This is a genomic window from Nocardioides sp. PD653-B2, from assembly GCF_002117935.1.
GTDB lineage: Bacteria > Actinomycetota > Actinomycetes > Propionibacteriales > Nocardioidaceae > Nocardioides.
The window spans coordinates 1-55697 of sequence record NZ_BDJE01000002.1 but is presented as its reverse complement, the minus strand read 5'-3'; the positions used below and the strand labels follow the sequence as shown (position 1 = coordinate 55697).

Below are 55697 nucleotides of genomic sequence, written 5' to 3'. Positions count from 1 at the left end.
CAGCCGGGCGCCTGGAAGCCCGACCAGTACTCCAACCCCAACAACCCGCGCTCGCACTACGAGACCACCGGGCCGGAGATCTGGAAGCAGACCGACGGCCGGATCACGCACTTCGTCGCGGGCGTCGGCACCGGCGGCACGATCAGCGGCATCGGCCGCTACCTCAAGGAGCAGAACCCGGACGTCCAGGTGATCGGCGCCGACCCCGCCGGCTCCGTCTACTCCGGTGGCTCCGGTCGGCCGTACCTCGTCGAGGGCGTGGGCGAGGACTTCTGGCCCGATGCCTACGACCGTGAGATCGCCGACCGGATCATCGAGGTCTCCGACGCCGACTCCTTCGCGATGACCCGGCGGCTGGCCCGTGAGGAGGCGCTGCTGGTCGGCGGTTCCTCGGGCATGGCCGTGCACGCCGCCGTCCAGCTCGCACACGAGCTCGAGGGCACTCCCGGCGGCGAGGACGCCGTGATCGTCGTCCTCCTGCCCGACTCCGGTCGCGGCTACCTCACCAAGATCTTCAACGACGACTGGCTCGGCCAGTACGGCTTCCCGGTCGACGGCGCCCAGCGGCCCGTGCGGTCGGTGGGCGAGGTGCTGCGCGGCAAGGACGGGCGGCTGCCCGACCTCGTGCACACCCACCCCGGCGAGACCATCGCCGAGGCGGTCGCGATCCTCCAGGAGTACAACGTCTCGCAGATGCCGGTCGTCCGCGCCGAGCCGCCGGTCGTGGCGGCCGAGGTCGTCGGCTCGGTCTCGGAGCGCACCCTCCTCGACCAGCTCTTCACCGGCGTCGCCCGCCTCACCGACAGCGTCAGCGAGCACATGTCGCCGCCGCTGCCGACCATCGGCTCCACCGAGCCGGCGTCCGACGCGGTGGCCACGCTCGAGGGTGCCGACGCGCTGCTCGTCCACGAGGACGGCAAGCCGGTCGGCGTCGTCACCCGCCACGACCTGCTGGGCTACCTCGCCCGAGGCTGACCGGGTCGTCCGCCTCTCGGCTGGCCATAGGTGCGCCTCAGGCGGACGACCCGAGCTAGCACCACCTATAGTGAGAACACGTTCTAGTTCTCAGGAGTGTGGATGACAGCGACGCCGGCGGTCGAGGGCTGGTTCACGACCGGGCCCGACCCGGCGCTGGTCGGCTCGAGGTGCGTGACGTGCGGGACGGTGTTCTTCCCGAGGACCGCCGGCTTCTGCGGCAACCCCGCGTGCGACGGCGAGACCTTCGAGGACACCGAGCTGTCCCGGCACGGGACGGTGTGGTCCTACACCGACGCGCAGTACCAGCCGCCGCCGCCGTACATCCCACGCACCGACCCCTACGAGCCGTTCGCACTCGCCGCCGTCGAGCTGCCGGAGGGCCTCGTCGTGCTCGGGCAGGTGGCCGACGGCTACGGCGTGGGCGACCTGCGGGTCGGGGCCGAGGTCGAGCTGGTGGTCGAGACGCTCTACGTCGACGAGACCGGCGACCGCACGATCTGGCGCTGGAAGCCGGTCATCGAGATGGGCGAGGAGACCGACCAGTGAGCACCCACGACGTGGCCGTGGCGGGCGTGGGCATGCACCCGTGGGGCAAGTGGGGCAAGAACTTCGTGACGTACGGCGTGCACGCGGCGCGGGCCGCGCTCGCCGACAGCGGCATCGCCTGGCCGGACGTCGGCCTGGTGGTCGGCGGCGAGACGGTGCGCAACGGCTACGGCGGCTACGTCGCGGGCGCGACCTTCGCCCAGGCGCTCGGCTGGAACGGCGCGCGGGTCGCGACGTCGTACGCCGCGTGCGCGACCGGCGCCCAGGCGCTCGACACCGCGCGGGCCCGGATCCTGGCCGGGATGTGCGAGGTCGCGCTGGTCGTCGGCGCCGACACCACGCCCAAGGGCTTCCTGGCTCCCAACGCCGGCGAGCGGTGGGACGACCCCGACTGGCTGCGGTTCCGGCTGCTCGGCATGACGAACCCCGCGTACTTCGCGCTCTACGCGCGCCGCCGGATGGACCTCTACGGCGCGACCCAGGAGGACTTCGCGCGGGTGAAGGTCAAGAACGCCAAGCACGGCCTGGAGAACCCGAACGCCCGCTACCGCAAGGAGGTCGGCGTCGAGGACGTCCTCGCGAGCGCCGTGGTCTCCGACCCGCTGCACCTGCTCGACATCTGCGCGACCAGCGACGGCGCGGCCGCGGTGGTGCTGACCAGCGTGGAGTACGCGCGGAAGCACGGGCTGGCCGAGCCGGTGCGGATCAACGCGGTCTCGACCGTCACCCCGACCTTCCCGAACACCGTGATGGACATGCCGAACCTCGCCACGGACTCCACGCTCGCGGTCGGTGCGCCCGAGCACACGTTCAAGGAGTCGATCGCGCTCGCGGCCTACGAAGAGGCGGGCATCGACCCGGCCGACGTGAGCGTGGCCGAGGTCTACGACCTGTCGACCGCGCTCGAGCTGGACTGGATCGAGGACCTCGCGCTGTGCCGGCGCGGCGAGGCCGAGTCACTCCTCCGCGCCGGCGACACCACCCTGGGCGGCCGGATCCCCGTCAACCCGTCGGGTGGGCTGGCCTGCTTCGGCGAGGCCGTGCCGGCCCAGGCGCTGGCCCAGGTCTGCGAGATCACCTGGCAGCTGCGGGGGCAGGCGACCGGCCGCCAGGTCGAGGGCGCCCGGGTCGGCATCACCGCCAACCAGGGCCTCTTCGGGCACGGCTCCTCGGTGCTGCTCAGTCGCTGACGCGGTCCCGGAGGTCGAGACAGTTGCTGCGCAACGTCCTCAACCACCGGCCGTGCGGCCCAGCAGGGCCGCGAGGCGGTCGATCGCGGGCGCGTCGTCCGCGACGGGCTGGGGCGGGCCGAACGGCGTCCGGTCGGGCGGCAGCCGCTCCATGAGGGCGAGGCTGTGCACGATGGCGCGCTCGGCGACCGCCGGGTCGACGCCGTACGGCGCGCCGACGCCGCGTGCGACGTCCCAGCCGTGGGTGAGCGCCTCGATCGTGCGCAGCTCGGCGACGGCCGGCGCGGTACGTCGCGGCCAGGTCCGCGAGCGGCACGGCGCCCACCTCGGCGTCGATGGCCGGCAGGTCGTAGGCGACGCTCCCCAGTGAGGTCGTGAAGGCGCGCTCGCCGGTGGTCAGGTGGCGTACGACGGCCTCGACGTCCCAGCCCTCGCAGGGCGTCGGGCGCGCCCAGTCATCGGGACCGAGCCTCGCGAGGAGGGCCGACACGGCCGCGTGGGCGTGCTCGAGATCGTCGAGATCCATGGCGCCAGTCTGCCGTGACGCAGGACGCGTTGCGTCCCCGGCGGCCCCGGAGCAGACTTTGAGAAAGTTTTCACAAGCGCGGGGCGATCCTCCGCGACGACGTCCGGGCTCGGGACCTTTGGCCCGTTCCGGAGGACCCAGGGCCCGGGCGCCACGAGCAGGGTCGTCCCTAGCGTGTCAGGCGTTGCAGTCACTCTGGAGCGGAGAACCCGTTGGACAGCATTCTCGACATCGCCCGGTGGCAGTTCGGGATCACGACCGTCTACCACTTCCTGTTCGTGCCCCTCACCATCGGCCTGACCCTGCTGGTCGCCGTGATGGAGACGCTCTGGGTGCGCACCAAGCAGCCCGCGTGGCTCCGCCTGACCAGGTTCTTCGGCAAGCTGATGCTGATCAACTTCGCGATCGGCGTGGTCACCGGCATCGTCCAGGAGTTCCAGTTCGGCATGAACTGGTCGGACTACTCCCGCTTCGTCGGCGACGTCTTCGGCGCCCCGCTGGCGGTCGAGGCGCTCCTGGCCTTCTTCCTCGAGTCGACGTTCCTCGGACTCTGGATCTTCGGCTGGGACAAGCTCCCCCGCGGCCTGCACGCCGGCTGCATGTGGATCGTGCACCTCGGCACGCTCGCGTCGTCGTGGTTCATCCTCGCCGCCAACTCCTGGATGCAGCACCCGGTCGGCTACACCTACAACCCCGACACCGGCCGCGCCGAGCTCACCGACTTCTGGGCAGTGATGTTCAACAAGGTGCAGCTGGTGACCTTCCCGCACGTCATCCTCGCGGCGTACATGACCGCGGGTGCGTTCGTCGTCGGTGTCTGCGCGTGGCTCTACGTCTCCAAGCGCCACCAGGTCGACCGTGAGGTGTACCGCACGGGCCTGCGCCTCGGCGCCGCGGTCGCGCTCCTCGCGGGCCTCGGCGTCGCGATCTCGGGCGACTTCCAGGGCAAGGTGATGACCGAGGTCCAGCCGATGAAGATGGCCTCGGCCGAGGCGCTCTACGACACCGAGGACAGCTGCGCGCCGTTCTCGCTCTTCACGATCGGCACCCCGGACGGGAAGAGCGAGAAGTTCTCCGTCACCGTGCCGTGCGTGCTGTCCTTCCTCGCGACCGGCTCCTTCGACGGCGAGGTCGAGGGCATCAACGACCTCCGCACGCAGTACCGGGAGGAGTACGGACAGGACCCGGGCGCGGGCTACTACGACCCCTCCGGCGACTACAGCCCGGTCATCCCGATCACCTACTGGACCTTCCGCTACATGATCGGTCTCGGGGTGCTGGCGGCGACGTTCTCCGCGCTGATCCTCTTCCTGACCCGCAAGGGGAGGGCGCCGACGTCACGGTGGTTCACCCGGATGGCGGTCGCGACCCCGATCCTGATGCTGCTCGGCAACTCCGCGGGCTGGATCTTCACCGAGATGGGCCGCCAGCCGTGGGTGGTCTTCGGACTGATGAACACCTCGAACGGCGTCTCGCCGGGGGTCAGCGTCACCGAGGCGTGGATCTCGGTGATCTCGTTGACCGCGCTCTACGGCTTCCTCGCCGTCATCGAGGTCGGCCTGCTCCTCACGTACGCCAAGAAGGGCGCCGACCCGTATCGAGAACCTCCGTCACCGACGCTGCGCGGCAGCGACGACGACACCGACAAGCCGCTCGCGTTCGCGTACTAGGGAGGAGGACACATCATGGAGCTCACCACCGTCTGGTTCATCCTGATCGCCGTCCTCTGGATCGGCTACTTCACCCTCGAGGGCTTCGACTTCGGGGTCGGCATGCTGCTGCCCGTGCTCGCCCGCGACGACCGCGAGCGCCGCCAGCTGATCAACACCATCGGCCCGGTCTGGGACGGCAACGAGGTCTGGCTGCTGACCGCGGGCGGCGCGACGTTCGCGGCGTTCCCGGAGTGGTACGCCACGCTCTTCAGCGGGTTCTACCTGCCGCTGCTGCTGATCCTGCTCGCGCTGATCGTGCGCGGACTCGCGTTCGAGTACCGCCACCAGCGCCCCGAAGCCACCTGGCACTCGTGGTGGGACCGGGCGATCATCGTCGGCTCCTACGTGCCGGCACTGCTGTGGGGCGTGGCCTTCGCCAACATCGTCCGCGGCGTCCCGATCGACGAGACGAAGGACTTCACCGGCACGATCTTCACCCTGCTCAACCCGTTCGGCCTGCTCGGCGGCATCGTCACGCTGCTGCTCTTCCTCACCCACGGCGCGATGTTCATCGCGCTGAAGACCGACGGCGACATCCGGTACCGGGCCCGGGCGCTGAGCGTGAAGCTGGGCCTCGGCGCGGCCGTCGCCGCGGTCGTCTTCCTGGTGTGGACGCAGTCGATGACCGGGGACGCGTGGTCGGCGCTCGTGTTCGCGGTCGCGGCGCTGGCGCTGGTCGCCGCCATCGGGATCGCGGGGGCCGGACGCGAGGGCTGGGCCTTCATCGGGACCTTCGTGACCATCGCGCTCGCCGTCGCGGGCCTCTTCGTCGCCCTGTTCCCCGACGTGATGCCCTCGACCACCGACGCGGCGTACTCGCTGACGACCACCAACGCCTCGGCGACGCACTACACGCTGAAGGTGATGACCTGGGTGGCGGTGATCTTCACCCCGCTGGTGCTGCTCTACCAGTCGTGGACCTACTGGGTCTTCCGCAAGCGGATCTCGATCCACCACATCCCGGAGCCGGAGCTCGAGGGCGTTTCGTGAGGCCGGGCGACCCCTGGCTCCGGCGTCAGCTCGCGCCCGCACGGCGCGAGCTGACGGTGGTCATCGCCGCGGGCGTGGTCGGCAGCCTGCTCCTCGTCGCCCAGGCCTGGGTGGTGACGGAGCTGGTGCTGGCCGTCCTCGGTGACGGGGCCGTGACGCGCTGGGCGCTCGTCGTGGTCGCGGTCTTCGCCGCCCGCGCCGCCGTCGGCTGGACCACCGACACGATGGCGGCGCGCGCCGCCGCCGTGGTCGGGACCGACGTACGACGGCGCGTGGTCGGTGCGATCCTGCGCGACGGGGGAGCGGCGCGCTCGTCCGGTGAGCTCGCCGTCCTGGCGACCCGCGGCGCGAGCGCGGCCGAGCCCTACCTCACCCGCTACCTGCCGGCGCTCGTCCTGGCGGGGGTGCTGCCGTGCGTCACGCTCGTCGCCATCGCCACCCAGGACCCGATGTCCGCGCTCATCGTGCTGGTCACGCTGCCCCTGATCCCGGTCTTCGGGATCCTGGTGGGCCTGGCCACGCGGGACCGCGCCGAGTCGCAGTGGCGGGCACTCGCGTCGCTGTCGGGCCACTTCCTCGACGTCATGCGCGGGCTGCCCACGTTGGTGGCGTTCCGCCGGGCCGAGGCCCAGTCGGCCACGATCCGCGCGGTCACCGACCGCTACCGGCGGTGCACCCTGCGTACCCTCCAGGTCGCCTTCGCTTCGTCGGCGGTGCTGGAGCTGGTGGCGACGCTGTCGGTGGCGCTGGTCGCGGTGACCGTCGGTCTCCGGCTCGCCCACGGCGACCTCGACCTGCGGACCGCCCTGGTCGTCCTGCTCCTCGCGCCGGAGGCCTACTGGCCGCTGCGCCGCGTGGGCGCGGAGTTCCACGCCGCCGCCGAGGGCGTGGCGACCTTCGAGGCGGCGAGCGAGCTCGTCGACGAGGCGCGGGGACCGGAGCACCTGCCGCGCCCGGGCCCGATCGCCGTCGACCGGCTCACCGTCCTGCGGCCGGGTCGCACGGTGCCCGCCCTGGACGCCGTGTCGCTCGACGTCCCGGAGCGCGGGGTCACCGCGGTGACCGGACCATCGGGCAGCGGGAAGTCGACGCTGCTCGCCGTGCTCGCCGGCCTGCTCGAGCCGACGTCGGGCACCGTGCTCGGCCCGGCCCCGTCGCAGATCGCCTGGCTCTCGCAGCGCCCGGTCTTCGTCGCCGGCACGATCCGCGACAACCTCCTGCTGGGCGCCGCGGATGCCGGCGACGTCCAGCTCTGGCACGCGCTGCGCAGCGTCGCGCTCGAGGAACGCATCCGGGACCTGCCGCTCCGGCTGGACACCGTGCTCGGCGAGGACGGCACCACGCTCTCGGCCGGCGAGAGGGCCCGGCTGGCCCTGGCCCGGGTCGTCGTCTCCGACCGGCCCTGGGTCCTGCTCGACGAGCCCACCGCCCACCTCGACGCGCTCACCGAGCGGGTCGTCGCCGACGTCGTCCAGGAGCTCGGCCGCACCCGCGGTGTCGTGGTGGTGGCCCACCGGCCGGCGCTGGTGGCGCTCGCCGACCGCGTGGTCGACCTCCCGGCGCCGCCGGTCCCCGTCGCCGCCTCGCACGCGTCCGCGCCTCGCGCCGGCAGGCCGGACCCGGTCGCCCCGGCAGCGCCCGGACCACGCCGCGGGCTGGCGCTCCCGACGCTCCTCGGCGGTCTCGCGTCGGCGTCCGGCGTGGCGCTCACGGCCACCGCGGGCTGGCTGATCGTGCAGGCGTCGTCGCATCCCGTGGTCCTCACGCTGCTGGTCGCCATCGTCGGCGTGCGCACCTTCGGCATCGCCCGTCCGGTGCTCCGCTACGTCGAGCGGCTGCGGTCCCACGACGTGGCGCTCCAGCTGCTGGCCGACCGCCGGGTCGCCGTGTACGACGCGGTCGTGCCGCTCACGCCCGGGGCCCTGGGCCGGCGGCGCGGCGACGTGCTCGCCGCGGTCGTCGACGACGTCGACAGCGTGCTCGACCGCGAGCTCCGCGTGCGGATGCCGGTGCGCGGTGCGCTGGTGGTGGGAGTGCTCGCCGTCGCGGTCTCGGCGGTGATCGAGCCGCTCGCCACGCCGGTCGTGGCCGCCACCTGCCTGCTCGGCGGCGGCCTCGCCTACGGCCTGGCCCGGGTCGGCACCGACCGGTCCGAGCGGGCGGCCGTCGCCACCCGCGCCCGCCTGTCGGAGGCCGTCGTCGACGTCACCCAGTCCGCGACGGAGCTGACCATGTGGCAGGCCGGGGAGCGGGCGGTCGGCGCCGTCACCGCGATCAGCGAGGAGCTGGGCCGCCGCGCCGTCTCCGGCGCCGTCCGGCTGGCGTCCGGCCGTGCCGCGGCACTCCTGGTCTCAGGTCTCGGGGTCGCCGCCAGTGCCCTCGTGCTCGCGCCCCGGGTCGCCGACGGGTCGCTCTCCGGGCCGCTCTTCGCGCTGCTCCTCCTCCTGCCGCTCGCCCTCGGCGAGGTGACCGGCTCGCTGGCCGACGCCGGCGCGCTCGCCGCCCGCACCCGCGCCGCCGAGGAGCGGCTGACCGCGCTGGCGCAGCGGCCGCCGGCCGTGTCCGACCCGGACGCACCGGCCCCCGCGACGGGCGGGAGCGCCGTGCGGGTCGAGCACGCGTCCGCGGCGTGGGACGAGCGCCTGGCCCTGCGCGACCTCTCGCTGGAGCTCACCCCGGGTGAGCGGGTCGCCGTGGTCGGCCCCACGGGATCCGGGAAGAGCACGCTCGCGGCGCTGCTCCTGCGGTTCGTCGACCCGGTCGGTGGGCGGGTCCGGCTCGGCGACCACGCACTGCCCGAGCTCGCGCTGGACGACGTACGGCGCACGGTCGGCCTGGTCGACGACGACCCCCACGTCTTCGCGACCACGCTCGCCGAGAACGTGCGTCTCGCCCGGCCCGAGGCCGGGGACGACGAGGTCGAGGCGGCGCTGCGCCGCGCCCAGCTCGGGTCCTGGCTCGATGCGCTCCCGGCCGGCCTGGACAGCTGGCTCGGCGACGGGCACGCGCAGGTCTCGGGCGGTGAGCGAGCCCGGCTCGCGATCGCCCGGTCCCTGCTCGCCGACCAGCCCGTGCTGGTGCTCGACGAGCCCGCGGCCCACCTCGACGGCGCCACGGCCGAGGAGCTGGCGTCCGAGGTGCTCGACGGCAGCGCCGGCCGCACGGTCGTGTGGATCACCCACGCGAACGCGGGACTGGACCGGGTGGACCGCATCGTCGACCTGGCACTGGTAGAACGGACCCGTGACTGAGACCGCGCCACCGATCCGCGTCTACCTGCTCGACGACCACGAGGTCGTGCGCCAGGGTCTCCGCGCCCTCCTGGAGAGCGGCGGTGACATCGAGGTCGTGGGCGAGTCCGGCTCCGCCGTGGACGCCACCCACCGGATCCCCGCGCTGCATCCCGACGTCGCGGTCCTCGACGCGCGGCTGCCCGACGGGTCGGGCATCGAGGTGTGCCGGTCGGTCCGCGCCGTCGACCCGTCCATCCGAGCGCTGATCCTGACGTCGTACGACGACGACGAGGCGCTGTTCGCAGCGATCATGGCCGGCGCCTCCGGGTACGTGCTCAAGGAGATCAAGGGCACCGACCTCGTCTCGGCCGTCCGGCAGGTCGCCGGAGGCAACTCCCTCATCGACCCGAGCCTGACGGCCCGGGTGCTCGAGCGGGTGCGCAACCCGCAGACGACCGCCCCCGAGCTCGCGAACCTCACCGAGCAGGAGCTCAAGCTCCTCGCGCTCATCGCCGAGGGGATGACGAACCGGCAGATCGGGGAGCAGATGTTCCTGGCCGAGAAGACCGTCAAGAACTACGTGTCCAGCATCCTGGCCAAGCTGGGGCTCGAACGCCGCACCCAGGCCGCCGTCCTCGCCAGCAAGCTGCTCGGACCGCACTAGAGCGGGCTAGTCGCGCAGCGGCACCCGCCACACGAACGACGTGCCCCGCGGCTGCCGGGCGGTGATCTCCAGCGAGCCACCGAGGGCGAGCGCGCGCCGACGCGCGTTGCGCAGGCCGCTCTCGGGGTTGCCCTGCCCGATCCCCACGCCGTCGTCCAGCACGGTCAGCCGCACCTCGTGCTCGTCGACGGCCAGCTCGATCGCGCCGTGGTCGGCACCGGCGTGCCGGGCCAGGTTGGACAGCGCCTCGCGCAGCACCGGCAGCAGCTGCTCCCGGACGTCCGCGGGGATGGCGGTGTCGACCGGCCCGATCGTGCGCACGGCCGGGCTGAACTTGAGCAGCGGTGAGTACTCCCGGGCCAGCTGGCGCAGGTCGGCGCGCAGGGACGGGCCGCGATCTCGGCGCTGCAGCTCGAAGATCGTGCCGCGGATGTCCTTGATGGTCAGGTCCAGGGCCTCCACGGCCTGGTCGATGCGAGCTGCCACGGCCGGGTCGTTCGTGAGGGAGCCGGCCCCCTGCAGCTGGAGCCCGGTGGCGAACAGCCGTTGGATGACCTGGTCGTGCAGGTCCCGGGCGATTCGCTCCCGGTCGGAGGTCACCGCGAGCTCGGCCCGGTCCTCGATGGCCTGGGCGCGGTCGAGGGCCAGGCCCGCCTGGTCGGCGAACGACGCCAGCAGGGCGCGCTCCTCGTACGTCGGCGGGGTCGTCCCGCTCTCGAAGAGCACCACCAGGAGACCGCCCGGGACGAGGTGGGTGCGCAGCGGCACCAGCGTCGCGGTGAAGTCGCCGAGAACGGCGTCGGCCGGCGCCTCCTCCACGTCGGGCCACGGCTGGTCGTGGAGCGCGGTCAACGCCGCCACGACGGTCGCGAGCGTCCCCGGGTCCGCGGCGATCGTGTGGACCGGCATGCCGTGGTCGAGCCGCAGCACGGCGGCCGCGCTGGCCCGCGACATCGACCGGGCCGCGCGGGCGAACTCCTGCAAGGCCTGGTCCACCTCGATCGGGGGCTGCAAGGCCTCCGACAGGTCGGCCGACGACTCCAGCCACTGCCTCCGGCGCTCGCTCAGGCCGTAGGCGCGGGCGTTGTCGATCACGAAGCCCGCGGTGCTCGCGAGGGCCTCGACCAGGAGCTGGTCCTGCTTCGTGAAGGACCGCCCGCCGGCCTTCTCCGTCAGGTAGAGGTTGCCGAAGACGGTGCCCCGGATCCGGACCGGCACGCCCAGGAAGGTCTCCATCGGCGGGTGGTTCGGCGGGAAGCCCACGGCGCGCGGGTGCTGGGTCAGGTCGTCGAGCCGGATCGGCTCCGGGTGGTGGATGAGGAGGCCGAGGATGCCGCGACCGTGCGGCAGGTCGCCGATCCGCGTCCGTTCGTCCTCCGTGAGCCCGGTGGTGACGAACTCGACGAGGAAGGCGTCGTTGCCGATCACACCCAGGGCGCCGTACCTGGCGTCGGTGAGGTGGGTCGCTGCCTTCACGATCCGCTCGAGCACGGAGTGGAGCTCGAGGTCCGACGAGATCGCGGTAACGGCATCGAGCAGCGCCCGGGTGGACGTGGGCAACGTGTTCTCGTCTCCGGGCACGCGCACAGTGTGTCGCAGTCGATCAGAGCGTGCGCCGGACCGGGAGCGTCGAGGCGAGGTCGTCGACGGCGCCCACGCTGCGGCCGCTGATCTCGGTCCACCGCAGCCGCAGGTACAGGCCGCGCTGGCCTCCGGCCCACGGGCGCGGCTCCCAGGTCTCCCGGACGTGCGCGACCTCCGCCGCGTCGGTCAGGACCTCGGCCCGCCCCCGGGCGACGACGCTCCACCCGGTGTGCCGTTCGTAGTCGAAGGTGTCCACCTCGAACGCCAGCAGGCTGTCGCGACCGTGGGTCCCGAGCACGCTGTAGGGCGAGGTGCGCAGGATGACGGCGCCGTCCACGACCGAGTAGTTGACCGGGATGATGTGGGGGCCGTCGGGTGCGGAGAGCGCCACCCGACCCGCCACCCCCGCGCTCAGCAGGCGAGCACACTCCTCGGGACTCAGGTCGGTGGGGTCCTTCACGGGTGCTCCTCGGGTGTCGTGCTGGGCTGCGTACCCCCTCATCGTCGGTGGGTCGACGACTCGGCAGGCAGGGCCGATGGTCCTGAGATCCGGGGCCTTCGGCGCTACTGGCCGGGCCGGTTCGCAGGCAGCGTGAACCCATGGAGACCACAGTGATTCCGTCGGGGACCGTCGTCGTCGGCATCGACGGCTCGCCCTCCGCCGACCGTGCCCTCGGGTGGGCGATCAGCCAGGCGGTCCGCGCGAGCCGGCAGCTGACCCTCGCGCACGGCATCGACCCCGACGGCCTGGTCTGGCTCGACCCCACCGGGGTCGACCGACAGAGCGTCCTGGAGACGATCCGCGGCGACGGGCGTGACCTGGTCGCCCGTGCCCGGGCCCGGGTCGCCGAGGTGGCGCCCGACCTCCCCGTGCACGAGCTGATCCGGATGGCGGACCCCCGGGTCATGCTGCTCGAGCTCTCGGAGCGGGCGGACCTCGTCGTCCTCGGCTCTCGCGGTCGCGGACCGGTGTCCAGCCTCCTCCTCGGGTCCGTCGGGGTCGGCGTCTCGAAGCACGCCGCCTGCCCCGTGGTCGTCGTACGACCGGGCAACCGCGCCGTGGTGCGCAACGGCGTGATCGTCGGAGCCGACGGCAGCGAGCGTTCCCTGGGGACGGTCGAGTTCGCCTACCGGCAGGCATCGCTCCAGCGCCTGCCGCTGACGATCCTGCACAGCTACTGGGACACCCACATCGAGGACGACGCCCGCCGGGCCCTCGCGGAGGCGATCAGCGGCCTCGCCGAGAAGTTCCCCGACGTCCGGGCGCGCACCGAGCTGGTCCGCGGCCTCCCGGACGACGCCCTGGTGCGCGCGTCGCACCGCATGGACCTCGTGGTCGTCGGCGCCCACCACGGCGGCCGTTGGTCGACCCTCGTCAACGGCTCGGTGTCGGCGTCGGTCGTCGAGCACGCAGCGTGCCCGGTCGCCGTGGTCCCGGCCGAGGAGCGGTGACCGTGGCCGCCGAGCCGTTGGTCGGGCCGTCGGTCGGGCCGTCGGTCGGGCCGGAGGACGACCTCGCGCGCGCCGCCGAGGTGATGCTCGAGGCGATGGTCGAGTCCGTGCCGGTCGTCGATGCCGCCGGGCGCCTGGTCGGCGTGATCACCTGGTCGGACGTCGTCGCCCGGGCGACGGGTCGAGACCTGCGGTTCCGGGGCGCACCGGAGCGAGATCCGAGGAGAACCGGGACATGACCGACGTTGCGACACCCCCTGTCCACCACCCCGCCGTCGCCCACGAGCTCGCCCGCGCCGGGCATGCGCAGCTCCGGATCGCCGACCTCATCACCCGGTTCGCCGGCTCGATGCCCTTCGTCTACGTGCACGTCGTGGTGTTCGCGACCTGGATGCTGGTCTTCGAGCGCAGCCCCTGGCCGACCCTCACCCTGATCGTGTCGCTCGAGGCGATCTTCCTGTCGACGTTCGTGATGATCGGGCAGAACCGCCAGGCGGCGTTCCAGCAGCTCAAGGCCGACCACGACTTCGTCGCCCAGGAGAAGGAGCTGCACGTCAACACCGACCTCACCCGGATCATCGAGCGGCTGGTGCGCGAGATCCACGAGACCGTCCGCAACGACTAGGGGGCAGCGTCATCAGCACCAGGGCCGGGAAGTCCTCGGCGAGCCACACCGGGCGGACCTCGCCGACCTCCTGCCAGCCGCGGTGCCGGTAGACCTCGACCGCTCGTGCGTGGACCGGCACCACGTCGAGGACGGGCTGTCTGCCGCTCGCACGGATCCAGGCCACGGCCGTGTCGTGCAGACGCCCGCCGATGCCGGTGCCGATCACCTCGGTGGCGACGAAGAGCACGGCCAGCTCGGCGACCTCGTCGGTGCCGACGGCCTCGGTGAAGGCAGCGCGCAGCGGGCCGCGGAGCTCGTGGACCGCGACGTGACCGACGACCCGGCCGTCCAGGTCGGCCACCCAGGCCCGCTCCTCGCCGGGGCGCACGAGGAAGTCCTGGACCGGGATCGGGAGCGGCCAGCGGAGGGGGTACTGGGTGGCGGCCTGCTGCTCGGCGAGCACCTCGGCGAGCGCCGCCACGTCCTCGGCACGGCGCTCACGGATCGTGACGCTCATCGCGAGTCGCCGTCGACGTAGACCCACCGGCCGCCGCGCTGCTCGAAGCGGCTGCGCTCGTGGAGCTCGCCCGGCCGCCCGTCCCGGTCGTACGACGCCACGAACTCCACCAGGTCGCCGTCCGCGGCCACGACCTCGAGGCCGGTCCACGTGAGCGCCGGGTCGGGGGAGAGGTCGTCCGGCCGGGTCCGGGGGTGCCAGGTGCGGAAGACGTAGTCGGTGTCACCGACGGCGTACGCCGCGTAGCGCGAGCGCATCAGCTGCTCCGGTGTCTCGGCGAGGGCCGCGCCACGGTGCAGCCGGCCGCAGCACCCGTCGTACGGCGTGCCGGAGCCGCAGGGGCAGGACGGTCGCAGAGCCACACCCGGACCCTACGATGCTGGGCATGACCGACGACCAGGAGCGGATCGAAGCCCTCCGCACGGAGCTGCGGGAGATCCGCGAGGCTCAGGAGGCGGCCCGGCAGGTCCTGCACCGCCTCGACACCTCGCGGGAGAGCCTCAGCAGCGCCAGGAGCTGGGGCACCTACGACACGTGGTTCGGTGGTGGCCTGTTCTCGAGCTGGATCAAGCACGACCGGATCGACGACGCCGACCAGTCGATGCGCCAGGTCGACAGCGCGCTCGGCCAGCTGCGCAAGGAGCTCGCGGACATCGGGGTCGACGGGGTCGGCGAGGTGGGGATCGGCGACCTGAACCGGACGCTCGACGTGTGGTTCGACAACATCTTCTCGGACGCCATGTCCCAGTCGCGGATCAAGGACGCGGCGCGCCGGGTCGAGGCGGTCGGCACCTCCCTGGTCCGGCTGCAGGGTGAGCTCGAGCGGCGGAGGGCGGCGGTCGAGCAGGAGCTGGCGCGGCGGACGGCCGAAACCCAGCCGTGACCCCGGTGTTGAGTCGCTGAGTAGCGTGTGGGAGTGACCTCGGCTCCTTCCATCAAGACGGTCGGCGAGCTCCGCGCCTCCGGCCACCAGCAGCAGACGCTCCGCGAGGAGATCCGCGCCAACCTGCTCGCCGCGCTCCGCGAGGGACGTGATCCCTGGCCCGGGCTGCACGGCTTCGAGAGCACCGTGATCCCGCAGCTCGAGCGGGCGCTGATCGCCGGGCACGACATCGTGCTGCTCGGCGAGCGCGGTCAGGGCAAGACCCGGCTGCTGCGCACCCTGGCCGGGCTGCTGGACGAGTGGACGCCGGTCATCGACGGGTCCGAGCTCGGCGAGCACCCCTACGAGCCGATCACCCACGTGTCGCAGCGGCGCGCGGCCGAGCTCGGCGACGAGCTGCGGGTGGCATGGCGACACCGCGAGGAGCGGTACGCCGAGAAGCTGGCCACCCCGGACACCTCCGTCGCGGACCTGATCGGCGACGTGGACCCGATGAAGGTCGCCGAGGGCCGCTCGCTGGGTGACCCCGAGACCATCCACTTCGGGCTGATCCCGCGCAGTCACCGCGGCATCGTCGCGATCAACGAGCTGCCGGACCTCGCCGAGCGGATCCAGGTCGCGATGCTCAACGTGATGGAGGAGCGCGACATCCAGATCCGCGGCTACGTGCTGCGACTGCCGCTCGACGTGCTCGTGGTCGCGAGCGCCAACCCGGAGGACTACACCAACCGCGGCCGGATCATCACGCCGCTCAAGGACCGCTTCGGCGCCGAGATCCGCACGCACTACCCGACCGAGCTCGTCGACGAGGTCGCGGTGATCCGTCAGGAGGCCCACCTGGTCGCCGACGTGCCCGACCACCTCATCGAGATCCTGGCCCGCTTCACCCGCGCCCTGCGTGAGTCGACGGCGGTCGACCAGCGCTCGGGCGTCTCCGCCCGGTTCGCGATCGCGGGCGCCGAGACCATCGCCGCGGCCGCGCTGCACCGCGCGACCGCGCAGGGCGAGGACGAGGCGGTCGCCCGCGTCGTCGACCTCGAGACCGCGGTCGACGTGCTCGGCGGCAAGATCGAGTTCGAGAGCGGTGAGGAGGGCCGGGAGACCGAGATCCTCGAGCACCTGCTGCGCACCTCCGTCGCGGAGGTCGTGCGGGGGACCTTCCGCGGCCTCGACTTCGCCCTGCTCGTCGACGCGATCGAGAGCGGGGCGATGGTCACCACCGGTGAGCAGGTGACCGCGCGCGACTTCCTCACCGGGCTGCCGGTGCTGGGGGAGTCGGAGCTGTACGACGACATCTGCGACCGGCTCGACGCCACCAACGACGGACAGCGTGCCGGTGCCATCGAGCTCGCCCTCGAGGGTCTGTACCTGGCCCGCAAGGTCGGCAAGGACACCGACGGGTCCGAGACCGTCTATGGGTGAGCTCACCCCTCGCAACCGCGCGAGGGCAGCGCTGCGCGCCGAGACCGCGCGCTTCCGCGGGGACCCCGGATGACCCGCCGACCCGTTTCTCGGTTCCGGCGGTACGAGGGCGGCGACCCGCTCGCACCGCCCGTCGACATCGCCGAGGCTCTCGACGCCATCGGCGAGGACGTGATGGCGGGCTACTCGCCCGAGCGCGCGATGCGGGAGTTCCTGCGCCGCGGCGGTCGCGACCAGGCCGGTCTCGACGAGCTCGCCCGCCAGGTGGCCGAGCGGCGTCGCGACCTGCTCCAGCGCCACCACCTCGACGGGACCCTCCAGGAGATCAAGGAGCTGCTCGACCACGCGCTGCTCGAGGAGCGCAAGCAGCTGGCCCGCGACGCGATGATGGACGACGGCGACCGGGCCTTCCGCGAGATGCAGCTGGAGAACCTCCCCTCCTCGCCGGCGGCCGCGGTGAGCGAGCTCTCGTCGTACGACTGGCAGAGCCGTGAGGCGCGCGCGGACTACGAGAAGATCAAGGACCTGCTCGGTCGGGAGCTGCTCGACCAGCGCTTCGCCGGGATGAAGCAAGCGCTCGAGAACGCCACCGACGAGGACCGGGCGGCCGTCAACGAGATGCTCCAGGACCTCAACCAGCTGTTGGAGAAGCACCACCGCGGCGAGGACACCGACGAGGACTTCTCCGAGTTCATGGACAAGCACGGGGACTTCTTCCCGGAGAACCCGCAGGACATCGACGAGCTCCTCGACTCGCTCGCCCAGCGCGCGGCCGCGGCCCAGCGGATGCGCAACTCGATGACCCAGGAGCAGCGCGACGAGCTCGACGCCCTGGCCGCGCAGGCATTCGGGTCACCCGAGCTGATGCAGTCGCTCGCGCAGCTCGACGCCAACCTCCAGTCGCTGCGCCCCGGCGAGGACTGGGGCGGCTCGGAGCGGATGGATGGCCAGGAGGGGCTCGGGCTGGGCGACGGCACCGGCGTCTTCCAGGACCTCGCCGACCTCGACGAGCTGTCCGACCAGCTCTCGCAGTCGTACGGCGGCGCGCGCATGGACGACCTCGACCTCGACAAGCTCGCGCGCCAGCTCGGCGACGACGCGGCGGTCGACGCCCGTACCTTGCAACAGCTGGAGAAGGCGCTGCGCGACTCCGGCACCCTCAAGCGCGGCTCCGACGGCCAGCTCAAGCTCACCCCGAAGGCGATGCGCCAGCTCGGCAAGGCGCTGCTGCGCGACGTCGCCGAGCGGATGTCGGGCCGCCAGGGCAACCGCGACCTGCAGCGGGCCGGCGCGGCCGGTGACCTGTCCGGCGCCACCCGCGCGTGGGCCTTCGGCGACACCGAGCCGTGGGACGTCTCGCGCACCATGCTCAACGGCGTCGTCCGACGTGCCGGTGATCCGGGCGGTCCCGCCCTCGACATCCGCGACGTCGAGGTGCAGGAGACCGAGGCGCGCACCCAGGCCTGCGTCGCGCTGCTCGTCGACACGTCGTTCTCGATGGCGATGGACGGCCGCTGGGTGCCGATGAAGCGCACCGCGCTGGCGCTGCACACGCTGATCAAGTCGCGCTTCCGCGGCGACGACCTCCAGCTGATCGGCTTCGGCCGGCACGCCGAGGTGATGGAGATCGAGCACCTCACCGGCCTCGACGCGATGTGGGACAAGGGCACCAACCTCCACCACGCGCTGCTGCTGGCCAACCGGCACTTCCGCAAGCACCCCAACGCCCAGCCGGTGCTGCTGATCGTCACCGACGGCGAGCCGACCTCCCACCTCGAGCCCGACGGCGAGGTGTACTTCTCCTACCCGCCGCACCCGCTGACCGTCGCGTACGCCGTCCGCGAGCTCGACAACGCCGGTCGCCTCGGCGCGCAGACGACGTTCTTCCGCCTCGGCGACGACCCGGGCCTGGCCCGCTTCATCGACTCGATGGCCAAGCGGGTCGACGGCCGGGTGGTCGCGCCGGAGCTCGACGACCTCGGAGCCGCCGTCGTCGGCTCCTACCTGGGCTCGCGTCGCGGGTCGGCCGGTGGCTCCGGTGGCGGGTACGGCGACTGGTTCGGCGGCCGGGGGTTCTGGGTCGGCGACTGAGGTGCGGGTTTCACCGGGCGCCCGGTGAAACCCGCACGACACGCCGGGGGAGTACGGCGTGTCGTGCGGGTTTCGGCGGGCAGGTTCGCCGCTTGTCGCATGGTTCCGTCGCCTCGTCCGGGGGAAGCGTGCGGGCGTGAGCGTGTTCCGGAAGCGGCCTCCCACCGAGGAGGACCGGGCGCGCCAGGACCTGGACGATCTGCGTGAGATCGCGGACGACACCCTCGAGCGCCTGGTCGTCTCCCGCCTGGTGGCGACCAGCGAGCTGCCGATGGAGCTGCATCCGACGGCGCCGACGTTCGGGTACGGGCTGGTCGCCGTGATCGCCGTGCGGATCCGGGTGGGCCGGACGGTGATCCCACCCGAGTCGGTGTGGGAGCAGCGCGGCGGTGTCGACCGCTGGCGGGACGTCGCCCTGCGCAACCTCGCCGCCCTGTTCGACGACCCGGAGACGGAGTACCGCCGGGTGCCGTTCCACGGGGCGGCGGGCACCTCGACGTTCCTGGGGCAGTCGAGGTTCGTCGCGAGCCTCGCCCTGGTGTTCGACGACCTGATGCGCCACCTGCAGGTGGAGGACCGGGGCTCCGGCTTCCTCGTCGCGATACCCCGGGACCAGCAGATCATCTGGCGGGTGATCGAGGGGAACGAGTCCCTGGAGCTCGTCCAGCGCCTGGTCGCTGTCACCTACGACTTCTACCGGGAGGCGGGCGACCGACGGGTCAGCCCGCTGACCTTCTGGGTCCGCGCCGGCACCTGGGAGCCGCTGGCCCGACGGGGGAACGGCGAGATCCTGATCGTGCTGCCGCCCGAGCTCGTGGTGGCGCTGGGCCTCGAGTGAGTGTCCTGCGGCAGGATGACGGCGTGGATCTGACCGTCGTGCTCGTCAATGTCATCGGCTGGCTCGGGATGGCGCTGCTGATCAGCGCCTACGCCCTGGTCACGGCGTCCAGGATCCACGCGACCGGGCTGGCCTTCCAGCTGATGAACCTCTTCGGCGGTGGCTTCCTCATGGTCAACTCCGCCTGGTACGGCGCGTGGCCGTCGGCCGCCCTCAACCTCGTCTGGGTCTGCATCGGCACCGTCGGGCTGGTCCGCGCCGCCGTCCGGCGACCCGACCCCGCGTCCGGCTGACCGCAGCTCACCAGTCGTCGTGTCGCGTCCGGCGTTGCCAGTTGGCGCACGGCCTGGTCGAGGTGCGGCCCACGCCGGCACAGACCGGTGGCTCGTCGGGCGCCTCGAGCTCGTCGGTGGCGAGGTTGCGGACGAGGAGGTGGCGCGCCATCCGGTAGCCGTTGAGGAAGATCTCGCAGTCGCAGAAGCCGCCCACCTCGCCGAGCCGGCGCTCGAGGCCGGTCGCCGTGGGGGAGCTGAGGTCGCGGAAGCGCTGGGCCCAGCGCAGCGTGGTGTCGCAGCCGTGTGCCGCGAGCATCCGTGCGACGTAGCAGGCGAGGCACTCCCGCGGAGCGGGCTCGTGCCGCGGGTCGGCCAGGATCTGCAGGTAGCGCTCGGCCTCGTCGGCGATGGAGCTCTCGGTCATGCGTCCTGTCTATCGCCGGCCGCCGACATCGGGACCAACGACCCTTCCACCGTCGGACGACGCGTCGCACGGTGGAGATGTGGAGACCGTCGAGATCCAGCTCTTCTGGCTGCCCCTGGGCGCGGGCGGCCGGTCGGTGCGCTGGAACGGGCGCGTCTTCGAGGCGCTCGCCGTCCGGCACGAGCGCCGTCCGGCCCAGGACCTCTACCACTCGGCGCTCGCCGTGCGACTGGGCGACGAGCGGCTCGTCATCGAGATGGCGCCGGCGTGGAGCCGGGCGGCCGCGGACCGGGGGGTCGTGCGCACGGGGCCGGTCGGGCTGCGTTGGCTCGGCCGCTCGGTGCTGTTCCGCTACGAGGTCCGGCTCTGGCGCGACGGGGTCATCCCCGACGTCGACGAGGCGGTGGGCGCCCCGACGTACGTCGACACCGACCCGGCGCGGACCCGGCGCCTGCTCGCGGCGGTGCCCGTGGTGCCCGCCCCCACCTGGGGCCGTGACGAGCTCGGCCTGGGAGAGATGTGGAACTCCAACTCGCTCGTCTCGTGGCTGATCGCGACCAGCGGTCACGACGTCGCCCGTCTGCATCCGCCGTCCGCCGGCCGGGCACCCGGGTGGGACGCCGGGCTGGAGCTCGCGAACCGGTCAGGCCGGGTGCAGGATCGCGGCCAGCTCCTCGACGCCGTCGACCAGCCGGGTGCCGGGGCGGGCCCAGGCGGCGTTGGCGTCCACGGCGTGGACCGGGACGCCGGGCGGTAGGACGCCCGAGGCCACCAGCGCGTCCGCGAGCGACTGGGCGCCGGCCAGGTCGTAGCCGCACGGGGCGCACACGATGAGGTCGGGCTCCGCCTCGTGCACCGACTCCCAGAGCACCCGCTCCGACTTCGCACCGGGCTTGCCCAGCAGTGGCAGGCCGCCGGCGGCGGCGATCATCTCCGGCACCCAGTGGCCCGGGGCGTACGGCGGGTCGGTCCACTCGAGCAGCATCACCCGGGGCCGGTCGAGCCCCTCGACCCGGGCACGCACGGCCTCCAGCCGGGCCCGCAGCGAGGAGACGAGGTCGACGGCGGCCGACCGGTGCCCGGTCGCCTCGCCCAGGGTCACGATCGAGGCGAAGACCTCGTCGAGGGTGTGCGGGTCGATGGTCAGCACCTCGGCCGTGCAGCCCAGGTGCGCGAGGGCGTCATCGACCACGGAGACGTCGACCGCGCAGACGGCGCACAGGTCCTGGGTCACGACGAGGTCGGCGTCCAGCCCGGCCAGCGCGTCGGCCGACAGGTGGTAGAGGTCCTCGCCGGCGGCCATCGCGCCGACGACGTACGCGTCGATCTCCGCGGGCGTGAGGCCTGACGGCATCGCCGAGGTCGACACGATCTGCCGGGTCCGCGCCTCGGCGGGGTGGTCGCACTCGAAGGTCACGCCCACGACGTCGTCCCCCGCGCCGATGGCGAAGAGGATCTCGGTGGTGGACGGGAGCAACGACACGATCCGCACGTCCCGACCCTAGGCTGTGCCGCCCGGATCGCTGCGGTCGGACCGACGACGTGGTCCGGCCGGAGATCCGCCAGGTCGACCGCCTCTGGTTGCCCCCGCTCGTGGCCCGCTCGAGGTCGGCGGGGACGGGACTCGGAGTGTCGATACGCTCGCTGCGCTCGCTACTCGACCACCGAGAGGGAAATGTGGATGACCCGACCGCGACCGTGCTGGTCCTTCTCGGCCTCGCGGGGTTGGCCGCCGGCTTCGTCGACGCGGTCGTCGGGGGCGGCGGGCTGATCCAGCTGCCCGCGCTGCTTCTCGGCCTCCCCAACGCCGGGACCGTCCAGGTGCTGGCGACCAACAAGGTCGCCGCCATCTCGGGGACGACGGTGAGCGCCGCGACGTACTACCGCCGGATCCGCCCGGACCCCAGGACGTTCCTGCCGCTGATGCTCTTCGCGTTCGCCGGGTCGGCGGCGGGCGCGCTCGTGGCCAGCCAGATCCCGCGCGACGCGTTCGAGCCGATCGTGCTGGTCGCCCTGGTGGTCGTCGGCGGTTACGTGGTCTTCAAGCCGCAGCTCGGTCAGGCCACGGCGCTGCGGTTCTCCGGACACCGGCACACCACCGCTGCGATGGGCACCGGCCTGGCGATCGGCTTCTACGACGGGGCGCTCGGGCCAGGCACGGGCAGCTTCTTCGTGATCTCGCTGGTCGGGCTGATGGGCTACAGCTTCCTGGAGGCGTCGGCCAAGGCCAAGCTCGCCAACGGGGCCACCAACCTCGCCGCGATCTGCATCTTCCTCCCGCAGGGGGCCGTGCTCTGGAAGGTCGCGATCGTGATGGGCGTCTGCAACATCGTCGGCGGCTACCTCGGGGCGCGGACCGCGGTGTCGCGCGGCACGACGTTCGTGCGGATCTTCTTCATCGTGGTCGTCTCGGCGTTCATCGTCCGGATCGGCGGCGACGTGCTCGGGCTGTGGTCATGAGCAGCTACCTCACGATCGCGCGCGACGGCGAGGCCGAGATCGAGGTCAAGCGCTCACGCTTCCTCTGCACCCTCGAGCGTGTCGACGGCGAGGCGGAGGCCCGGGCCGCGGTCGAGCAGCTCCGCAAGGTGCACTGGGACGCGCGGCACCACTGCTCCGCCTTCAGGATCCACGACGGCACCGTCGAGCGGTCCTCCGACGACGGGGAGCCGGCCGGCACCGCGGGGGCCCCGATGCTCGAGGTGCTCCGGGGAGCCGGGGTGAGCGACGTCGTCGCGGTCGTCACGCGGTGGTTCGGCGGGACCCTCCTCGGCGCCGGCGGCCTGGTACGCGCGTACGGCGACGCCGTGCGCGCAGCCCTCGACGAGGCCGGGACGCTGCGCCGATCCCTCGTGCGCGAGCACCTCCTCGCGCTCGACCACGCCGACGCCGGCCGGATCGAGAGCGAGCTGCGCTCGCGCGGGATCGCGGTGCTCGACACGACGTACGCCGCCGGTGTCCGGCTCACTCTCGGCGTGACACCCGCGGACGAGCCGCGCCTCGCCGCGCTGCTGGCCGAGCTCACCGGCGGCACCGCGGAAACCCAGGTGGTGGGAGAGCGCTGGGTCGATAGCCTCACCCCATGAGCGCTCTCGTCGACCTCGCCGACCTCCCCGCGCAGCTCGCCGAGTTCGGCCGCGGCTACCTGCTCACCTCGAAGGACGGCGTGGTCAAGGCGGTCTCGGCGCGGGCCCGGCCCGAGGACGACGGGCTGCGGGTCCCCACGCCGGGTCGCGGCTCGGTCGCCAACGTCGCCGCGAACCCCACGGTCACGCTGCTCTTCCCCCCGCTGACGGAGTCCGGCATGTCGCTGCTCGTCGACGGCACCGCCGTGGTCGAGGGCGACGACGTCGTGATCACGCCGACGGGCGCCGTCCTGCACAAGGCGGTGGCATAGTCACCCCGATGACGACGACGCCGTACTGGGTCAGCGCCTTCCTCGACCTGCCGCCCGACGGCTTCGAGCGCGGGGTCGAGTTCTGGCAGGGCGTCACCGGCTTCACGCTGTCGCCGACGCGCGGCCTCGACGGCGAGTTCGCCACCCTGGTGCCGCCCGACGGCGACGACTACCTGCGCGTGCAGCGACTGGCCGACGGTCCCGGCCGGATCCACCTCGACCTCCACGTCGACCACCCGGTGGTCGCCGCGGAGGCGGCGGTCGAGCTCGGCGCCCACGTGCTGGTGCGGCACGAGTCGGGCTACGTCGTGGTCCGCTCGCCCGGGGGGCTTCACGTTCTGCTTCGTGCGCCACGAGGCGTCGGTGCGCCCGCGGCCGGCGACCTGGCCCGACGGCACCCGGTCCCAGGTCGACCAGGTCTGCCTCGACCTGCCGCCGCAGGTGTACGACGCCGAGCTCGCGTTCTGGCAGCACCTCACCGGCTGGGACCTCCGGTCGCTCGAGGAGCCCGAGTTCGCGCGGCTGCTGCCGCCCGACGGCCTCCCGCTGCGCTGGCTGGTCCAGCGACTCGCCGACCCCGGCGACCAGGTGAGCGCCCACCTCGACCTCGCCTGCGACGACCGCGACGCCGAGACCGCGCGCCACGTGGGGCTCGGTGCCCGCGTGGTCCGGGTGCACGACGACTGGACCGTGCTGACCGACCCGGTCGGGACGCCGTACTGCATCACGGACCGGGCCCCATGAGCGTCGACCGCGTCGCCCCGCCCCTCGACGGCGACGAGCGCGCCACCCTGCTGGGCTTCCTCGGCTACCACCGCGACACCCTGCGGCTGAAGGTCGCCGGTCTCACCGGCGCCCAGCTCGACCAGACGCTCGCACCGTCGACGATGACGCTCGGCGGGATGGTCAAGCACCTCGCGTTCGTCGAGCACTGGTGGTTCCGGTGCATCCTCCTGGGCGAGGACTACGGCGAGCCGTGGGCGTCCGTCGACTGGGAGGCCGACGCCGACTGGGACTGGCACAGCGCCGTCGACGACACCCCCGAGGAGCTGCTCGCCCTGCTCGCGGCCGAGATCGCGGAGTCGGACCGGATCGTCCACGCCGCGGCCGGCCTCGACCAGCTCTCCGTCCGGAGCGGCCGCACCGGCGCGCCGTTCTCGCTGCGCTGGATCCTCACCCACCTGGTGGAGGAGTACGCGCGCCACAACGGCCACGCCGACCTGATCCGCGAGTCGATCGACGGCACCGTCGGGGAGTGACCCCGCCCCTCTCTCAGAGCGGCTGGTGCAGGCAGAGGATGTTGCCGTCGGGGTCGAGGAACCACGCCGCCTTCACCGCGCCGTCGTCGAAGACGTGGTCGACCGTCGCGAAGCCCGGCAGGTCGTAGTCCTCGAACGTCACCCCGCGCGACGTCAGGTCGGCGATCTCGGACGCGATGTCGGACACCTCGAAGCTGAGCGCCGTGTTGGGCGAGGGATGCACCTCCGGGAAGGGGCGCAACGCCAGGTGGTTGCCGCCGGCGATGCGGAACCTGAGCTCGCCGGCAGGGCTCGTGCCGTCGTAGGGAAGCCCGAGCCGCTTCTCGTAGAACTCCTGGGCGCGCGTGGTGTCCCCGACGGGGAGCATCACCGCGACCGCGTTGTCGGTCAGTGACATGGGCACCTCCTGGTCCACCCTCAGGGTGCCCCCGGCCGCCGACGCGCGCAATCGTCAGAGCGGGTCGGCGAAGCCCGGCAGCCAGTCGGTGAGGATCTGGCGGAACGGCACCTCCGCGCCCAGCTGGCTCAGGATGCCGACGGCGCCCAGCCAGGTGCGGTGGATGAGCAGGTACGACGGGGGCAGGTTGATCTTGAGGGCCAGCGTGTACGCCGGGTCGCGCGGGTTGTTGACCCGTTGGAACTGCGACTGCATCCACTCCCGCGAGAACTGGAACCGCTCGGCCTGCGTCGGCTCCACGAACGGCGACAGGTAGTCGAGGAGCAGCGCCGGGTCGATGGTCACGCGGTCCTTGATGAAGCCCTCCTCGCGCAGTCCGGCGAGCAACGTCTGGTCGTCCTCGATGGCGGCGATCCGGATCAGCGAGCCCATCGCCAGGGGGAGGGCGCCCTCGGGCAGACGGGCGACGGCGCCGAAGTCGAGGACGCCCATCGGGCCGGGGCTCCCGTCCTCGGTGGGCAGGATCCGGAAGTTCCCCGGGTGCGGGTCGGCGTGCAGCATCCCGGTGCGCGCCGGGCCCTCGACGAGGAACCGGACGAAGAGCTCGCCGTAGTGGTCGCGCTCCTCCTGCGTGCCGGACGCGATGACCGCGGCCAGCGACGACGTCGACTCCATCCACTCGGTGATCAGCGTCGTGTCGCCGGCGGCGACGACGTCCGGCACCACGAAGTCCGGGTCGTCGCGGAACGCCGCGGCGAAGGTGCGCTGGGCCTCGGCCTCGAGCCGGTAGTCCAGCTCCTCCTCGGTGCGTGCCTGCATCTCCGCGATCAGCGGCTTGACGTCGATCCCGGGGACCAGGCTGCCCATCGTCCGGGCCAGCCGGGAGAGCTGGCGCAGGTCGGAGCGCAGCGCGTCGCCCGCGCCGGGGTACTGCACCTTCACGGCGACCTCGCGCCCGTCGTGCCACCGGCCCCGGTGCACCTGGCCGATGGACGCGGCCGCGGTCGGGCCCCCGTCGAGCCAGACCAGCTGCTCCTTCCAGTCGGGTCCCAGGTCGCGGGCCAGCGCGTCGCGGACCTCCTGGGTCGGCATCGGGGGAGCGGAGTCCTGCAGCCTGGTCAGCTGCTCGCGGTAGGGGCCGGCGATCTCCTCGGGCAGGGCGGCCTCGAGCACCGACAGCGCCTGTCCGAACTTCATCGCCCCGCCCTTGAGCTCGCCCAGGGTGCGGAAGAGCTGCTCCGCGGTGCGCTGCTGGATGTCGGACATCACGGCCTCGGCGGACTGGCCGCCGATCCGCCTGCCGAGGCCGAGCGCGCTGCGCCCGGCGTACCCCAGGGGCAGGGCGGCCAGCCTGGCCGTCCGGGCGGCTGCCTTGCGGGGGAGCTCGGTCACGTCACCAGTCTCCCCGACGCATCCAACGAGCCTCATCGGGATGGACTCCGCGGCCGCGGGTGTTGTCCAGATGACCGACTCCTCCGGAAGGACCACATGCGCATCCCGCTCTCCATCCTCGACCTCGCCCCGATCACCCGCGGCCAGAGCGTCGGCGACAGCATCTCGGCCAGCGTCGCCCTCGCCCAGCGCGCGGAGGAGGACGGCTACCGCCGGGTCTGGTACGCCGAGCACCACAACATGGACCGCATCGCCTCGTCGGCGACCAGCGTGCTGATCTCCCACGTCGGGGCGCAGACCTCGACCATCCGGCTCGGCGCCGGCGGGGTGATGCTGCCCAACCACGCGCCGCTCACGATCGCCGAGCAGTTCGGCACCCTCGAGGCGATGTACCCCGGCCGGATCGACCTGGGGCTGGGCCGGGCGCCCGGCTCGGACCAGAACACCATGTACGCGCTGCGCCGCGACCCGCAGTCGTCCGAGCGGTTCCCGCAGGACGTGCTCGAGCTGCAGGCCTACCTGGCGGGCGACACCCGGGTGCCCGGCGTCAACGCGATCCCCGGCAAGGGGTCCCACGTGCCGCTCTACATCCTCGGCTCGTCGCTGTTCGGCGCGCAGCTGGCCGCGGCGCTCGGCCTGCCGTACGCGTTCGCCAGCCACTTCGCCCCGCAGGCGCTCGAAGCCGCGGTCGCGACGTACCGGCGCGAGTTCAAGCCCTCCGAGCAGCTCGACGCGCCGTACGTCATCGCCGGTGTCAACGTGGTCGCCGCCGACACGACCGCCCAGGCGCAGGAGAGCTTCGACGCCGCACGCCGGACCTTCGCGGTCGGCCTCTTCGGCCGCGGGCAGGACCTCACCGACGAGCAGGCCGACGAGCTGCTGCGGCAGGGCGCCGGCCAGCACGTCGACCAGATGCTGGTCTACGCCGCGGTCGGCACCCCCCCGGAGGTGGCGGCCTACCTGGAGGGCTTCCGCGACAAGGTCGGGGCCGACGAGCTGATCACCGCCCACCAGGCACGCTCGTCGGAGGACCGGCTGCGGTCGGTCACGCTGACCGCCGAGGCGATGGAGCCCGTCAGGGCGTAGGGGCGATGTCGGGGACCTGCCCGAACCGCCGGACCTCGTGGGGCCAGCCACAGCCCTCCGCGATCCTGCCCGCCCACATCTTCGCGCTCTCGTCGTCGGGCACGTCCACGACGGCGAAGCCACCGAGGAGCTCCTTGGACTCGACGAACGGCCCGTCGGTGACCAGCACCTCGCCTCCGGTGGGGTCGGCGCTGTAGACCGGGCCGCCCTCCTCGAGCCCGCCGGCGAAGACGTAGACGCCGGCCTCCTTCATCTCGTCCACCACCGCCATCGCGGGCTGCACGCGCCCGCGGAACCACTCCTCGGAGTGGTCGCCGACCCACTGCTGGTTGAAGTAGAGGAGGTACTGCGGCATGTCGGCTCCCTTGCTCACGCGGACTCGTTGTCCGTCTCTACCCACGCTACGAACGGGCAGCGGTGGGCACGACAGGTATCGCAGAAAGTTTCCGGGCGCCTGCGTGCCCGGTGTGCTCCGTCGCGACGCACCCGCAGGAGAGAACGACGATGGGCCCCACGCTCAGCGTGGGGCCCATCGTGCGAGGGGTCAGGCGGTCGCGGGGAACTTCACTCCGGTGTTGGAGTGGCAGCGGTAGCCGAACGGGTTCTTCGCGAGGTACTGCTGATTGTTGTGCACGTAGTAGCCGCCGCGATCGGAAGCCGGTTCAGACGTCCAACTCGCCGAGATCCAGCCGTCCTCGTCTTGTACGCGACAGGTCATGGCAAGGCCCGCCATCTAAGCCGGTCTTCAGAATGAGTTTCGGTAGTCCCACTGACCTCGCGCGAGAGCTCTCGTGTCTTGGAGGACCCCACGCTAGTCTTCGGCGTGCCGGATCCGATCGATAGCGGACGACCGCGTCGGATCACGACGATGCCGGTATATCCGGTGGTCCTCCTTGGTTAGGAGATGGCGTGGTCGGTGACTTCAGCATCTGGACGGAACTAGGGTTCACCGGCAACCCCTACGACCAGCGCTACCTCCCGGGCAGCGAGGAGGGCGTCGCGCTCTTCCACGGGCGGGTGTCCGAGCGTCGTCGCGTACAACTGGGCCTGGGCTCGGGTGGATCCCACGTCTTGATCGTGGGAGAGGCCGGAGTCGGCAAGACCAGCCTGGCACAGGTCGCTGCCTTCGACATGTTCCGGCGTGGACGCGCCGCCGGCGCCGGAACACTCTTCGTTCCGATCGCGGCCCCGATGCAACTCAAGGACGACCCGTATGACTTCGAGCTAGACGTATGGCGCAATATCGCCAGCGCCTTGATTTCGAATCGTCGTGACATCGAACTCGCGGGACTCCAGCCTCCCGACCTCCACGGACTCAGCGATTGGCTGAGTGCTCCGACCACTCTCACGTCGGGGTCGGCTACCGCCCTCGGCTTCGGCGGTGGTGGCGCACGTGCGCTGAACACGACCACAGCCTTTGGGGAGAGCGGATTTGTAGCCCTTGTCCGCCAGGCGCTTGTGACGCTCTTCCCGTCAACGGCGTCGGGTGGGGTGATCTGCATCCTCGACAACCTCGAACTCAGCGGGTCTGCAGACGCTGCCCGCAGCGCGTTGGAGGCCTTGCGGAGCACATTGTTTGAGGTCCCTGCCATCCGCTGGGTGTTCATCGGGTCACGAGGAGTCGCCAGTGGTCTGCGCTCGCGGCGGCTGAGCGGCTTCATCGACCAGCCCGTCAGGCTTGAACCCCTCACTGTTGAGGAGAGCGTGGAGTCGATTCGCCGGCGGTTGGACTATTGGGGGACCACCAATGCTCACCCTCCGGTCCAGCCGGAGGACTTCCGATACCTATACCGGACACTCGGACTCAACCTGCGCGATTCTCTAAACGTGGCCCAGCAGTTCGCGCAGTTCTATTTTGGTGAGTTCATCGGCACCGACGTGGCGACGCCTACCGACGAGGAGAGGCCGCTCTACTTTCAAGCGTGGCTCGGCGAACGGGCTGACGAGGTCCTCGCCGAGGCACCGCCCGAGGACTCGGAGTCCTGGCTTGTCTTCGACCAGGTTCGCGACGGTGGCGGCACCCTAGGCGTGGCCTTCGACGATCTCCAGACGCGCCGCCACATGCAGTCGCTGGTGCAGGCCAATCTTCTGGTCGAGGAGCCCGACCCCGAGTCGACTGACTGGACAATGCTGACAATCACCGCGAACGGCTGGCTCGCGGCCTTCGCGCGTGCACGTGTCGAGGCCGTCCGCCGCGTTCCGACGGGTTCCCCGGAAGCCGATCACGGTCCGAAGCTAGCCGAGCGGCGTCCCGACACAGGCCCACCGCAATCGGCGCGCCTCGTGGATCTGCTCGGCCCCGGGTGGCCCTCTGTGGACGCCGTTGAGGGTCGCTGGCGTACCGGACTGTCGTCCACGGCCGCTGTGATCGGCACGACTCCTGTTGGCCCTTTCACCCTGGATCTTCGCAAAGACGGCCCGCACGCCCTTGTTGCCGGAACAACGGGCTCGGGGAAGTCGCAACTGCTCCAGACCTTGGTGTTGTCCTTAGCGAGCGTCAATCGGCCCGACCAGATCACGTTCCTGCTTGTGGATTACAAAGGCGGGTCCGCGTTCCAGGACTGCGTGGTGCTGCCACACACGGTAGGACTGCTAACGGACATCGATCGACATGCGAGTAGTCGCATCTTGACGTCCCTTGGGGCCGAGCTCGTTCGCCGGGAGCAGATACTTGCTGACGCGCAGGCCAAGGACATCGAGGACTACGGCCGTCTCCAATCGCTCAACGCGAACTTGGATGCCATGCCTCGCCTCGTCATCGTCATCGACGAGTTCGCCAGCCTTATGGCGGAGGTCCCTGAGGTCGTGTCTGGCCTCGTTGCCGTCGCGTCCAGAGGACGGTCACTCGGGATCCACCTTGTGCTGGGCACACAGCGGCCCGCCGGGGCGTTGTCACCTGAGATCCTTGCCAACACCAATATCCGGATCGCGCTCCGCCTTTCGACTGTGGAAGACAGCGTCGACGTCATCGGCGTGCCAGACGCATCCCACGTCTCAAGCACGGCTCCGGGGCGAGGTTTCGCTCGTCTTGGCCACAGTGGACTCATCGGGATCCAGATCGCCCGACTCAACAACGGGGAATCTGGCGGCGTCGATGAGTTCGACGGTGGTGGCCCGAGTGATGACCGACAGATCGTTCGCGCGATCAACGAGGCATACGACAAGCTGGCGCTGGAGCGACCCAGGCGTCCGGTCCTGCCATCGCTGGCTTCCGTGGTGCTCTTGGGCGACCTATTGCCGCGCACGCCCACGAGGTCGACCATCCCACCCGTTCCATTCGCTCTAGAGGACCTCCCTTCACTCCAGCGGCAACGCGTGGCGACGATCGACCTCGACAACTTCTCCACGCTCGCTATCGTGGGTAGCGCCCGGACGGGGCGGTCTACGGCGCTAGTGACGGTTGCCGCGGCCGTCGCCCGGTCCACGAGTCCAGCGGACGTGCACCTCTACGTCTTCGATGGTGGGGCCGGATCGCTGCTGGCTATGAGCGGCCTGCCGCACTGCGGCGCGGTAGTCACCCGCGGCGAGCACGCCCGCGCACGTCAACTGCTAAACCGCCTGTCCAAAGAGCTCGACACCCGTCGGCGCCGATTGGCATCGGGCCGCTTCGCCACTATCCGCGAGCAACGCTCGGCCATGAGCGCCGCGGACCGGATGCCGCACATTCTCGTGCTCGTGGACCGCTGGAAGGATGTGTGCGGTGGCATCGGCCAGTCCGATGACGCCGGCGCCAATGCCGAGACGCTCATGCGGCTGCTGCGTGAAGGTCCTGCCGTCGGGATCTACTCGATCGTCACCGGCGGCCAGGACCTTCTCGCGAGCGCCATGCGTGCTGTCGTCGGCGATTACATCGCTCTGCCTTTGGCTGACCGCGCCGCCTACCGCCAGCTCGGGCTGGATCCCAACGACCTTCCGGAGGACGCCCCACCCGGCCGAGGCTTTCGCTCGATCTCCGGCATCGAACTGCAGATCGCTTCGCTCTCCGCCGACCCGGATCGGCGAGCTCAAAGCGACCGCCTACGCGAGATCGCGGTGGACCTTGCCGAGCAATACGCTGATACTGATCCGACCCTGTTGCCGACGTACCGGGACGTCTGAGCAAGTTGATCCGGGATATCGGCGACATCGCGGTCGAGCAATGCCAGCGTCGAGCCAGTGCTAGGTGCTAAGGCGAACGCGAGCCTGACGGGCAGCCGAGCCGTCATCGGTGCGGGTCATGAGGTCGCCGGGAACCTGACCCCGGTGTTCGAGTGGCATCTGTAACCATTTACGTGCTTAGCCAGGTACTGCTGGTGGTGGTCCTCGGCGTAGTAGTACGTCGGGGCCTCCCGCACCTCGGTGGTGATGTCGCCCAGGCGGCGGCGGGCGAGCTCGTCGCCGTACACCCGGGTGAGCTCACGGGCGGTCTGCTCCTGCTCGGGGGTGGTGAAATAGATCGCCGAGCGGTACTGCGTGCCGATGTCGTTGCCCTGGCGGTAGCCCTGGGTCGGGTCGTGGACCTCGAAGAACTTCTTCACGAGGTCGGCGTACGAGACGACGGAGGGGTCGAAGACGATCCGGACGGCCTCGGTGTGGTTGGTCGCACCGGAGCAGACCTCCTCGTACGACGGGTGCGGCGTGGTGCCGCCGGCGTACCCGACGGAGGTCGACCAGACCCCCGGCAGCTGCCAGTAGATCTCCTCGGCGCCCCAGAAGCAGCCGAGACCGAAGAAGGCCACCTCGTAGCCCTCGGGCACCTCGTCGGTGACGAGAGGCGCGTCGAGCACGCGGTGCTTCTCGGAGAGCGGGAAGTTGCGCTCGCTGCGACCCTTCAGGGTCTGCTCGGGGGCGACCATCTGGGCCTTGCGGGTGAGGAACACGGGTTCTCCTTCGTTCGGAGGGACGTTGCACAGTCTCCAACACCGCCGGTGAGCGTGGCGTTCCCGTGGCCGGGCCGCTGGGGAGTCGCCCGCATCACCCGTCGCCTCGTACCCCGATAGCCTCGACGCCATGAGCGCTCAGCAGCACAGGAACAAGGCCGGCTTCGAGACGCGTGCGATCCACGCGGGGTACGAGCCCGACGCGGCGACCGGCGCGGTGATCCCGCCCATCTACGCGACCAGCACCTACAAGCAGGACGGGGTCGGTGGCCTGCGCGGCGGCTACGAGTACAGCCGCTCGGCGAACCCGACCCGCACCGCCCTCGAGGGCAACATCGCGGCCCTGGAGGAGGGCGAGCGCGGCTTCGCGTTCGCCTCCGGCCTGGCCGCCGAGGACACCCTGGTCCGCGCCCTGTGCCGGCCGGGCGACCACGTGGTGATCCCGGACGACGCGTACGGCGGCACGTTCCGCCTCTTCGACAAGGTCGAGCAGGTCTGGGGCCTCGGGCACAGCCCGGCGCCGGTCTCCGACGTCGACCGCGTCGCCGCGGCGATCCGGCCCGGGGAGACGAAGCTCGTCTGGGTCGAGACGCCGACCAACCCGCTCCTCAACATCGGCGACATCGAGGCCCTCGCGGCGGTCACCCACGACGCGGGTGCGCTGCTCGTCGTCGACAACACGTTCGCGTCGCCGTACCTCCAGCAGCCGCTCACCCTCGGCGCCGACGTGGTCGTCCACTCGACCACGAAGTACTGCGGCGGCCACTCCGACGTGGTCGGCGGCGCCCTCGTCGTCAAGGACCTCGACCTCGCCGAGAAGCTGACCTTCCACCAGAACGCCATCGGCGCCGTGGCCGGGCCGTTCGACGCCTGGCTCACCCTGCGCGGGCTCAAGACGCTGGCGCTGCGGATGGAGCGGCACTGCGACAACGCCGAGAGGGTCGTCGACTTCCTGACGTCGCACCCGGCCGTCGGTGACGTGATCTACCCGGGCCTCGAGACGCACCCCGGCCACGAGGTCGCGCAGCGCCAGATGAGGCGCTTCGGCGGCATGGTGTCCTTCCGGGTCAACGGCGGCGAGTCGCAGGCACTGGCCGTCTGCGAGCGCACCGAGGTCTTCACGCTCGGCGAGTCCCTCGGCGGGGTCGAGTCGCTGATCGAGCACCCGGGCCGGATGACCCACGCCAGCGTCGCCGGCACCGACCTCGAGGTCCCGAGCGACCTGGTCCGGCTCAGCGTGGGCATCGAGACCGCGGACGACCTCATCGCGGACCTCGAACGTGCCCTCGACTGACGCAGTCTGCGTCGACTTCGGCTCCACGTTCACCAAGGCCGCCCTGGTCGACCTGACCACCGGCCGGATCGTCGCCTCCGCGTCCCACCCGACGACGATCCCGGGGTCCGACGGCAGGGGCGACGTCCTCGACGGGTACGACGCGTGCCTCGCCGAGCTGGTCCGCCAGGACCCCCGCGCGGCCGGCGCCGAGGTGCTGGCCTGTTCGAGCGCCGGCGGCGGGCTGCGGATCGCGGTCGTCGGCAACGAGGAGCTGGTCACCGCCGAGGCCGGTCGCCGGGTCGCGTTGAGCAGCGGCGGCAAGGTCGTCTCGGTCGTCGCGGTGGCCTCCGGCGGCGACGTCGCCCGGTTGGGCGGCCCCGACGTGGTGCTGCTGACCGGCGGCACCGACGGAGGCAACAGCGAGGTGCTGCTGCAGGCCGCGCGTGACCTCGTCGAGTCCGGCTGGACCGGCTCCGTCGTGGTCGCCGGCAACGTCGAGGCGCGGGCCGAGGTCGGTGCGATCCTCGGCGACGTGCCGCACGTGCTCGCCGACAACGTCGTCCCCACGATCGGCGTGCTCGCGCCCGAGTCCGCCCGCGCCGCCATCCGGGAGGTGTTCCTGGCCCACGTGATCGGCGGCAAACACCTCAGTGCGCGCGCCGAATTCACGACGATGGTGCGCGGCGCGACGCCGGACGTCGTGCTGACCGGTGTCGAGCTGCTCGCCCGGGGTGGCGGCGACGTCGTCGTCGTCGACGTCGGGGGAGCGACGACCGACGTGCACTCGGTGGTCGAGCTCGACCCCGACTCGATCGGCCGCGAGGTCGTCGCCACGACCCGGGTCACCCGTACGGTCGAGGGCGACCTCGGCATGCGCTGGTCGGCGGTGAGCACGGTCGAGGCCGCGGATCTCCCCGAGCTGGCGGAGGCCGCTCGTCGCCGTCACGAGGACCCGGCGTACCTCCCCGAGGACGACGCCGAGCGGGACGCCGACGAGGCGATCGCGCGGGCGGCCGTGGGGCTCGCGCTGCGCCGGCACGCCGGCCGGTCGAAGGTCGTCGTCAGTCCGGAGGGACGGGTCGTCGAGCGCACCGGCAAGGACCTGCGCGAGGTCGACCTGCTCGTCGGGTCGGGCGGCGTGCTGCGCAACGGCCGCCCCGGGGTCGCCGAACGGGTGCTCGCCGGCAGCACCGGCGCGGACGTCGAGGGCGGCTGGCAGCTGCCGCGCCGCCCGCTGGTCGTCGTCGACACCGACTACGTGCTGGCGGCCGCCGGTCTGCTCGCCGCCGAGCACCCCGAGGCGGCGTACCGGCTGGCGCTGACCCTGGTCGACGGGCCCGCTGTATAGCCTGTCCCGCGTGAGCAACGAGGCTGGCGGACCGGACGGCGCGAGCGTCCCCGAAGACGACTCCACCGCGCAAGGCCGGAGCCGTCGCCGGCTCCCGGGCGTTCGTCGCCGCGAGCGTCCCGTGGAGGGGGCTGTCGAGAGCGAGGAACGCCTCGCTCGCCGGCTCGCGCACCAGTGGGCCCAGCTCCGCGACGAGCGCCAGGCGCAGCTCACCATGCCGCTGGTGGTCGCCGAGGCGCCACCGTCCGCCTCGTCGTCGGTGCCCGCAGGCGTCGAGATGGCCGCCGCGTGGGCCTGGCGGTTCCTGGTCATCGTCGGAGCCGGCGCGGTGATCTTCCTGGCGATCGGGTTCCTGTCCGAGGTCGTGCTCCCGGTGGTCATCGCGCTGCTCATCACCGCCCTCGTCGTCCCGGTCGTCGACGCGCTGGCGCGGGTCGGCATCCCACGGGGGATGGCCGCGCTCGGGGTGGTGATCGCGGGCATCGCCCTGGTCGGCCTGCTGCTCACCCTCGCGGGCCAGCAGATCGCCACCGGCGCGACCGACCTCGCCGACCAGACCGTCGCCGGCCTCGGCGAGATCAAGGACTGGCTGCGCGACGGCCCGCTGCACGCCAGCGACTCGCAGATCAACGACTACATCGACCGGGCGCAGGCCGCGATCTCCCAGCAGTCGGAGGGCGGGAAGGTCGTCGGCCGGATCACCGAGGTGAGCTCAGCGGTGGGGCACGTGTTCACGGGCCTCTTCATCGTGCTGTTCTCGACCTACTTCTTCCTCGCCGACGGCGCGCGCATCTGGGCCTGGATCGTCCGGCTCTCGCCGCGGGCCGCGCGCGGCCACGTCGACAGCTCGGGCCGGGTCGCCTGGATCTCGCTCACCCAGTTCGTCCGCGCCACGGTCATCGTGGCCGCCGTCGACGCCCTCGGGATCGCGGTGGGCGCGGCGGTCATCGGCGTGCCGTTCGTGCTCGCGATCGGCGTGCTCGTCTTCCTCGGCGCGTTCGTCCCGCTGGTCGGTGCCACCGTCGCCGGGACCGTCGCGGTGCTGGTGGCCCTGGTGGCCAACGGTCCGATCACCGCCCTGCTGATGCTCGCGATCATCATCGGCGTCCAGCAGCTCGAGGCGCACGTGCTGCAGCCGTTCCTGATGGGCCGCTGGGTCTCGGTGCACCCGCTCGCGGTCATCCTCGCGATCGCGACCGGCATCTTGGTGGGTGGCATCGCCGGCGCCCTGGTCGCCGTCCCGATCGCCGCCGCGCTCAACGCGGTGGTCCAGCACCTGGCGGCGTACACCAGCCCCGGGGACGATCCGGTCGAGGAGCTCGCGGAGGACTACGAGGAGACCGGCGAGACCGTGGAGGTCCCGGACGACGGCGTGCGTGATGAGTGACGTGCCGACCGTCGGCCTCGCCGACATCGAGGAGGCCCGCCGGGTCCTGGCCGGCGTGGCGATCAACACCCCCATGGAGGAGTCGCGCTGGCTCTCCGCGCTCGCCGGCGGACCGGTGTCCCTCAAGTGTGAGAACCTCCAGCGCACCGGCTCGTTCAAGGCTCGCGGCGCCTACCTGCGCATCTCCCGGCTCTCACCCGAGGAGCGCGCGCACGGCGTCGTCGCCGCCTCCGCCGGCAACCACGCCCAGGGCGTGGCGCTGGCCGCCCAGATGCTCGGCATCCAGGCCACCATCTTCATGCCCGAGGGCGCCCCGATCCCGAAGGAGAAGGCGACCCGGGGGTACGGCGCCGACGTGACCTTCCACGGCCGCTACCTCGAGGACGCGCTCGTCGAGGCGAAGGCCTTCGCCGACCGCACCGGCGCGGTGCTGATCCATCCCTTCGACCATGTCGACATCGTCGCCGGTCAGGGGACGGCCGGCCTCGAGATCCTCGAGCAGGCGCCCGACGTGCAGACCGTGCTCGTGCCGACCGGCGGCGGGGGACTGCTGGCCGGCATCGCCATCGCGGTGAAGTCGCTGCGGCCCGACGTCCGGGTCATCGGCGTCCAGGCCGAGGGTGCCGCTGCCTATCCCGCGTCGCTCGCACAGGGCGCGCCGGTCGCCCTGGAGTCGATGACCACGATGGCCGACGGCATCGCGGTCGGGCTGCCCGGCCAGATCACCTTCGCCGCCGTACGCGACCACGTCGACGACATCGTCACCGTCTCGGAGGACTCGCTCGCACGGGCGGTGCTCGCCGTGCTCGAGCGGGCCAAGATGCTCGTCGAGCCGGCCGGCGCCGCCGCGGTGGCCGCCGTGCTCGACGACCCGACGCGGTTCGAGACACCCGCCGTCGCGGTGCTCTCGGGCGGCAACATCGACCCGCTCCTGCTGGGCAAGGTGATCCGGCACGGCATGGCGGCCGCGGGTCGCTTCCTCAACCTGCACGTCTGCATCCCCGACCTCCCGGGCGGCCTGGCGCAGCTGCTCACCGACATCAGCGAGGTCGGCGGCAACGTGCTCGAGGTCGTCCACGAGCGGATCTCGCCGACCCTGCACCTCGACGAGGTCGAGGTGCACCTGCAGCTCGAGACCCGCGGCGAGCCGCACACCCAGCTGCTGCTGGCTCGCCTCCACGAGCGCGGCTACCGCGTCGTGGACTAGCCGAGTCGGCGCCAGTTTCCCGCTGAAATGCGTCGAGTCGGCGCCAGTTTCCGGAAACTGGCGCCGACTCGGCAGATCTGGTCAGCCCGTGAAGGGCACCGCGTCGACGATGACGACCTGGAGCTCCTTGCCGTTCGGCGCCTCGTAGGCGACCGTCTCGCCCTTCTGGTGGCCGATGATGGCCGAGCCGAGCGGGGACTGCGGGGAGTAGACCTTGAGGCCCTCCGCGGAGTCCTCCATCTCGCGGGCACCGAGCAGGAACGTCTCGGCGTCCTCGTCGTCGTCACCCACGAACTTGTAGGTGACCTTCATGCCGGGCGAGACGGTGCCGTCGTCGGCCGGGGTCTCGCCGACCTCGGCGCGCTCGAGCATGTCCTCGAGCTGGCGGATCCGGCCCTCGAGCTTGCCCTGCTCCTCGCGGGCGGCGTGGTAGCCGCCGTTCTCCTTGAGGTCGCCCTCGTCGCGGGCCGCGCTGATCCGCGCGATGATCTCCTGGCGCACCGGACCCTTGAGGTTGGCCACCTCCGCGGTCAGCTTGTCGTAGGCGTCCTGGGTCAGCCAGACGGTGCCGTGCTCGGTGGACTGCGTCATCGGGTACTCCTGCATACGTTTCGGTACGACGGATCTCCTCCGCCGGTGTGGTGCCGGTCCCGCCCGGAATGCCGTGGAAACGGACGCGCGTCGGTCGCCGGGCCGTCTTTCCTCGACGACCCTGCGGGACATCAGACCGTCGAGTCTAACAACTGGGTGCCCAGATCGCAGGTCCGGCGAACGTGGTCTCCGGTGGACGGGCCGGCGAGGCGTCAGCGGGGGCGGGTCTGGCCGGGGGCGGTGCAGCCGAGCAGCTCGACCGAGGTGGCCCGCCGTTCGGTGCGCACGGTGCGGTCCGACCGTCCGCCCGACTCGGGGGTGAACGACAGCTCGCCCACGACGGTGTGGTCCTCGGCGTAGGCCCGCAGCGTGCAGGTCGCCACGACCTGGGAGTTCTCCAGGCGGATGTCGACGGTGGCCTCGGCGGTGTGCTCGTCCACGACGCGGTAGCCGACGATCTCGGAGTCGACGTCGGGGGTCGAGTGCGCCCACGTCGTCCAGCCCAGCCAGCCCAGGAACGCTGCCGCGACGACCACGCAGGCGGCCAGCAGCGCCGCCCGCCGCCAGGGCTCGGGCGCGCCGTACCGGTCGGCGAGGTCGGTCTGCGCGGTCACCGGTTCATGCTCCCACCCCTGCGTCTGCCCACGGCGACCGGCTCGACCGCGGCAGCCACGGGACCGCACGTGTCCGGCTCCTGAGACCACACATCTAGGATGGGTGGGTGACGCAGCACCCCACGAAGCCCCGCGCCGGGCTTCGCCTCATGCATGTCCACGCCCACCCCGACGACGAGTCGAGCAAGGGCGCCGCGAGCACCGCGATGTACGTCGCCCAGGGCGTCGACGTCCACGTCGCGACCTGCACCGGGGGTGAGCGCGGGTCGATCCTCAACCCCAAGATGGACCGCCCCGACATCCTCGAGAACATCACCGAGATCCGCCGCCAGGAGATGGAGCGGGCGCGCGACATCCTCGGCATCCGGCAGGACTGGCTGGGCTTCGTCGACTCCGGCTGGCCCGAGGGTGACCCGAAGCCGCCGCTGCCGGAGGGCTGCTTCGCGCTGGTCCCGCTCGAGGAGGCGATGGCGCCGCTGGTCCGGGTGATCCGCGAGTTCCGCCCGCACGTCATGACGACGTACGACGAGCGCGGCGGCTACCCGCACCCCGACCACATCAAGTGCCACGAGATCAGCGTCGCGGCGTTCGAGGCGGCGGCCGACCCGGAGCGCTACCCCGAGCTCGGGGAGCCGTGGCAGGTCCTCAAGCTCTACTACCACCACTCGTTCAACAAGCCCCGGATGCAGGCCATCCACGACGCGATGATCGCCCACGGGCTCGAGTCGCCCTGGGCCGAGCGGCTCAAGGAGTGGAAGGACGAGCCCGAGTGGGACGCCCGGGTCACGACCAAGGTGGCGTGCGCCGACTACTTCGGCGTCCGCGACCAGGCGCTGCTCGCGCACGCCACCCAGATCGACCCCGACGGCTTCTGGTTCGCGATCCCGCGCGAGCTCCAGGCCGACATCTGGCCGACCGAGGACTTCGAGCTCGTGGTGAGCCACGTCGACTCCCCGACCCCGGAGGACGACCTCTTCGCCGGCATCACCGCACCCTCCTGAGACACTGGGCCCATGCACCTCCTCACCGTCCTTCCCGACCTCCTCCCCCTCGTGACCTCGCTGGTCGACGACGTGCCGGAGGACGAGGACGTCAAGGCCGGGTGGGTGGCGTTCGCGATCTTCATCGGGCTGGTCCTCGCGGTCGCCTTCCTCGGGTTCAGCCTGGTCAAGCAGCTCCGCAAGGCGGAGGCCGCCGAGGAGGCCGGGCTCTACGACCCGTCCGCCAAGAAGAAGGCGCCGCTGCCTCCGGTCGAGTCCGACGACCCGGCCGACAACAGCGCGGGCTAAGCAAAGCCTGAGGTCGCTCTTGACCGGGGGTCGCTCCGGCTCGATGCTCGCCCGATGGCCGGTGTGCTGGCCGCCTGCGTGGCGGTCGTGGTGCTCTACTGCTTCGCGCGCGCCTTCACCCCCGCCCTGCGGGGGCCCGAGCACCGGCTCGACCTCGACGCCTGGCACGTGCTGATGGGCGTCGGCATGGTCGCGATGCTGCTGGCGCCGTTCGGCCGCGCCCTGTCGGTCGCCTCGCTCGTCGTCTTCGCGGTCGGCCTGGCCTGGTCGCTGCTCCGGCTGGCCGGCCGCGCCACCCGGACGTCGTACGCCGTGCTCGCGGTCGGCTGCCTCGCGATGGTGGCGATGGTGGTCCCGACGGCCACCGCGACCGCCGCCGCACCGATGGACATGTCGACGGGCTCGGGCATGGACATGGGCGCCGGCCACCACCACGTGTCGATGGGGGCCGCCGACGCCGCCGGCACCGGGATCGTGGTCCCCGACCTGGTGCTCGCCGCGCTGCTGGTCGCGCTCGCGGTCGTGGTGGCTGTCCGGCTCGTGACCACCGCGCGCAGCACGGGTCCGGCGCGCCTCGACGCCTGTTGCGACATCGCGATGGCCGGCGCCATGGCGTACCTGCTCGTCGTCATGTTCTGACCCACCTAACGGTGCGCTTAGGAGGCTGTTGACGGCTCCGCGGGCGAGGGACAGAGTCGTGTGACCAGCGCCACAGGGAGGTCGCCCCATGCAAGTACCTGCGCCGTTCGAGTACGAACGGGCCACCAGCGTCGACAACGCCATCGACCTGCTCGAGAGGCTCGGTGACGAGGCCCGGCTGATCGCGGGCGGGCACAGCCTGCTCCCGATGATGAAGCTGCGGCTCGCCAACCTCGAGTACGTCATCGACATCAACGACCTGCACGACGAGCTCGGCTACGTGCGGGTCGGGACCGACGAGATCCGGATCGGGGCGATGACGCGCCATCGCGAGCTGCTCGAGTCGCCGGAGCTGGCGGCGCTGTTCCCGATCTTCGCGGACGCCGAGCAGGTCATCGCGGACCCGATCGTGCGCAACCGGGGGACGATCGGCGGCTCCCTGTGCCAGGCCGACCCGTCCGAGGACCTGACCGCGGTGTGCACGACCCTCGACGCCAGCTGTGTCATCCGGGGCCGTGGCGGCGAGCGGGTGGTCACGATGGCCGAGTTCCACCGCGGCCCGTACGAGACCGCGGTCGAGCACGGCGAGATCCTCACCGAGATCCGGATCCCGGTGCGGCCCCACGGGTCCAGCGCCTACGCCAAGGTCGAGCGCCGGGCCGGCGACTGGGCGGTCACCTCGGCCGGCGCCGCCGTCTGGATGGACGGCGACGTGATCACCGGCGCGCGGGTCGGGCTGGCCGCGGTCGGTCCCAACACCACCGGCATCCCGGCGATCTCCGAGGCACTCCAGGGTCAGGCGCCGTCGGAGGACCTCTACGCCCGGGCCGGCGCGATCGCCGCGGAGAGCTGCTCCCCGGTGACCGACAACCGGGGCACGGCCGACTACAAGCGGCACCTGGCCGACGAGCTCACGCGACGCACGCTCCGGCTCTCGGTCGAGCGGATCCAGGCAGGCGCAGCAGGCGACCAGGGAAGGAACGGCTGACATGCAGGTCACCATGAGCGTGAACGGCGAGACCGTCACGCGCGAGATCGAGGGCCGGATGCTCCTGGTCCACTTCCTGCGCGACGAGCTCGGGCTCACCGGCACCCACTGGGGGTGCGACACGAGCAACTGCGGGACGTGCGTGGCCTGGATGGACGGCGAGCCCGTCAAGACCTGCACGGTCCTGGCCGCGATGGCGGGCGGCCGCGAGGTCCGCACGGTCGAGGGCCTCGAGCAGGACGGCGTGCTCGACCCGGTGCAGGAGGGGTTCATGCGCTGTCACGGCCTGCAGTGCGGATTCTGCACGCCAGGCATGCTGATGACCGCGCGCGCCCTCCTCGACCGCGACCCGGACCCCAGCGAGCAGACGATCCGCGAGGCCATCTCCGGGCAGATCTGCCGCTGCACCGGCTACACCACCATCGTCCGGTCCGTGCAGTGGGCAGCCGCCCACGAAGCGGGTGCCCACGCCGACGCCGAGACCGTGGGGAGCGAGTCATGACCACCCTCGACGAAGGCGTCGCCGCCACCCCCGAGGACCTCGACCATGCCGACAACGACCAGCACCCCGTCGGCCACGGCCGGATGCTCCGCAAGGAGGACCCGCGCTTCATCCGTGGCATGGGCAAGTACGTCGACGACCTCCAGCTCAAGGGGATGCTGCACCTCGCGATCCTGCGCTCACCCGTCGCGCACGCCACCATCGTCAGCATCGACACGACCGCGGCCCAGGCGCACCCGAAGGTCAAGGCGGTCATCACCGGAGCCGACCTCGCCGCGCAGGGGCTGGCCTGGATGCCGACGCTCTCGAACGACGTGCAGGCCGTGCTCGCCACCGACAAGGTCCGGTTCCAGGGCCAGGAGGTGGCGTTCGTCGTCGCCGAGGACCGCTACTCCGCGCGCGACGCGCTCGAGCTGATCGACGTCGAGTACGACATCCTGCCGCCGGTCGTCGACGTACGGACGGCGCTGGCGCCCGACGCCCCGGTGATCCGCACCGACCTCGAGGGCAAGACCGACAACCACTGCTTCGACTGGGAGACGGGCGACAAGGCCGCCACCGACGCGGTGTTCGCGAGGGCCGACGTCGTCGTCACGGAGGACATCGTCTACCCGCGCGTCCACCCGGCGCCGATGGAGACCTGCGGGTGCGTGGCCGACTACGAGCGGGTCAGCGGCCAGCTGACGCTCTGGACGACGAGCCAGGCGCCGCACGCGCACCGCACCGTCTACGCGTTGGTCGCCGGGCTGCCCGAGCACAAGATCCGGGTGATCGCGCCCGACATCGGCGGCGGGTTCGGCAACAAGGTGCCGATCTACCCGGGCTATGTCTGCGCGATCGTCGCCTCGCTGGTGATCGGCAAGCCGGTGAAGTGGATGGAGGACCGCTCGGAGAACCTCGTGAGCACCGGCTTCGCGCGCGACTACGTGATGCGCGGCGAGATCGCGGCCACCAAGGAGGGCAAGATCCTCGCGATCCGGACCCACGTGATCGCCGACCACGGCGCCTTCAACGGCACGGCCGCCCCGACCAAGTACCCCGCCGGCTTCTTCGGCGTCTTCACGGGCAGCTACGACCTGGAGGCGGCGTACTGCTCCATGACGGCCGTCTACACGAACAAGGCCCCCGGTGGCGTGGCGTACGCCTGCTCCTTCCGGATCACCGAGGCGGTCTACCTGGTCGAGCGGCTCGTCGACTGCCTCGCCTACGACCTCGAGAAGGACCCGGTCGAGTTGCGGCGCCAGAACTTCATCCAACCGGAGCAGTTCCCGTACACGACCAAGACCGGCTGGGTCTACGACTCCGGCGAGTACGAGCGCGCGCTCGACCTCGCCCTCGAGATGGCGGGGTACGACGAGCTGCGCGCCGAGCAGGCCGAGAAGCGCGAGCGCGGCGAGCTGATGGGCATCGGGGTCGCGTTCTTCACCGAGGCCGTCGGCGCCGGTCCGCGCAAGGACATGGACATCCTGGGCCTCGGCATGGCCGACGGCAGCGAGCTGCGGATCCACCCGACCGGCAAGGCCGTGCTCCGGGTCTCGTGCATGAGCCAGGGCCAGGGCCACGAGACGACGTTCGCCCAGATCGTCGCGGAGGAGATCGGCATCCCGCCCGCGGACATCCAGGTGATCAACGGCGACACCGACCAGACGCCGTTCGGGCTGGGCACCTACGGCAGCCGGTCGACCCCGGTCTCCGGTGCGGCGGCCGCGCTGGTGTCGCGCAAGGTGCGCGACAAGGCGCAGATCATCGCCTCGGGGATGCTCGAGGTGTCCGTGGCCGACCTCGAGTGGCAGAAGGGCTCCTTCGCGGTGAAGGGCGACCCGAGCCGGTCCGTGACGATCCAGGACATCGCGATGCGCGCGCACGGCGCGGGCGACCTGCCCGACGGCGTGGAGGGCGGCCTGGAGGCCCAGATCTGCTACAACCCGGAGAACCTCACCTACCCGTTCGGCGCCTACATCTGCGTGGTCGACATCGACCCGGGGACGGCGGCCGTGAAGGTCCGTCGCTTCGTCGCCGTCGACGACTGCGGCACCCGGATCAACCCGATGATCATCGAGGGCCAGGTGCACGGCGGCCTCACCGACGGGGTCGGCATGGCGCTGATGGAGATGATCGCCTTCGACGACGAGGGCAACTGCCTCGGCGGCTCGCTGATGGACTACCTCATCCCGACCGCGCTCGAGGTGCCGCACTGGGAGACCGGCCACACCGTCACCCCGTCGCCGCACCACCCGATCGGCGCGAAGGGCGTGGGGGAGTCGGCCACCGTCGGCTCGCCGCCGGCGGTCGTGAACGCCGTCGTCGACGCGCTCAAGCCGTTCGGCATCCGGCACGCCGACATGCCGCTCACGCCGTCGCGGGTCTGGGACGCGATGCAGGGCCGCCCGACCCCGCCGATCTGAGAGGAGCCCGATGACCGTCACCATGTCGACCCGGGTCGAGGAGCTGACCCGGAGCGGGGTGCCCTTCGTGCAGGCCACCGTGGTCCGCGCCCAGGAGCCGAGCTCGGCGCGCCCCGGCGACCGGGCGATCATCCTGGCCGACGGCACGATGGAGGGCTTCGTGGGCGGCCAGTGTGCCGCCGGCTCGGTGCGCACGGCGGCGCTCGGTGCGCTCGACTCGGGACAGAGCCTGCTGCTGCGGGTCCTCCCGGACGGCACCGACGTCTTCCCGGAGTCGCCCGGTGCCAGCATCGTGGTGAACCCCTGCCTGTCCGGAGGTGCGATGGAGATCTACCTCGAGCCGCTGCTCCCGGCGCCGGTCCTGCACGTCGTCGGCGGCTCGCCGACGGCCGATGCGCTGGCCGCACTGGCACCGGCCCTCGGGTTCGTCGTCGCGCGTGCGGAGGACGGCGCGGAGCCGGCCGGCGCGACCGCGGTCGTGGTCTCCAGCCACGGCGGCGACGAGGTGGGCGCCGTGCGGACGGCGCTCGCGCACGGCGTGGGCTTCGTCGGCGTGGTCTGCAGCCACACCCGGGGGGAGGCGCTGCTCGCCGAGCTGGACCTGTCCGAGGCCGACTCCCGGCGGGTGCACCTGCACGTCGGGCTCGACATCGGCGCGCGGACCGCGCCCGAGGTGGCCCTCTCGATCGTGGCGGCGATCGTGCGCGGCATCCGGCTCGAGGGGCTGGTCGCGCCGGCGGCGACCCGCGCCTCCACAGCCCCGGCGCAGGCCGTCGACCCGGTCTGCGGCATGACCGTGACCATCGGCCCCGACACGGCGCACGCGACCGTCGACGGCGTCGACCACTGGTTCTGCAACCCCGGCTGCCGCACCCACTTCCTGGAGACGCAGCCCTCGTGATCGCCGCCGCCGTCGTGCTCGCCGCGGGCGGCTCGCGCCGCCTCGGTCACCCCAAGCAGCTCCTGTCCTACCGGGGCACCACCCTGCTCGACGTCACCCTCGGCACGGTCCGTGCCGCCGGGCTCGAGCAGGTCGTGGTCGCGCTCGGCGGCGCCGCCGAGGAGGTCCGGGCCCAGGTCGACCTGCGCGGCCTCGACGTCGTGCTCAACCACGACTTCGGCGACGGCTGCGCCACGTCGATCCGATCGGCCCTGGCCGCCGTACGGGACGACGCCGACGGTGTCGTGCTCCTCCTGGGCGACCAGCCCGGGGTGTCGGCCGACAGCATCGCGGCCCTGGTCTCCGCGGCCGGCGACCACGCCGTCGGCGTCTGCGCGTACGACGACGGGCTCGGCCACCCGCTCTGGTTCCATCGGAGCATGTTCGACACCCTCACCGCCCTGCACGGCGACAAGGCCGTGTGGAAGCTCGTCGACGCCGGCGAGGACGTCCTGACCGTGCGGGTCCACGGCGACATCCCTCCCGACGTGGACACCTGGGCCGACTACGAGGCGCTCCTCGGGGTGGGCGAGTGAGTGCGGAGCCGGCGTCGGCCGCCGAGGTGCGCGCCCGGTTCGACGAGCAGGGCTACCTCGCCGACGAAGGTCTCTCGACCGCGGTCTTCCTGACCTTGCGCCTCGGCCTCCCGCTGCTGCTCGAGGGCGAGTCGGGGGTCGGCAAGACCGCGGCGGCGCAGACCCTGGCGCGGGTGCTCGACGCGCCGCTGGTCCGGCTCCAGTGCTACGAGGGGCTGACCGCAGCGGAGGCGCTCTACGACTGGAACCACCAGCGCCAGCTCCTCGCGATCCGGCTCGCCGAGTCGCAGCACCACGAGCTGACCGAGGCCGACCTCTTCAGCGAGGAGTTCCTGGTGGAGCGCCCGATCCTGCGCTGCATCCGGTACGACGGTCCGCGGCCGCCGGTGCTCCTGATCGACGAGATCGACCGGGCCGACGACGAGTTCGAGGCGCTGCTGCTCGAGGCGCTCGGGGAGGGCTCGGTGACGGTCCCGGAGCTCGGCACGTTCACGGCGCCGCGGCCGCCGATCGTCGTGCTCACCTCCAACCGGAGCCGTGACCTGCACGACGCGCTGCGCCGCCGCTGCCTCTACCACTGGCTCGAGTACCCCGAGCCCGAGCGGATCGTGGCGATCCTGCGGCGGGTCTCACCCGGCTCCAACGTCGCGCTCATCGAGTCGGCGGCCCGCTTCGTCGGCCACGTCCGCGAGCTCGACGTCGACAAGCCGCCGGGCGTCGCCGAGGCGATCAACTGGGTGGCGGCGCTGTCCGCGCTCGGGGCGACCGAGCTGGTGCGGGAGGTCGTCGTCCCCACGCTCGGCACGGTGGCGAAGACCCCGGACGACCGGGACCTGGTCGTCGACTCCCTCGAGTCCTACTCGTTCGGCTGAGCCGGTGCCGTCCCCGTCCGCACCGGTCGCCACCCTGCTCGGCGGCGTGGACCGGGCCGCCTTCGCGGCCGCGCTCGCGCAGCGGTTGCGCGCCTCCGGGGTGCCGGTCAGCCTCACCGCGATGGCGGCGTTCACCGATGCCCTCGCGCTGGCGCCACCGGAGCGGGTGCGGCCGCTCTACTGGCTCGCCCGGCTGACGCTGGTCGACCGGCACCAGGACCTCGAGGCGTTCGACCGGGTCTTCGAGACGGCGTTCGGCGACGCCCTGCTCCCGGTGGACCCGCACGCGCGTCGCCACGGCCAGGAGACCGACGCCGGGTCCCCGGAGGCCCTCACGCCCGTGCCCGGGGAGGGCGCAGGTGCCGAGACCACGGCCGGCCTGCCGTGGCACACGCTGCCCCGGGTCTCGGCGGCCGCCGACGACGACACCGCCGGCCGTGCGCTCCCGGAGCTGCTGCCCAGCGCGATGGCGCGGATCGCGGACACACCCTTCGACGAGCTCGACGCCGCCGAGCTGGCCGCGGTCGGACGGTGGCTGGAGCGCTCGGCGCACCGGTGGCCCACCCGCCGCAGCCGCCGGCTCGACGTCGCCCCGACCGGCCACCGAGTCGCGCTGCGCGAGACGATCGCGGCCTCGCGCCGCACCGGCTGGGAGCCGATGGAGCTCCAGCACTACCGCCGCGTCCGGCGGCCGCTCACCGTCACGCTGCTCTGCGACGTGAGCCAGTCGATGCAGAGCTACGCGACGGCGTACCTCCACCTGATGCGGGTCTTCGCCCGGACCCGGCATGCGGAGACGTTCGCCTTCTCGACGTCGCTGACCCGGCTGACCCCCGTGCTCGCACAGCAGTCGGCGGCGGCCGCGATCAGCCAGGCGGAGGAGCAGGTCGTCGACCGGTACGGCGGGACGCACCTGGCCGCCTCGCTGCGCGAGCTGCTCGCGTCGCGGCACGGCAACCTGCTGCGCGGCGGGGTCCTCGTGATCGCCTCCGACGGGTGGGACAGCGACGAGCCGCGGGCGCTGGCCGCCGCCATGGTCCGGGCCGGCCGTCGGGCCCGGCGGGTGGTGTGGCTCAACCCGCGAGCGGGCGCCGCCGGCTTCGAGCCGTTGGTCGGGTCGATGGCGGCCGCGCTGCCCTACTGCGACGCGTTCCTGCCCGCTCACACCCTGCGCGAGCTGCCCGCCGTGTTCGACGCGATCGCCGGGGACCCGGTCAGCTCCAGAGGGTGACGTGCACGGCCGGCTTGAACCGGCCGAGGTGGACGCCGGCGCCGCGGACCATCGCCTGGGTCGCGCGGGGCGTGGTGATGAACCGCAGCAGCTCGGCCGCGGCCGGCGGCTGGTCGTGCGCCGGCAGCGCCATCGCCGTCCACCGGCCCTGGGCGCTCAGCCCCGGACCGGTGAGCCGGACCAGCCGCCCGGCCGCCAGGTCACCCGAGACCGTGAAGCCCAGCGCGAGCGCCGCGTCGTCGCTGCGCTTGGTCTCCTCGAGGGCGGCCGCGTTGCTCTGGAAGATCCGCTGGTTCTGCTCGGGCACGCCGAGCCCGCGCAGCATCGCCGGCACCACGCCGTCACCGTCGACGGCGGACGGGCCGAGGTTCCAGACCTGGCTGCGCACCTCCTCGGAGGTGATCCGCTGCCCGGCCCGGGGATGGTCCGGACGGGTCACGGCGAGCACCTCGTAGAGCAGGAAGTGGAGGTGCACCATCGGGTCGACCGGTGCCTGGAGCGCCGGGCCGATGGTGACGTCGACGGTGCGCGCCGCCAGCAGGGCGGGGAACTGCGCGGCGGGGCGGACGCTCAGCTCGACGTCGAGGTCGTCGGCCCGGCTCGCGAAGAGCTCGAAGAGGCCGGGGGCCGCGTGCTCGGCGAACAGGCTCGAGGTCGCGACCCGCAGCACCCGGCGCCCGTGCCCGGCCTGGCTGACCTCCTGCACGGTGCGGTCCTGCAGGCCGAGGATCTCGACCGCGCGGCTGGCCAGCCGCAGCCCGCCGGGGGTGAAGGCGAGGCCCGACGAGGTCCGGGTGAAGAGGTCGTCGTCGAGCTCCTTGCGCAGGTGGGCGACGTGCATCGAGACCGCGGCCTCGCTGACCCCGAGCTCGCCCGCGGCACCCTTGACCGAGCCCCAGCGCACCACGCAGGCGAAGGCGCGCAGCTGCGTGGGTGTCACGCGGGCACCCCGGGCCGGACCAGCCGCACCAGGGCGTCGTACGCGACCCGCGCCGTACCGTCCGGGCCGGCCACCTGGCGCTCGACCCGGCCGGCGCGCAGCAGGTCGTACTCCTCGTCGCCGAGGTCGGCCAGGATGTCGTCGGCGGTCATCAGCACGTCGGGGTCCTGGGGTCCGCCGACGCCCTCGGTCAGGTTCGTCGAGTCGTGGGCGACCAGGAAGAACGTGCCCCCCGGCCGGAGCGACGCGAAGGCGGCGCGCACCGCCGCGCGTCGCTGCGACGCCGGCAGCTGGAGGTAGGCGAGCAGGACCAGGTCGTAGGCCGCCGGCTCGTCCCACGCGGTGGCGTCCGCGCACACCCACGTCAGGTCCAGCCCGCCGGCCAACCCGTCGGCCAACCCGTCGGCCAACCCGTCGGCCAGCCGGGCCCCCTTGTCGAGCGCCACCTGCGAGAAGTCGGACGCCGTCACGTGCCAACCGCGCCGGGCCAGCCAGATCGCGTTGCGGCCCTCGCCGGCAGCCAGGTCGAGTGCCCGGCCCGGTGCCAGGTCGGCGAGCTCGGCGGCGACGAACTGGTTCGGCTCGGCCGACCAGACGAGCTCGGTCGCGGCGTACCGCTCGTCCCAGGAGTGTGCGTCCACGACCCCAGTCTGTCGCGAAATGCCAAGAACTGTCGCCGAGTGGCAGCCGGGCCCGCATCGTCGACCACGAGGTCCGGGCGGGCCGGCGACCCGGGTCGGGCCTCAGTCGGCGGTGCGCACCCTCCGCCGGTAGGACATCGGGCTCATCCCGAACCACCGGTGGCTGGCCCGGGTCAGGGCGCTCTGCTCCAGGTAGCCCAGCTCGCAGGCGAGGTGACGCAGCGGCATGTCGGTGTCGCGCAGGTAGCCCTCCGCCGTACGACGACGCACGGACTGGACCACCTCCCCGAACGTGACCTCCTCCTCCTCCAGGCGACGCTGGAGCGTGCGCGGGTGCATGCCCAGCTGCTCGGCGACCACGACCAGCTCCACCGAACCGCCCGGGAGCAGGCGACGCACCAGGTCGTCCACCTGCGGCACCATGCCCTGGCGCCGGAACGGCGTGACCGCACGCAGGTGGGTGCCGTGGGTGTCGCGGGTCGCCGCATCGCTGGAGAGCGGCCGGCCGAGGTCGTCGGAGCGCACGGTGAAGCCGATCCGCCGGGACCCGAACTCGACCGGCCCGCCGAAGTACTCCTGGTAGGACGACGGGTCGTTCAGGGGGGCGTGGGGCACGTGCACCTGGGACGGCACCCAGTCACGGCCGACGAGCAGCAGGAAGGCCTGGCGCGAGACGCCGAGCGCCAGCTCGATGCCCTGGCGGTACGGCGCCCCGAGCTCGGCCGAGGTGCGCTGGAACTCGAAGCGGGCCAGGCCGGGGTCGAGGTCCGGGGCGATCCGCGTCATCAGCGACGGCGTGTAGGCGCGCAGGTAGCGCTCGACCGTCGTCAGGGCGGCCGCGACCGTCGGCGCGCTGCGGGCCGCGGCGCCGACCGAGCCGAGGACGTCGATGCCCTGCCGGGACGCGAGCCGGCGCCCGAAGTCCGGGGCCCCGGTCTCCGCGGCGGCCGTCTCGAGGAGCTCGAGAAACGGCAGGTACGGCACGAACTCGTCGTAGTCGCCGATCGCCGCGCGGTCGATGCCGGCGTCCGCGAGCAGCCGGTCGGGATCGAACCCGAGGTCCCGCACGAGCCCCCGGAACCCGGTCAGGCAGGTGCCGCGGATCAACATCATGGTCAGACCCTCCGACTTTCGTGGGCCCGAGGCAAGCGCTGTCCCCCCTGGTGGCGTTCCGCGGCCCGTTCGCGGGCCTGTTCCGGTGCGGGCGCGCGGAGTACGTTGACAGCGTCGCTGTGATCGTCACCCCCAGGAGCACGCATGACCCAGGCGCCCGCCCGTCCCGAGTCCGCCACGACGTTCGAGTCGCTGAACCCCGCGACCGGCGCGGTGGTCGGCACCCATCCGGTGCACACGGAGGCCGAGGTGCGTGACGCCGTCGCCCGCGCCCGGGACGAGGCCGCGTGGTGGTCGGGGCTCACGTTCAGGCAGCGCAAGGCACACCTGACCGCGTGGAAGGTCGCCGTCACCCGCGGGCTGCCCGAGCTGGTCGACCTGATGCACCAGGAGATGGGCAAGCCGCAGGGTGACGCGATGCTCGAGGCCGCGCTCGCGATCGACCACATCGCCTGGGCCGCCGGCCACGCCGGGAAGGTGCTCGGCCGGCACCGCGTCGCGTCCGGGATGATGATGGTCAACCAGGCGGCCACGGTCGAGTTCAAGCCGCTCGGCGTCGTCGGCGTCATCGGACCGTGGAACTACCCCGTCTTCACGCCGCTCGGCTCGGTCTCCTACGCGCTGGCCGCCGGCAACGCCGTGGTCTTCAAGCCGAGCGAGTACACCCCGGGCATCGGGGCGTGGCTGGTCCAGAAGTTCCAGGAGGCCGTCGGGCGGCCCGTGCTCCAGGTCGTCACCGGGTTCGGTGAGACCGGCTCCGCGCTGTGCCGTGCGGGCGTCGACAAGGTCGCGTTCACGGGGTCGACGGCGACCGGCAAGAAGGTGATGGCGGCCTGCGCCGAGACGCTCACCCCGGTGGTGATCGAGGCCGGCGGCAAGGACTCCGTCATCGTCGACGCCGATGCCGACGTCGAGGCGGCGGTCGACGCGTCGTTGTGGGGCGCCTGCAGCAACGCCGGCCAGACCTGCACCGGCGTCGAGCGCGTCTACGTCCACGAGCAGGTGTACGACGAGTTCGTCGCCTCGATCACCGCCAAGGCCCGGGACCTGCAGGCCGCGGAGGACGGCAAGATCGGCCCGATGACCATGCCGAGCCAGGTCGACGTCGTACGCCGCCACATCCAGGACGCCCTCGACCGCGGCGGCAAGGCCGTCCTCGGCGGCGTCGACGGTGTCGGTGAGCGCTTCGTGCAGCCCACCATCCTGGTCGACGTGCCCGAGGACTCACTGGCCGTCCAGGAGGAGACCTTCGGCCCGACGATGACCATCGCGAAGGTGCGCGACATGGACGAGGCGATCGCCAAGACCAACGCGACCCGCTACGGCCTCGGCAACACCGTGTTCAGCAGGTCCCACGGGATGGCGATCGCCGACCGGGTCCGCTCCGGGATGTCCTCGATCAACGGCGTGATCTCGTTCGCGGCCATCCCCGGCCTGCCGTTCGGCGGCGTGGGCGACTCCGGCTTCGGCCGGATCCACGGGCCCGAGGGGCTCAAGGAGTTCACCTACGCCAAGGCGATCGCGCGGCAGCGGTTCAAGCCGATGCTCGACCTGACCACCTTCGACCGCACCGAGCAGGCTGACCGGCGGCTCGCCCAGGTCGTCGGCATGCTGCATGGTCGCGGCGCGAAGAGCTGACCGCCCGGCGGTCAGGGTCCGGATGAGCGCGTGTCGTGGTGTCGGCGGCTTCCTGACGTGGACCGGGCAGACCGGACCGATGCCCGACCACCGGTGCCATCGGGCACGAGGGCAGTCGCCCGAGGATGACGAAGCCGCGACCTCCGTTCGGTCTGGTGCGGGGCGAGTTCCTCGAAGATCCGGTCGCGCTCGTCGGGAGCGACGGAGTCGGCGACGTAGACGGTGAACGAGTCGGCATCGAAGCGGACGCCCAGCACGTCATCCGGTGAGTAGCCGCTGAAGGTCCACGTCGTCACTCGCGGAGCGTCCTCCGAGAAGACCGAGCCCCGGGGGTGCTCGCCGACGTCCTCGCACGACGCCTCGTCGGCGGGGGTGTACCTGGTGCCCTCGCGGTCGGTGAAGCCGTACGACGTGTAGGTGTCTCCGTCGTGGCGGATCTGCAGCGAGCAGTCGCCGGCGGTCTCGCCCTCCACGCCCGAGGCGCACCCGGCCGCGGCGGCTGTGAGCGCGAGAGCTCCCGCGGCCAGCAGCCGAGCGGTCCGGGTCATGTCCGTCCGACGTCGGCCGCTGCTGGCGGGTTCCGACCCCAGCCCCAGTGCGCCCGGGTCCCTAGGTCAACGCAGTGCGTACGTCGCCATCGAGACGCCGACGTAGTGCGCGACGAAGGCCAGGATCGTGAAGGTGTGGAACACCTCGTGGAAGCCGAACCAGCGCGGCCAGGGGTTGGGGCGCTTGAAGCCGTAGACGGCGCCGCCGAAGGTGTAGAGCGCTCCGCCGACGACGATCATCGTGAAGACCGCGACACCGATGCCGACCCCGAGCTTGGTGGCACCGTCGAGGAACGCCGGCATGAAGAAGATCGCCGCCCAGCCCATCGCGATGTAGAGGGGCACGTAGAGCCAGCGGGGCGCGTCGGTCCAGAAGATCCGGAACAGCACCCCCAGGATGGCGCCGCCCCACACGGTGGTGAGCAGGACCCAGCGGGTGGTGCCCTCGAGGAGCAGCAGGCTGAACGCCGTGTAGGAGCCGGCGATCAGCAGGAAGATGTTGGCGTGGTCGAAGCGGCGGAGGAACGCCCACGTCCGGGGCGACCAGGTGCCGGTGTGGTAGATCGCCGAGACCGTGAAGAGGATCAGCGCCGTGCCGGTGAAGGCGGCCGAGCCGATGCGGGTCGTGTCGTTCGGCGAGAGCGCGATCAGCACGATGCCGGCGGCGAGCGTGAGGGGGGCGGTCGCGAGGTGGAGCCAGCCGCGGAGCTTGGGCTTCACGTCGGCGATGGCGTCGACGAGGGTGTCCAGGCCGGCGCGCACCGTCTCGTTCATCCCGTGGCTCATACAGCGAACCTACCCAAGCGTTGGGCACGGCAACCCCACGACCGGTCCACGCGCGACGAACGTCACGTGGACGTCGCCTCCCGGTGCTCGAGTCGTGACGCCGGTAGCATCGACGCGTGGCGGACTGGAAGCGGGGGCTGCGGCGGGTGCTCTACCCGGCGTACGAAGCACGCATGCTCCGTCGGATGCCGTCGGAAGGCCTCCCGAAGCACATCGGGGTGATGCTCGACGGCAACCGGCGCTGGGCCAAGGCCGTCGGCCGGGACACCGCGCACGGCCACCAGGCGGGCGCCGCCAACATCGAGCCGCTGCTCGGGTGGTGCGACGAGGTCGGCACCGAGGTGGTCACCTTGTGGCTGCTCTCCACCGACAACCTCAACCGGCCCGAGCGCGAGCTCACGCCCCTCCTGACGATCATCGGCGACGCCGTCGCCTCGCTGGCCGACCAGCAGCGCTGGCGGATCCACCCCGTGGGGGCGCTCGACCTGCTGCCGGCCGCGATCGCCGAGCAGCTGAAGGCGGCCGAGGAGGCCACCCGCGACGTGGACGGGATGCTCGTCAACGTCGCGGTCGGGTACGGCGGCCGGCGCGAGATCGCGGACGCCGTACGGTCCCTGCTCCACGAGGCGGCGGCCCAGGGCAGCTCGCTCGAGGAGCTGGCCGGGATCATCGATGTCGAGCACATCGCCGAGCACCTCTACACCAAGGGCCAGCCCGACCCGGATCTGGTGATCCGCACGTCGGGCGAGCAGCGCCTCGGCGGGTTCCTGCTGTGGCAGAGCGCGAAGTCGGAGTTCTACTTCTGCGAGGCCTACTGGCCCGACTTCCGGCGCGTCGACTTCCTGCGCGCCGTGCGTGCGTACGCGCAGCGCGAGCGCCGCTTCGGCGCCTGAGGAGGGTGTGCGCGGCAACCGTCTCGAAGAGCGGTTCCGGACTCAGGTCGGCGACACCCGGGCCGATCGGGGTGGGTAGTCCTCAACCCGCCCTCGTGCCGCCAGGAGAGTCCCGCTGTGTCGAATCCTCAGTCCGTCGCACCGTCCGCCCGCGAGCGGAGCCGCCTCGGCATCCGCGCGAAGATCCTGGCGGTCGGGCTGGCGGGTGTCATCGGTGCAGTCGTGGTGGGTGGCGTCGGCATCAAGAACGCCGCCGACGCAGGTCAGGCTGCGCGCGACCTGCGGTCGCTCGACGAGCTCTCGATGAAGGTCAAGGACGTCTCCTTCTACAACGCCGACATCAGCGGGTGGCAGCTCGCCTACGCGCTCGACGGTCGTCGCTTCTCGCCCGCGAAGGCGATCGACCCGTCAGCCGAGAACCGGGCCGGGTTCCTCGCCGACGAGGACAAGCTCCTCGCACTGCTCGACTCCTTCCCGACGGGGTCCATGACGTCGAGCGAGCGGGCGCACTACGACGCGATCAACGACCAGTGGGACCGGTACTTCGCGCTCGACGACCAGATCGTGGCGGCGTACCAGCTCGGCACCCTGGCCGGTGTCGAGAAGGCCGAGAAGCTGCTCACCACCGTCGGATACGGCATCTACTTCAAGATCGTCGACGAGACCGACCAGCTCGTCGCTTCGATCACCGCCCGGACGGCCGACACGGCGGACGCCGCCGTCGTCGACGCCAACAACGCGCGCATGATGATGATCATCGCGCTCGTCTTGGCGGTCGTCGCGGTGGCCGCGATCGCGCTGCTGGTGTCGCGCCGGATCCTGGCAGGCCTGGAGGCCGTGCGCCGCGCGCTGCGTGCGCTGGGCGCCGGCGACCTGACGGTGCCGGCCGAGGTCCCGACCCGCGACGAGCTCGGTCAGATGGCCGACGACTACGAGGTGGCCCGCTCGTCGGTGGCGGCGATCCTCGCCACGGTCACCGGGTCGGCGGACG

58 protein-coding genes and 2 pseudogenes (1 of these 60 running past the window's edge) are annotated in these 55697 nt (G+C 72.0%); 41 read left to right on the top strand and 19 right to left on the bottom strand.

What is annotated here, in order from left to right:
• From PD653B2_RS00430 to PD653B2_RS00420, 3 genes are all read left to right on the top strand, one after another.
• Positions 1-975, top strand: the 3' portion of a protein-coding gene (locus PD653B2_RS00430) for a cystathionine beta-synthase (protein WP_085870354.1). 423 nt of this gene lie to the left of the window's left edge; 975 of the gene's 1398 nt are visible here — the last part of the coding sequence; the start codon falls outside the window, past its left edge; its stop codon occupies positions 973-975.
• A 102-nt stretch (positions 976-1077) separates the two neighbouring features.
• Positions 1078-1524, top strand: coding sequence for a Zn-ribbon domain-containing OB-fold protein (locus PD653B2_RS00425; protein WP_085870353.1), 447 nt, complete (start codon positions 1078-1080; stop codon positions 1522-1524).
• Positions 1521-2714: a lipid-transfer protein gene (locus PD653B2_RS00420; RefSeq protein WP_207559448.1), complete on the top strand. Its 1194-nt coding sequence runs from the start codon at positions 1521-1523 to the stop codon at positions 2712-2714. Before PD653B2_RS00425 ends, PD653B2_RS00420 begins: the two co-directional genes overlap by 4 nt.
• A 202-nt stretch (positions 2715-2916) precedes the next feature.
• Here the strand turns inward: PD653B2_RS00420 and PD653B2_RS25975 are convergent.
• Positions 2917-3240, bottom strand: a pseudogene (locus PD653B2_RS25975) (maleylpyruvate isomerase family mycothiol-dependent enzyme); the annotation flags it as partial.
• A gap of 212 nt (positions 3241-3452) precedes the next feature.
• Here PD653B2_RS25975 and PD653B2_RS00410 point away from each other — a divergent pair.
• From PD653B2_RS00410 to PD653B2_RS00395, 4 genes are read left to right on the top strand one after another with little or no spacing between them, the layout of a single operon-like run.
• Positions 3453-4910: a cytochrome ubiquinol oxidase subunit I gene (locus PD653B2_RS00410; RefSeq protein ID WP_085870351.1), complete on the top strand. Its 1458-nt coding sequence runs from the start codon at positions 3453-3455 to the stop codon at positions 4908-4910.
• Between the two features lie 15 nt (positions 4911-4925).
• Complete coding sequence (gene cydB / locus PD653B2_RS00405; RefSeq protein ID WP_085870350.1) at positions 4926-5942, top strand: cytochrome d ubiquinol oxidase subunit II; 1017 nt, start codon at positions 4926-4928, stop codon at positions 5940-5942.
• On the top strand, positions 5939-9193 hold the full coding sequence (gene cydD, locus PD653B2_RS00400) for a thiol reductant ABC exporter subunit CydD (RefSeq protein WP_085870349.1): 3255 nt from the start codon (positions 5939-5941) through the stop codon (positions 9191-9193). Before cydB ends, cydD begins: the two co-directional genes overlap by 4 nt.
• Positions 9186-9839, top strand: a complete 654-nt coding sequence (locus tag PD653B2_RS00395) for a response regulator (RefSeq protein ID WP_085870348.1) — start codon at positions 9186-9188, stop codon at positions 9837-9839. Before cydD ends, PD653B2_RS00395 begins: the two co-directional genes overlap by 8 nt.
• A 6-nt stretch (positions 9840-9845) precedes the next feature.
• On the opposite strand, the gene PD653B2_RS00390 is transcribed toward PD653B2_RS00395, so the two are convergent.
• Together PD653B2_RS00390 and PD653B2_RS00385 are read right to left on the bottom strand one after the other, a co-directional pair.
• The gene (locus PD653B2_RS00390; protein ID WP_133059039.1) at positions 9846-11420 is read right to left on the bottom strand and encodes a GAF domain-containing protein; all 1575 of its coding nucleotides are present in this window, start codon (positions 11418-11420) and stop codon (positions 9846-9848) included.
• Between the two features lie 22 nt (positions 11421-11442).
• Complete coding sequence (locus tag PD653B2_RS00385; protein WP_165763265.1) at positions 11443-11883, bottom strand: pyridoxamine 5'-phosphate oxidase family protein; 441 nt, start codon at positions 11881-11883, stop codon at positions 11443-11445.
• 140 nt (positions 11884-12023) lie between these two features.
• Here PD653B2_RS00385 and PD653B2_RS00380 point away from each other — a divergent pair, with 140 nt between their 5' ends.
• From PD653B2_RS00380 to PD653B2_RS00370, 3 genes are read left to right on the top strand one after another with little or no spacing between them, the layout of a single operon-like run.
• The gene (locus PD653B2_RS00380) at positions 12024-12875 is read left to right on the top strand and encodes a universal stress protein (protein ID WP_085870345.1); all 852 of its coding nucleotides are present in this window, start codon (positions 12024-12026) and stop codon (positions 12873-12875) included.
• 2 nt (positions 12876-12877) lie between these two features.
• On the top strand, positions 12878-13114 hold the full coding sequence (locus PD653B2_RS00375) for a CBS domain-containing protein (RefSeq protein WP_165763264.1): 237 nt from the start codon (positions 12878-12880) through the stop codon (positions 13112-13114).
• Positions 13111-13500 carry a DUF1003 domain-containing protein gene (locus PD653B2_RS00370; RefSeq protein WP_085870343.1) on the top strand — a complete coding sequence of 130 codons (390 nt, stop codon included), beginning with the start codon at positions 13111-13113 and terminating at the stop codon, positions 13498-13500. The genes PD653B2_RS00375 and PD653B2_RS00370 overlap by 4 nt, the downstream gene beginning before the upstream one ends.
• Here PD653B2_RS00370 and PD653B2_RS00365 read toward each other — a convergent pair.
• Together PD653B2_RS00365 and PD653B2_RS00360 are read right to left on the bottom strand one after the other, a co-directional pair.
• The gene (locus tag PD653B2_RS00365; protein ID WP_207559449.1) at positions 13451-13999 is read right to left on the bottom strand and encodes a GNAT family N-acetyltransferase; all 549 of its coding nucleotides are present in this window, start codon (positions 13997-13999) and stop codon (positions 13451-13453) included. The genes PD653B2_RS00370 and PD653B2_RS00365 overlap by 50 nt on opposite strands.
• On the bottom strand, positions 13996-14361 hold the full coding sequence (locus tag PD653B2_RS00360; protein ID WP_085870342.1) for a YchJ family protein: 366 nt from the start codon (positions 14359-14361) through the stop codon (positions 13996-13998). Before PD653B2_RS00360 ends, PD653B2_RS00365 begins: the two co-directional genes overlap by 4 nt.
• Before the next feature lie 23 nt (positions 14362-14384).
• On the opposite strand from PD653B2_RS00360, the gene PD653B2_RS00355 reads away from it, so the two are divergent.
• The 5 genes from PD653B2_RS00355 (at position 14385) to PD653B2_RS00335 (ending at position 19526) form a co-directional block, all read left to right on the top strand.
• Entirely contained in the window at positions 14385-14882 is a 498-nt protein-coding gene (locus PD653B2_RS00355) for a hypothetical protein (RefSeq protein WP_133059040.1), read from the top strand.
• Between the two features lie 33 nt (positions 14883-14915).
• Positions 14916-16304, top strand: coding sequence for a magnesium chelatase (locus PD653B2_RS00350; protein ID WP_085870339.1), 1389 nt, complete (start codon positions 14916-14918; stop codon positions 16302-16304).
• A 69-nt stretch (positions 16305-16373) separates the two neighbouring features.
• Positions 16374-18395: a vWA domain-containing protein gene (locus tag PD653B2_RS00345; protein ID WP_085870337.1), complete on the top strand. Its 2022-nt coding sequence runs from the start codon at positions 16374-16376 to the stop codon at positions 18393-18395.
• A gap of 136 nt (positions 18396-18531) precedes the next feature.
• Positions 18532-19233 carry a hypothetical protein gene (locus PD653B2_RS00340; protein ID WP_085870334.1) on the top strand — a complete coding sequence of 234 codons (702 nt, stop codon included), beginning with the start codon at positions 18532-18534 and terminating at the stop codon, positions 19231-19233.
• A 23-nt stretch (positions 19234-19256) separates the two neighbouring features.
• Positions 19257-19526, top strand: coding sequence for a CBU_0592 family membrane protein (locus PD653B2_RS00335; RefSeq protein ID WP_085870332.1), 270 nt, complete (start codon positions 19257-19259; stop codon positions 19524-19526).
• A 7-nt stretch (positions 19527-19533) separates the two neighbouring features.
• Here PD653B2_RS00335 and PD653B2_RS00330 read toward each other — a convergent pair whose 3' ends face one another.
• On the bottom strand, positions 19534-19932 hold the full coding sequence (locus tag PD653B2_RS00330; protein ID WP_085870330.1) for a DUF2695 domain-containing protein: 399 nt from the start codon (positions 19930-19932) through the stop codon (positions 19534-19536).
• A 79-nt stretch (positions 19933-20011) separates the two neighbouring features.
• On the opposite strand from PD653B2_RS00330, the gene PD653B2_RS00325 reads away from it, so the two are divergent.
• Positions 20012-20689, top strand: a complete 678-nt coding sequence (locus PD653B2_RS00325; RefSeq protein WP_207559450.1) for a hypothetical protein — start codon at positions 20012-20014, stop codon at positions 20687-20689.
• Here the strand turns inward: PD653B2_RS00325 and PD653B2_RS00320 are convergent.
• Positions 20576-21424: a cobalamin-binding protein gene (locus PD653B2_RS00320; protein WP_085870328.1), complete on the bottom strand. Its 849-nt coding sequence runs from the start codon at positions 21422-21424 to the stop codon at positions 20576-20578. The two genes, PD653B2_RS00325 and PD653B2_RS00320, sit on opposite strands and share 114 nt — an antisense overlap.
• Before the next feature lie 185 nt (positions 21425-21609).
• Between PD653B2_RS00320 and PD653B2_RS00315 the strand changes: the two genes are divergently transcribed.
• From PD653B2_RS00315 to PD653B2_RS25470, 6 genes and pseudogenes are all read left to right on the top strand, one after another.
• On the top strand, positions 21610-22392 hold the full coding sequence (locus tag PD653B2_RS00315) for a sulfite exporter TauE/SafE family protein (RefSeq protein ID WP_085870326.1): 783 nt from the start codon (positions 21610-21612) through the stop codon (positions 22390-22392).
• Positions 22389-23018 carry a YigZ family protein gene (locus PD653B2_RS00310; protein ID WP_085870374.1) on the top strand — a complete coding sequence of 210 codons (630 nt, stop codon included), beginning with the start codon at positions 22389-22391 and terminating at the stop codon, positions 23016-23018. The genes PD653B2_RS00315 and PD653B2_RS00310 overlap by 4 nt, the downstream gene beginning before the upstream one ends.
• On the top strand, positions 23015-23329 hold the full coding sequence (locus tag PD653B2_RS00305; RefSeq protein WP_085870323.1) for a pyridoxamine 5'-phosphate oxidase family protein: 315 nt from the start codon (positions 23015-23017) through the stop codon (positions 23327-23329). Before PD653B2_RS00310 ends, PD653B2_RS00305 begins: the two co-directional genes overlap by 4 nt.
• Positions 23330-23337: 8 nt before the next feature.
• Positions 23338-23649, top strand: a pseudogene (locus PD653B2_RS25970) (VOC family protein); the annotation flags it as partial.
• Positions 23650-23674: 25 nt separating this feature from the next.
• The gene (locus tag PD653B2_RS25475) at positions 23675-24073 is read left to right on the top strand and encodes a VOC family protein (protein WP_242665062.1); all 399 of its coding nucleotides are present in this window, start codon (positions 23675-23677) and stop codon (positions 24071-24073) included.
• Complete coding sequence (locus tag PD653B2_RS25470; RefSeq protein WP_085870321.1) at positions 24070-24588, top strand: DinB family protein; 519 nt, start codon at positions 24070-24072, stop codon at positions 24586-24588. The genes PD653B2_RS25475 and PD653B2_RS25470 overlap by 4 nt, the downstream gene beginning before the upstream one ends.
• 13 nt (positions 24589-24601) lie before the next feature.
• Here the strand turns inward: PD653B2_RS25470 and PD653B2_RS00290 are convergent, their stop codons facing one another.
• Positions 24602-24985 carry a VOC family protein gene (locus PD653B2_RS00290; protein ID WP_085870373.1) on the bottom strand — a complete coding sequence of 128 codons (384 nt, stop codon included), beginning with the start codon at positions 24983-24985 and terminating at the stop codon, positions 24602-24604.
• Positions 24986-25039: 54 nt separating this feature from the next.
• Positions 25040-26377, bottom strand: coding sequence for an ABC1 kinase family protein (locus PD653B2_RS00285; RefSeq protein ID WP_085870319.1), 1338 nt, complete (start codon positions 26375-26377; stop codon positions 25040-25042).
• Positions 26378-26473: 96 nt separating this feature from the next.
• On the opposite strand from PD653B2_RS00285, the gene PD653B2_RS00280 reads away from it, so the two are divergent.
• On the top strand, positions 26474-27463 hold the full coding sequence (locus PD653B2_RS00280; RefSeq protein WP_085870316.1) for an LLM class flavin-dependent oxidoreductase: 990 nt from the start codon (positions 26474-26476) through the stop codon (positions 27461-27463).
• Here PD653B2_RS00280 and PD653B2_RS00275 read toward each other — a convergent pair.
• Complete coding sequence (locus tag PD653B2_RS00275; RefSeq protein WP_345775734.1) at positions 27453-27836, bottom strand: YciI family protein; 384 nt, start codon at positions 27834-27836, stop codon at positions 27453-27455. The genes PD653B2_RS00280 and PD653B2_RS00275 overlap by 11 nt on opposite strands.
• Positions 27837-28007: 171 nt before the next feature.
• Positions 28008-28196 (bottom strand): hypothetical protein, encoded by a 189-nt coding sequence (locus tag PD653B2_RS25465; protein ID WP_242665061.1) that lies wholly within the window; start codon positions 28194-28196, stop codon positions 28008-28010.
• A gap of 176 nt (positions 28197-28372) precedes the next feature.
• Between PD653B2_RS25465 and PD653B2_RS00270 the strand changes: the two genes are divergently transcribed.
• Positions 28373-31561, top strand: coding sequence for an FtsK/SpoIIIE domain-containing protein (locus tag PD653B2_RS00270; RefSeq protein WP_085870314.1), 3189 nt, complete (start codon positions 28373-28375; stop codon positions 31559-31561).
• A 116-nt stretch (positions 31562-31677) separates the two neighbouring features.
• On the opposite strand, the gene msrA is transcribed toward PD653B2_RS00270, so the two are convergent.
• On the bottom strand, positions 31678-32322 hold the full coding sequence (msrA, locus tag PD653B2_RS00265; protein ID WP_085870312.1) for a peptide-methionine (S)-S-oxide reductase MsrA: 645 nt from the start codon (positions 32320-32322) through the stop codon (positions 31678-31680).
• A gap of 130 nt (positions 32323-32452) precedes the next feature.
• Between msrA and PD653B2_RS00260 the strand changes: the two genes are divergently transcribed.
• Genes PD653B2_RS00260 through ilvA form a run of 4 tightly spaced genes read left to right on the top strand, consistent with a single transcriptional unit; the run spans position 32453 to position 37540 of the window.
• Entirely contained in the window at positions 32453-33616 is a 1164-nt protein-coding gene (locus PD653B2_RS00260) for a cystathionine gamma-synthase (protein ID WP_085870310.1), read from the top strand.
• The gene (locus PD653B2_RS00255; RefSeq protein ID WP_085870308.1) at positions 33603-34946 is read left to right on the top strand and encodes a glutamate mutase L; all 1344 of its coding nucleotides are present in this window, start codon (positions 33603-33605) and stop codon (positions 34944-34946) included. The genes PD653B2_RS00260 and PD653B2_RS00255 overlap by 14 nt, the downstream gene beginning before the upstream one ends.
• Positions 34947-34956: 10 nt before the next feature.
• Positions 34957-36333, top strand: coding sequence for an AI-2E family transporter (locus PD653B2_RS00250; RefSeq protein WP_085870305.1), 1377 nt, complete (start codon positions 34957-34959; stop codon positions 36331-36333).
• Positions 36326-37540: a threonine ammonia-lyase gene (gene ilvA, locus PD653B2_RS00245; protein WP_085870303.1), complete on the top strand. Its 1215-nt coding sequence runs from the start codon at positions 36326-36328 to the stop codon at positions 37538-37540. Before PD653B2_RS00250 ends, ilvA begins: the two co-directional genes overlap by 8 nt.
• Positions 37541-37621: 81 nt before the next feature.
• Here ilvA and greA read toward each other — a convergent pair whose 3' ends face one another.
• Both greA and PD653B2_RS00235 read right to left on the bottom strand, forming a co-directional pair.
• A complete protein-coding gene (greA, locus tag PD653B2_RS00240) occupies positions 37622-38131 on the bottom strand; it encodes a transcription elongation factor GreA (protein ID WP_085870371.1) in 510 nt (169 codons plus the stop codon).
• Positions 38132-38343: 212 nt separating this feature from the next.
• Complete coding sequence (locus PD653B2_RS00235; protein ID WP_165763262.1) at positions 38344-38745, bottom strand: DUF4307 domain-containing protein; 402 nt, start codon at positions 38743-38745, stop codon at positions 38344-38346.
• Between the two features lie 149 nt (positions 38746-38894).
• Here PD653B2_RS00235 and mca point away from each other — a divergent pair, with 149 nt between their 5' ends.
• The 10 genes from mca (at position 38895) to PD653B2_RS00185 (ending at position 48147) form a co-directional block, all read left to right on the top strand.
• Positions 38895-39746 (top strand): mycothiol conjugate amidase Mca, encoded by an 852-nt coding sequence (gene mca / locus PD653B2_RS00230; protein WP_085870370.1) that lies wholly within the window; start codon positions 38895-38897, stop codon positions 39744-39746.
• Between the two features lie 12 nt (positions 39747-39758).
• On the top strand, positions 39759-40034 hold the full coding sequence (locus PD653B2_RS00225) for a hypothetical protein (protein WP_085870301.1): 276 nt from the start codon (positions 39759-39761) through the stop codon (positions 40032-40034).
• A 54-nt stretch (positions 40035-40088) separates the two neighbouring features.
• On the top strand, positions 40089-40673 hold the full coding sequence (locus PD653B2_RS00220) for a DUF5134 domain-containing protein (RefSeq protein ID WP_085870299.1): 585 nt from the start codon (positions 40089-40091) through the stop codon (positions 40671-40673).
• 88 nt (positions 40674-40761) lie between these two features.
• Positions 40762-41661, top strand: a complete 900-nt coding sequence (locus PD653B2_RS00215; RefSeq protein ID WP_085870296.1) for an FAD binding domain-containing protein — start codon at positions 40762-40764, stop codon at positions 41659-41661.
• A 1-nt stretch (position 41662) separates the two neighbouring features.
• Positions 41663-42163: a (2Fe-2S)-binding protein gene (locus PD653B2_RS00210; protein ID WP_085870294.1), complete on the top strand. Its 501-nt coding sequence runs from the start codon at positions 41663-41665 to the stop codon at positions 42161-42163.
• Complete coding sequence (locus PD653B2_RS00205) at positions 42160-44568, top strand: aerobic carbon-monoxide dehydrogenase large subunit (RefSeq protein WP_085870293.1); 2409 nt, start codon at positions 42160-42162, stop codon at positions 44566-44568. Before PD653B2_RS00210 ends, PD653B2_RS00205 begins: the two co-directional genes overlap by 4 nt.
• 10 nt (positions 44569-44578) lie before the next feature.
• Positions 44579-45469: an XdhC family protein gene (locus tag PD653B2_RS00200; RefSeq protein WP_085870291.1), complete on the top strand. Its 891-nt coding sequence runs from the start codon at positions 44579-44581 to the stop codon at positions 45467-45469.
• Positions 45466-46044 (top strand): nucleotidyltransferase family protein, encoded by a 579-nt coding sequence (locus tag PD653B2_RS00195; RefSeq protein WP_085870289.1) that lies wholly within the window; start codon positions 45466-45468, stop codon positions 46042-46044. Before PD653B2_RS00200 ends, PD653B2_RS00195 begins: the two co-directional genes overlap by 4 nt.
• Complete coding sequence (locus PD653B2_RS00190) at positions 46041-46916, top strand: AAA family ATPase (RefSeq protein WP_085870288.1); 876 nt, start codon at positions 46041-46043, stop codon at positions 46914-46916. The genes PD653B2_RS00195 and PD653B2_RS00190 overlap by 4 nt, the downstream gene beginning before the upstream one ends.
• A 4-nt stretch (positions 46917-46920) precedes the next feature.
• Complete coding sequence (locus tag PD653B2_RS00185; RefSeq protein WP_085870286.1) at positions 46921-48147, top strand: vWA domain-containing protein; 1227 nt, start codon at positions 46921-46923, stop codon at positions 48145-48147.
• On the opposite strand, the gene PD653B2_RS00180 is transcribed toward PD653B2_RS00185, so the two are convergent.
• From PD653B2_RS00180 to PD653B2_RS00170, 3 genes are all read right to left on the bottom strand, one after another.
• Positions 48131-49087 carry a LysR family transcriptional regulator gene (locus PD653B2_RS00180; protein ID WP_085870283.1) on the bottom strand — a complete coding sequence of 319 codons (957 nt, stop codon included), beginning with the start codon at positions 49085-49087 and terminating at the stop codon, positions 48131-48133. The two genes, PD653B2_RS00185 and PD653B2_RS00180, sit on opposite strands and share 17 nt — an antisense overlap.
• Positions 49084-49728, bottom strand: coding sequence for a class I SAM-dependent methyltransferase (locus PD653B2_RS00175; protein ID WP_085870281.1), 645 nt, complete (start codon positions 49726-49728; stop codon positions 49084-49086). Before PD653B2_RS00175 ends, PD653B2_RS00180 begins: the two co-directional genes overlap by 4 nt.
• Positions 49729-49830: 102 nt before the next feature.
• Complete coding sequence (locus PD653B2_RS00170; protein WP_085870279.1) at positions 49831-50841, bottom strand: AraC family transcriptional regulator; 1011 nt, start codon at positions 50839-50841, stop codon at positions 49831-49833.
• 144 nt (positions 50842-50985) lie between these two features.
• Here PD653B2_RS00170 and PD653B2_RS00165 point away from each other — a divergent pair, with 144 nt between their 5' ends.
• Positions 50986-52479 carry an aldehyde dehydrogenase family protein gene (locus PD653B2_RS00165; RefSeq protein WP_085870277.1) on the top strand — a complete coding sequence of 498 codons (1494 nt, stop codon included), beginning with the start codon at positions 50986-50988 and terminating at the stop codon, positions 52477-52479.
• Between the two features lie 11 nt (positions 52480-52490).
• On the opposite strand, the gene PD653B2_RS00160 is transcribed toward PD653B2_RS00165, so the two are convergent.
• Positions 52491-53027 (bottom strand): DUF6281 family protein, encoded by a 537-nt coding sequence (locus tag PD653B2_RS00160; RefSeq protein WP_085870275.1) that lies wholly within the window; start codon positions 53025-53027, stop codon positions 52491-52493.
• A 66-nt stretch (positions 53028-53093) separates the two neighbouring features.
• Positions 53094-53813, bottom strand: a complete 720-nt coding sequence (gene trhA / locus PD653B2_RS00155; protein WP_242665060.1) for a PAQR family membrane homeostasis protein TrhA — start codon at positions 53811-53813, stop codon at positions 53094-53096.
• Between the two features lie 116 nt (positions 53814-53929).
• On the opposite strand from trhA, the gene PD653B2_RS00150 reads away from it, so the two are divergent.
• A complete protein-coding gene (locus tag PD653B2_RS00150) occupies positions 53930-54706 on the top strand; it encodes an isoprenyl transferase (RefSeq protein WP_085870271.1) in 777 nt (258 codons plus the stop codon).
• 117 nt (positions 54707-54823) lie between these two features.
• Positions 54824-55697 (top strand): HAMP domain-containing protein (locus PD653B2_RS00145; RefSeq protein WP_123061206.1); only part of this gene is annotated, 874 nt, incomplete at its 3' end.

What these genes read in the sequence shown, in the direction of transcription:
- PD653B2_RS00200 (WP_085870291.1), top strand. Translation starts at nt 44,579, where the DNA reads ATGACCGTCACCATGTCGACCCGGGTCGAGGAGCTGACCCGGAGCGGG.
- PD653B2_RS25465 (WP_242665061.1), bottom strand. Translation starts at nt 28,196, where the DNA reads ATGGCGGGCCTTGCCATGACCTGTCGCGTACAAGACGAGGACGGCTGG.
- trhA (WP_242665060.1), bottom strand. Translation starts at nt 53,813, where the DNA reads ATGAGCCACGGGATGAACGAGACGGTGCGCGCCGGCCTGGACACCCTC.
- greA (WP_085870371.1), bottom strand. Translation starts at nt 38,131, where the DNA reads ATGACGCAGTCCACCGAGCACGGCACCGTCTGGCTGACCCAGGACGCC.
- ilvA (WP_085870303.1), top strand. Translation starts at nt 36,326, where the DNA reads ATGAGTGACGTGCCGACCGTCGGCCTCGCCGACATCGAGGAGGCCCGC.
- PD653B2_RS00165 (WP_085870277.1), top strand. Translation starts at nt 50,986, where the DNA reads ATGACCCAGGCGCCCGCCCGTCCCGAGTCCGCCACGACGTTCGAGTCG.
- PD653B2_RS00210 (WP_085870294.1), top strand. Translation starts at nt 41,663, where the DNA reads ATGCAGGTCACCATGAGCGTGAACGGCGAGACCGTCACGCGCGAGATC.
- mca (WP_085870370.1), top strand. Translation starts at nt 38,895, where the DNA reads ATGCATGTCCACGCCCACCCCGACGACGAGTCGAGCAAGGGCGCCGCG.
- PD653B2_RS00345 (WP_085870337.1), top strand. Translation starts at nt 16,374, where the DNA reads ATGACCCGCCGACCCGTTTCTCGGTTCCGGCGGTACGAGGGCGGCGAC.
- PD653B2_RS00310 (WP_085870374.1), top strand. Translation starts at nt 22,389, where the DNA reads ATGAGCAGCTACCTCACGATCGCGCGCGACGGCGAGGCCGAGATCGAG.
- PD653B2_RS00290 (WP_085870373.1), bottom strand. Translation starts at nt 24,985, where the DNA reads ATGTCACTGACCGACAACGCGGTCGCGGTGATGCTCCCCGTCGGGGAC.
- PD653B2_RS00330 (WP_085870330.1), bottom strand. Translation starts at nt 19,932, where the DNA reads ATGACCGAGAGCTCCATCGCCGACGAGGCCGAGCGCTACCTGCAGATC.
- PD653B2_RS00220 (WP_085870299.1), top strand. Translation starts at nt 40,089, where the DNA reads ATGGCCGGTGTGCTGGCCGCCTGCGTGGCGGTCGTGGTGCTCTACTGC.
- PD653B2_RS00280 (WP_085870316.1), top strand. Translation starts at nt 26,474, where the DNA reads ATGCGCATCCCGCTCTCCATCCTCGACCTCGCCCCGATCACCCGCGGC.
- PD653B2_RS00380 (WP_085870345.1), top strand. Translation starts at nt 12,024, where the DNA reads ATGGAGACCACAGTGATTCCGTCGGGGACCGTCGTCGTCGGCATCGAC.
- PD653B2_RS00215 (WP_085870296.1), top strand. Translation starts at nt 40,762, where the DNA reads ATGCAAGTACCTGCGCCGTTCGAGTACGAACGGGCCACCAGCGTCGAC.
- PD653B2_RS00260 (WP_085870310.1), top strand. Translation starts at nt 32,453, where the DNA reads ATGAGCGCTCAGCAGCACAGGAACAAGGCCGGCTTCGAGACGCGTGCG.
- PD653B2_RS00305 (WP_085870323.1), top strand. Translation starts at nt 23,015, where the DNA reads ATGAGCGCTCTCGTCGACCTCGCCGACCTCCCCGCGCAGCTCGCCGAG.
- PD653B2_RS00225 (WP_085870301.1), top strand. Translation starts at nt 39,759, where the DNA reads ATGCACCTCCTCACCGTCCTTCCCGACCTCCTCCCCCTCGTGACCTCG.
- PD653B2_RS00370 (WP_085870343.1), top strand. Translation starts at nt 13,111, where the DNA reads ATGACCGACGTTGCGACACCCCCTGTCCACCACCCCGCCGTCGCCCAC.
- PD653B2_RS00355 (WP_133059040.1), top strand. Translation starts at nt 14,385, where the DNA reads ATGACCGACGACCAGGAGCGGATCGAAGCCCTCCGCACGGAGCTGCGG.
- PD653B2_RS00365 (WP_207559449.1), bottom strand. Translation starts at nt 13,999, where the DNA reads ATGAGCGTCACGATCCGTGAGCGCCGTGCCGAGGACGTGGCGGCGCTC.
- PD653B2_RS00170 (WP_085870279.1), bottom strand. Translation starts at nt 50,841, where the DNA reads ATGATGTTGATCCGCGGCACCTGCCTGACCGGGTTCCGGGGGCTCGTG.
- PD653B2_RS00205 (WP_085870293.1), top strand. Translation starts at nt 42,160, where the DNA reads ATGACCACCCTCGACGAAGGCGTCGCCGCCACCCCCGAGGACCTCGAC.
- PD653B2_RS25470 (WP_085870321.1), top strand. Translation starts at nt 24,070, where the DNA reads ATGAGCGTCGACCGCGTCGCCCCGCCCCTCGACGGCGACGAGCGCGCC.
- PD653B2_RS00160 (WP_085870275.1), bottom strand. Translation starts at nt 53,027, where the DNA reads ATGACCCGGACCGCTCGGCTGCTGGCCGCGGGAGCTCTCGCGCTCACA.
- cydB (WP_085870350.1), top strand. Translation starts at nt 4,926, where the DNA reads ATGGAGCTCACCACCGTCTGGTTCATCCTGATCGCCGTCCTCTGGATC.
- PD653B2_RS00425 (WP_085870353.1), top strand. Translation starts at nt 1,078, where the DNA reads ATGACAGCGACGCCGGCGGTCGAGGGCTGGTTCACGACCGGGCCCGAC.